At 64.0% G+C, this 51,457-nt stretch carries 59 protein-coding genes and 4 pseudogenes (1 of these 63 running past the window's edge); 32 read left to right on the forward strand and 31 right to left on the reverse strand.

Going from position 1 to position 51,457, the window contains the following annotated elements:
- The 6 genes and pseudogenes from RCH15_RS10705 to RCH15_RS10730 all read left to right on the forward strand — a co-directional run.
- Positions 1-193, forward strand: partial view of a hydantoinase/oxoprolinase family protein gene (locus tag RCH15_RS10705; RefSeq protein ID WP_326960646.1) — the 3' end only. It extends 1,886 nt beyond the left edge of the window; only the last 193 of its 2,079 coding nucleotides appear in the window; its start codon lies beyond the left edge, outside the window; its stop codon occupies positions 191-193.
- Between the two features lie 3 nt (positions 194-196).
- A complete protein-coding gene (locus RCH15_RS10710; protein ID WP_326960647.1) occupies positions 197-2,068 on the forward strand; it encodes a hydantoinase B/oxoprolinase family protein in 1,872 nt (623 codons plus the stop codon).
- An 8-nt stretch (positions 2,069-2,076) separates the two neighbouring features.
- Positions 2,077-2,685: an isochorismatase family protein gene (locus tag RCH15_RS10715; RefSeq protein ID WP_326960648.1), complete on the forward strand. Its 609-nt coding sequence runs from the start codon at positions 2,077-2,079 to the stop codon at positions 2,683-2,685.
- Between the two features lie 320 nt (positions 2,686-3,005).
- Positions 3,006-3,644, forward strand: a complete 639-nt coding sequence (locus tag RCH15_RS10720; protein WP_326960649.1) for an isochorismatase family protein — start codon at positions 3,006-3,008, stop codon at positions 3,642-3,644.
- 902 nt (positions 3,645-4,546) lie between these two features.
- Positions 4,547-5,003 (forward strand): annotated as a pseudogene (locus RCH15_RS10725) (transposase); the annotation flags it as partial.
- A 22-nt stretch (positions 5,004-5,025) separates the two neighbouring features.
- On the forward strand, positions 5,026-5,448 hold the full coding sequence (locus tag RCH15_RS10730) for an EAL domain-containing protein (RefSeq protein WP_326960650.1): 423 nt from the start codon (positions 5,026-5,028) through the stop codon (positions 5,446-5,448).
- 394 nt (positions 5,449-5,842) lie between these two features.
- On the opposite strand, the gene RCH15_RS10735 is transcribed toward RCH15_RS10730, so the two are convergent.
- From RCH15_RS10735 to RCH15_RS10750, 4 genes are all read right to left on the reverse strand, one after another.
- A complete protein-coding gene (locus tag RCH15_RS10735) occupies positions 5,843-6,442 on the reverse strand; it encodes a hypothetical protein (protein WP_326960651.1) in 600 nt (199 codons plus the stop codon).
- 291 nt (positions 6,443-6,733) lie between these two features.
- On the reverse strand, positions 6,734-7,531 hold the full coding sequence (locus RCH15_RS10740) for a PRC and DUF2382 domain-containing protein (protein WP_326960652.1): 798 nt from the start codon (positions 7,529-7,531) through the stop codon (positions 6,734-6,736).
- A 170-nt stretch (positions 7,532-7,701) separates the two neighbouring features.
- Positions 7,702-8,172 (reverse strand): MarR family winged helix-turn-helix transcriptional regulator, encoded by a 471-nt coding sequence (locus tag RCH15_RS10745; protein WP_326960653.1) that lies wholly within the window; start codon positions 8,170-8,172, stop codon positions 7,702-7,704.
- Between the two features lie 98 nt (positions 8,173-8,270).
- Positions 8,271-9,032 carry a mechanosensitive ion channel family protein gene (locus RCH15_RS10750; protein ID WP_326960654.1) on the reverse strand — a complete coding sequence of 254 codons (762 nt, stop codon included), beginning with the start codon at positions 9,030-9,032 and terminating at the stop codon, positions 8,271-8,273.
- A 310-nt stretch (positions 9,033-9,342) separates the two neighbouring features.
- On the opposite strand from RCH15_RS10750, the gene RCH15_RS10755 reads away from it, so the two are divergent.
- The 15 genes from RCH15_RS10755 (at position 9,343) to RCH15_RS10825 (ending at position 15,885) form a co-directional block, all read left to right on the forward strand.
- Complete coding sequence (locus RCH15_RS10755; protein WP_326960655.1) at positions 9,343-9,546, forward strand: hypothetical protein; 204 nt, start codon at positions 9,343-9,345, stop codon at positions 9,544-9,546.
- 7 nt (positions 9,547-9,553) lie between these two features.
- Positions 9,554-9,796 (forward strand): hypothetical protein, encoded by a 243-nt coding sequence (locus RCH15_RS10760; protein WP_326960656.1) that lies wholly within the window; start codon positions 9,554-9,556, stop codon positions 9,794-9,796.
- A 156-nt stretch (positions 9,797-9,952) separates the two neighbouring features.
- Positions 9,953-10,435, forward strand: a complete 483-nt coding sequence (locus tag RCH15_RS10765; RefSeq protein WP_442784509.1) for an Asp23/Gls24 family envelope stress response protein — start codon at positions 9,953-9,955, stop codon at positions 10,433-10,435.
- Entirely contained in the window at positions 10,432-10,623 is a 192-nt protein-coding gene (locus RCH15_RS10770) for a DUF2273 domain-containing protein (RefSeq protein ID WP_326960657.1), read from the forward strand. Before RCH15_RS10765 ends, RCH15_RS10770 begins: the two co-directional genes overlap by 4 nt.
- Positions 10,620-11,027 (forward strand): hypothetical protein, encoded by a 408-nt coding sequence (locus RCH15_RS10775; RefSeq protein ID WP_326960658.1) that lies wholly within the window; start codon positions 10,620-10,622, stop codon positions 11,025-11,027. The genes RCH15_RS10770 and RCH15_RS10775 overlap by 4 nt, the downstream gene beginning before the upstream one ends.
- Positions 11,024-11,605, forward strand: coding sequence for a DUF6286 domain-containing protein (locus tag RCH15_RS10780; RefSeq protein WP_326960659.1), 582 nt, complete (start codon positions 11,024-11,026; stop codon positions 11,603-11,605). Before RCH15_RS10775 ends, RCH15_RS10780 begins: the two co-directional genes overlap by 4 nt.
- A complete protein-coding gene (locus tag RCH15_RS10785) occupies positions 11,602-12,210 on the forward strand; it encodes a hypothetical protein (protein WP_326960660.1) in 609 nt (202 codons plus the stop codon). Before RCH15_RS10780 ends, RCH15_RS10785 begins: the two co-directional genes overlap by 4 nt.
- A gap of 77 nt (positions 12,211-12,287) precedes the next feature.
- Positions 12,288-12,515, forward strand: a complete 228-nt coding sequence (locus RCH15_RS10790; protein ID WP_326960661.1) for a CsbD family protein — start codon at positions 12,288-12,290, stop codon at positions 12,513-12,515.
- Between the two features lie 126 nt (positions 12,516-12,641).
- The gene (locus tag RCH15_RS10795; protein WP_326960662.1) at positions 12,642-13,211 is read left to right on the forward strand and encodes an RNA polymerase sigma factor; all 570 of its coding nucleotides are present in this window, start codon (positions 12,642-12,644) and stop codon (positions 13,209-13,211) included.
- Positions 13,208-13,822, forward strand: a complete 615-nt coding sequence (locus RCH15_RS10800) for an Asp23/Gls24 family envelope stress response protein (protein WP_326960663.1) — start codon at positions 13,208-13,210, stop codon at positions 13,820-13,822. Before RCH15_RS10795 ends, RCH15_RS10800 begins: the two co-directional genes overlap by 4 nt.
- A complete protein-coding gene (locus tag RCH15_RS10805; RefSeq protein ID WP_326960664.1) occupies positions 13,797-14,156 on the forward strand; it encodes a hypothetical protein in 360 nt (119 codons plus the stop codon). The genes RCH15_RS10800 and RCH15_RS10805 overlap by 26 nt, the downstream gene beginning before the upstream one ends.
- Before the next feature lie 119 nt (positions 14,157-14,275).
- The gene (locus RCH15_RS10810; protein ID WP_326960665.1) at positions 14,276-14,905 is read left to right on the forward strand and encodes a hypothetical protein; all 630 of its coding nucleotides are present in this window, start codon (positions 14,276-14,278) and stop codon (positions 14,903-14,905) included.
- A 7-nt stretch (positions 14,906-14,912) separates the two neighbouring features.
- Positions 14,913-15,203 carry a hypothetical protein gene (locus RCH15_RS10815; protein WP_326960666.1) on the forward strand — a complete coding sequence of 97 codons (291 nt, stop codon included), beginning with the start codon at positions 14,913-14,915 and terminating at the stop codon, positions 15,201-15,203.
- A 212-nt stretch (positions 15,204-15,415) separates the two neighbouring features.
- Positions 15,416-15,595 (forward strand): YegP family protein, encoded by a 180-nt coding sequence (locus tag RCH15_RS10820; RefSeq protein WP_326960667.1) that lies wholly within the window; start codon positions 15,416-15,418, stop codon positions 15,593-15,595.
- Positions 15,596-15,708: 113 nt separating this feature from the next.
- Positions 15,709-15,885 (forward strand): CsbD family protein, encoded by a 177-nt coding sequence (locus tag RCH15_RS10825; RefSeq protein WP_326960668.1) that lies wholly within the window; start codon positions 15,709-15,711, stop codon positions 15,883-15,885.
- A gap of 559 nt (positions 15,886-16,444) precedes the next feature.
- On the opposite strand, the gene RCH15_RS10830 is transcribed toward RCH15_RS10825, so the two are convergent.
- From RCH15_RS10830 to RCH15_RS10875, 10 genes and pseudogenes are all read right to left on the reverse strand, one after another.
- Positions 16,445-18,292, reverse strand: coding sequence for a glycoside hydrolase family 15 protein (locus RCH15_RS10830; RefSeq protein WP_326960669.1), 1,848 nt, complete (start codon positions 18,290-18,292; stop codon positions 16,445-16,447).
- Between the two features lie 335 nt (positions 18,293-18,627).
- A pseudogene (locus RCH15_RS10835) lies at positions 18,628-18,981 on the reverse strand (TspO/MBR family protein).
- A 15-nt stretch (positions 18,982-18,996) separates the two neighbouring features.
- Positions 18,997-19,137, reverse strand: a complete 141-nt coding sequence (locus RCH15_RS10840; RefSeq protein ID WP_326960670.1) for a hypothetical protein — start codon at positions 19,135-19,137, stop codon at positions 18,997-18,999.
- A 582-nt stretch (positions 19,138-19,719) separates the two neighbouring features.
- Positions 19,720-19,896, reverse strand: a complete 177-nt coding sequence (locus tag RCH15_RS10845; RefSeq protein ID WP_326960671.1) for a CsbD family protein — start codon at positions 19,894-19,896, stop codon at positions 19,720-19,722.
- 327 nt (positions 19,897-20,223) lie between these two features.
- Positions 20,224-21,017, reverse strand: a pseudogene (gene tatC, locus RCH15_RS10850) (twin-arginine translocase subunit TatC).
- A gap of 48 nt (positions 21,018-21,065) precedes the next feature.
- Positions 21,066-21,338 (reverse strand): Sec-independent protein translocase subunit TatA, encoded by a 273-nt coding sequence (gene tatA, locus RCH15_RS10855; RefSeq protein ID WP_326960710.1) that lies wholly within the window; start codon positions 21,336-21,338, stop codon positions 21,066-21,068.
- Positions 21,339-21,931: 593 nt separating this feature from the next.
- On the reverse strand, positions 21,932-22,873 hold the full coding sequence (locus RCH15_RS10860) for a ferritin-like domain-containing protein (protein ID WP_326960672.1): 942 nt from the start codon (positions 22,871-22,873) through the stop codon (positions 21,932-21,934).
- 1,192 nt (positions 22,874-24,065) lie between these two features.
- The gene (locus RCH15_RS10865) at positions 24,066-24,245 is read right to left on the reverse strand and encodes a hypothetical protein (protein ID WP_326960673.1); all 180 of its coding nucleotides are present in this window, start codon (positions 24,243-24,245) and stop codon (positions 24,066-24,068) included.
- A 110-nt stretch (positions 24,246-24,355) separates the two neighbouring features.
- The gene (locus tag RCH15_RS10870; protein ID WP_326960674.1) at positions 24,356-24,601 is read right to left on the reverse strand and encodes a hypothetical protein; all 246 of its coding nucleotides are present in this window, start codon (positions 24,599-24,601) and stop codon (positions 24,356-24,358) included.
- 48 nt (positions 24,602-24,649) lie between these two features.
- A complete protein-coding gene (locus RCH15_RS10875; protein ID WP_326960675.1) occupies positions 24,650-25,576 on the reverse strand; it encodes an NAD(P)/FAD-dependent oxidoreductase in 927 nt (308 codons plus the stop codon).
- Positions 25,577-25,652: 76 nt separating this feature from the next.
- Here RCH15_RS10875 and RCH15_RS10880 point away from each other — a divergent pair, with 76 nt between their 5' ends.
- Entirely contained in the window at positions 25,653-26,249 is a 597-nt protein-coding gene (locus tag RCH15_RS10880; RefSeq protein WP_326960676.1) for a helix-turn-helix domain-containing protein, read from the forward strand.
- Between the two features lie 119 nt (positions 26,250-26,368).
- Here the strand turns inward: RCH15_RS10880 and RCH15_RS10885 are convergent, their stop codons facing one another.
- From RCH15_RS10885 to RCH15_RS10910, 6 genes are all read right to left on the reverse strand, one after another.
- Positions 26,369-27,184 (reverse strand): ABC transporter permease, encoded by an 816-nt coding sequence (locus RCH15_RS10885; RefSeq protein ID WP_326960677.1) that lies wholly within the window; start codon positions 27,182-27,184, stop codon positions 26,369-26,371.
- Positions 27,181-28,158 carry an ABC transporter ATP-binding protein gene (locus RCH15_RS10890; RefSeq protein ID WP_326960678.1) on the reverse strand — a complete coding sequence of 326 codons (978 nt, stop codon included), beginning with the start codon at positions 28,156-28,158 and terminating at the stop codon, positions 27,181-27,183. The genes RCH15_RS10885 and RCH15_RS10890 overlap by 4 nt, the downstream gene beginning before the upstream one ends.
- A 144-nt stretch (positions 28,159-28,302) precedes the next feature.
- Positions 28,303-28,620 carry a hypothetical protein gene (locus RCH15_RS10895; RefSeq protein ID WP_326960679.1) on the reverse strand — a complete coding sequence of 106 codons (318 nt, stop codon included), beginning with the start codon at positions 28,618-28,620 and terminating at the stop codon, positions 28,303-28,305.
- The gene (locus RCH15_RS10900; protein WP_326960680.1) at positions 28,617-29,300 is read right to left on the reverse strand and encodes a DUF2306 domain-containing protein; all 684 of its coding nucleotides are present in this window, start codon (positions 29,298-29,300) and stop codon (positions 28,617-28,619) included. The genes RCH15_RS10895 and RCH15_RS10900 overlap by 4 nt, the downstream gene beginning before the upstream one ends.
- Positions 29,297-29,983, reverse strand: coding sequence for a hypothetical protein (locus RCH15_RS10905; RefSeq protein WP_326960681.1), 687 nt, complete (start codon positions 29,981-29,983; stop codon positions 29,297-29,299). The genes RCH15_RS10900 and RCH15_RS10905 overlap by 4 nt, the downstream gene beginning before the upstream one ends.
- Before the next feature lie 122 nt (positions 29,984-30,105).
- Positions 30,106-32,820 (reverse strand): LuxR C-terminal-related transcriptional regulator, encoded by a 2,715-nt coding sequence (locus RCH15_RS10910; RefSeq protein WP_326960682.1) that lies wholly within the window; start codon positions 32,818-32,820, stop codon positions 30,106-30,108.
- Positions 32,821-33,177: 357 nt separating this feature from the next.
- Here RCH15_RS10910 and RCH15_RS10915 point away from each other — a divergent pair, with 357 nt between their 5' ends.
- The 8 genes and pseudogenes from RCH15_RS10915 to RCH15_RS10960 all read left to right on the forward strand — a co-directional run bounded on the left by RCH15_RS10915 (position 33,178) and on the right by RCH15_RS10960 (position 40,717).
- The gene (locus RCH15_RS10915; RefSeq protein ID WP_326960683.1) at positions 33,178-33,843 is read left to right on the forward strand and encodes a class I SAM-dependent methyltransferase; all 666 of its coding nucleotides are present in this window, start codon (positions 33,178-33,180) and stop codon (positions 33,841-33,843) included.
- Positions 33,844-34,543: 700 nt separating this feature from the next.
- Positions 34,544-35,609: pseudogene (locus RCH15_RS19095) on the forward strand (relaxase/mobilization nuclease domain-containing protein); the annotation flags it as partial.
- A 29-nt stretch (positions 35,610-35,638) separates the two neighbouring features.
- Positions 35,639-36,088 carry a hypothetical protein gene (locus tag RCH15_RS10935; protein WP_326960686.1) on the forward strand — a complete coding sequence of 150 codons (450 nt, stop codon included), beginning with the start codon at positions 35,639-35,641 and terminating at the stop codon, positions 36,086-36,088.
- Between the two features lie 125 nt (positions 36,089-36,213).
- Positions 36,214-36,666, forward strand: coding sequence for a hypothetical protein (locus RCH15_RS10940; RefSeq protein ID WP_326960687.1), 453 nt, complete (start codon positions 36,214-36,216; stop codon positions 36,664-36,666).
- 290 nt (positions 36,667-36,956) lie between these two features.
- Positions 36,957-37,793 carry an alpha/beta fold hydrolase gene (locus RCH15_RS10945; protein WP_326960688.1) on the forward strand — a complete coding sequence of 279 codons (837 nt, stop codon included), beginning with the start codon at positions 36,957-36,959 and terminating at the stop codon, positions 37,791-37,793.
- Between the two features lie 462 nt (positions 37,794-38,255).
- Positions 38,256-38,942 carry a hypothetical protein gene (locus RCH15_RS10950; protein ID WP_326960689.1) on the forward strand — a complete coding sequence of 229 codons (687 nt, stop codon included), beginning with the start codon at positions 38,256-38,258 and terminating at the stop codon, positions 38,940-38,942.
- Between the two features lie 279 nt (positions 38,943-39,221).
- The gene (locus RCH15_RS10955; protein ID WP_326960690.1) at positions 39,222-40,268 is read left to right on the forward strand and encodes a molybdopterin-dependent oxidoreductase; all 1,047 of its coding nucleotides are present in this window, start codon (positions 39,222-39,224) and stop codon (positions 40,266-40,268) included.
- Positions 40,265-40,717, forward strand: coding sequence for a hypothetical protein (locus tag RCH15_RS10960; RefSeq protein WP_326960691.1), 453 nt, complete (start codon positions 40,265-40,267; stop codon positions 40,715-40,717). Before RCH15_RS10955 ends, RCH15_RS10960 begins: the two co-directional genes overlap by 4 nt.
- Positions 40,718-40,738: 21 nt before the next feature.
- Here RCH15_RS10960 and RCH15_RS10965 read toward each other — a convergent pair whose 3' ends face one another.
- The 8 genes from RCH15_RS10965 to RCH15_RS11000 form a co-directional block, all read right to left on the reverse strand.
- On the reverse strand, positions 40,739-41,797 hold the full coding sequence (locus tag RCH15_RS10965) for an NAD-dependent epimerase/dehydratase family protein (RefSeq protein WP_326960692.1): 1,059 nt from the start codon (positions 41,795-41,797) through the stop codon (positions 40,739-40,741).
- A complete protein-coding gene (locus RCH15_RS10970) occupies positions 41,794-42,675 on the reverse strand; it encodes an MTAP family purine nucleoside phosphorylase (RefSeq protein WP_326960693.1) in 882 nt (293 codons plus the stop codon). Before RCH15_RS10970 ends, RCH15_RS10965 begins: the two co-directional genes overlap by 4 nt.
- A gap of 82 nt (positions 42,676-42,757) precedes the next feature.
- On the reverse strand, positions 42,758-44,203 hold the full coding sequence (locus tag RCH15_RS10975; protein WP_326960694.1) for a glycosyltransferase 87 family protein: 1,446 nt from the start codon (positions 44,201-44,203) through the stop codon (positions 42,758-42,760).
- Entirely contained in the window at positions 44,200-44,889 is a 690-nt protein-coding gene (locus RCH15_RS10980) for a class I SAM-dependent methyltransferase (RefSeq protein ID WP_326960695.1), read from the reverse strand. Before RCH15_RS10980 ends, RCH15_RS10975 begins: the two co-directional genes overlap by 4 nt.
- 11 nt (positions 44,890-44,900) lie before the next feature.
- Positions 44,901-45,581 (reverse strand): TIGR04282 family arsenosugar biosynthesis glycosyltransferase, encoded by a 681-nt coding sequence (locus RCH15_RS10985; RefSeq protein WP_326960696.1) that lies wholly within the window; start codon positions 45,579-45,581, stop codon positions 44,901-44,903.
- 5 nt (positions 45,582-45,586) lie between these two features.
- Positions 45,587-46,294, reverse strand: a complete 708-nt coding sequence (locus RCH15_RS10990; RefSeq protein WP_326960697.1) for a glycosyltransferase family 2 protein — start codon at positions 46,292-46,294, stop codon at positions 45,587-45,589.
- A 150-nt stretch (positions 46,295-46,444) separates the two neighbouring features.
- Positions 46,445-47,131, reverse strand: coding sequence for a hypothetical protein (locus RCH15_RS10995; RefSeq protein ID WP_326960698.1), 687 nt, complete (start codon positions 47,129-47,131; stop codon positions 46,445-46,447).
- 419 nt (positions 47,132-47,550) lie between these two features.
- Entirely contained in the window at positions 47,551-47,940 is a 390-nt protein-coding gene (locus RCH15_RS11000) for a VOC family protein (protein WP_326960699.1), read from the reverse strand.
- 1,308 nt (positions 47,941-49,248) lie between these two features.
- On the opposite strand from RCH15_RS11000, the gene RCH15_RS11005 reads away from it, so the two are divergent.
- On the forward strand, positions 49,249-49,482 hold the full coding sequence (locus RCH15_RS11005) for a helix-turn-helix domain-containing protein (protein ID WP_326960700.1): 234 nt from the start codon (positions 49,249-49,251) through the stop codon (positions 49,480-49,482).
- Positions 49,483-49,679: 197 nt separating this feature from the next.
- Here RCH15_RS11005 and RCH15_RS11010 read toward each other — a convergent pair whose 3' ends face one another.
- Positions 49,680-49,874 carry a cupredoxin domain-containing protein gene (locus RCH15_RS11010; protein ID WP_326960701.1) on the reverse strand — a complete coding sequence of 65 codons (195 nt, stop codon included), beginning with the start codon at positions 49,872-49,874 and terminating at the stop codon, positions 49,680-49,682.
- A gap of 34 nt (positions 49,875-49,908) precedes the next feature.
- Here RCH15_RS11010 and RCH15_RS11015 point away from each other — a divergent pair, with 34 nt between their 5' ends.
- Positions 49,909-50,166, forward strand: a complete 258-nt coding sequence (locus RCH15_RS11015; RefSeq protein ID WP_326960702.1) for a hypothetical protein — start codon at positions 49,909-49,911, stop codon at positions 50,164-50,166.
- 6 nt (positions 50,167-50,172) lie between these two features.
- Here the strand turns inward: RCH15_RS11015 and RCH15_RS11020 are convergent, their stop codons facing one another.
- Positions 50,173-50,820, reverse strand: a complete 648-nt coding sequence (locus tag RCH15_RS11020; protein ID WP_326960703.1) for a hypothetical protein — start codon at positions 50,818-50,820, stop codon at positions 50,173-50,175.
- A gap of 54 nt (positions 50,821-50,874) precedes the next feature.
- Positions 50,875-51,457: sortase domain-containing protein (locus tag RCH15_RS11025; protein ID WP_326960704.1), on the reverse strand; the 583-nt coding region annotated here is incomplete at its 5' end.

Genomic DNA, 51,457 nt, shown 5'->3' on the forward strand with positions numbered 1-51,457 from the left:
TGACGGGGAGAACATCGAGGCCATCATTTACGACCGCAACCGGCTCAAGGCCGGCAATGTGGTCACCGGCCCCGCGGTCATTACCGAAATGGACTCCACAACACTGGTTCTTCCCGGGCACTCGGCGACCGTCCACCCTCACGGCAGCCTGCTCATCCGACCCACTGCCGACCCCGCCACCACAAAGGACTGACCCATGGCAAAGATAGTTGAAACCGCCACGCGACCCCTCAACACGGTGGACGTGGACGTTGTGACCCTCGACCTCATCGAAAATGCTCTCCGCAGCGCCCGCTACGAGATGGACGAAACACTTTTCCGCACGGCTCTGAGCCCTGGCATTCGTGAACAGCACGACGAGTTCCCGTTGATTGCTGATCCTGCCGGAAAGATGATCGTGGGCCAGTTTGGCCTGTCCATCCCGGATTTCCTCGAAAACTTCAGCGGCACCATCGAGGAAGGTGATGTGCTGATGACATCGGACCCGTACTCTTGCGGCGCCGCTATCAGCCACGCGAACGACTGGCTCGTCGTCATGCCCATCTTCTTCGAGGGACGCATCGTCGGCTGGGCGTCCCAGTTCGGGCACATGACCGACGTCGGCGGCAAGACCCCGGCCTCTATGCCCACGGACGCCCGCACAATCTTTGAAGAAGGCGTAATCATCCCGCCCTTCAAGCTGTATAGGAAGGGCGAACGCGACGAAACGTCGCTGGGCATCATCCTGAACCAGGTCCGGAAACCGGACTGGAACCGGGCCGACCTCAACGGCATTGTTGCGGCTTGCAGCACGGCTTCGCGGCGGGTCCAGGAGATGTGCGCCCGCTTCGGCGTGGACACCTACACCTCCGCCCTGAATGCTCTGCTCGACCGCAACTACCGCGCCATGAAAGTGCTGCTCGCACTGGTATTCGAAGAGAACAAGCCGCTTTCCTTCACGGATTACATTGACGACGACGGACGGGGGTTCGGGCCCTACGAGCTGACGATGACCATCACCCGCACCGGAGAGAAGGTGCTGATCGACCTCACGGGCAGCAGTCCTCAAGCACAGGGGCCGATCAACTACTACATCAACGAGAACCTGATCCGCATGTTCTTCGGCATCTACATGATCACCGTGGCGGATCCGCAAATCCTTTGGAACGACGGCTTTTATCCACTGGTGGACGTTGAAATCCCGGAGAATTCATTCTGGAAACCCAAGTACCCGGCAGCCCTGAACGGCCGCAACCACGGCATCGGCCGGCTCTTCGACCTCTTTGGGGGGTTGTTGGGGCAGGCCAACCCGGACCTGTTGAATGCTGCCGGGTTCTCGTCGTCCCCGCACTTTATGTATTCCGGCAACTACAGCGAAGGGGAGCGGAAGGGCGAATGGTTCCAACTCTATTCCATCGGTTTCGGCGGCATCCCCGGTCGGCCGGTCGGCGACGGCCCCGACGGTCATTCGCTGTGGCCCTCCTTTGTCAACATCCCCTGCGAATACCTGGAGTCCTACTACCCGTTGATCATTGACCGTTGGGAGACCATCCCGGACTCCGGCGGCGTGGGACTCCACCGGGGCGGCAATGGAGTGGACGTTGCCTACCGGTTCCTGGAGCCGGGCACCATCGCCATCCACGATGACCGCTGGCTGACCTACCCCTGGGGAGTCAAAGGAGGGGAACCGGGCTCCCGGGGCCGCAAGTGGATCGATAGGGCCGACGGCACCACGGAGGTGCTGCCCAGCAAGATACATGATGTTGCCGTCGGCAAGGACGATGTCCTCCACTTTGTAACCTGGGGCGGCGGCGGATGGGGCGACCCGCTGGCCCGTGATCCCGAATTGGTCTGCAAGGAAGTGCGCCGCGGCCTGGTGTCTGCTGCCGGGGCCCGCCGCTACGGTGTGGCCTGCAGCGAGGACGGGGAGATCGACGCCGGTGCAACCGAAGAGCTGCGGTCCGAGCTTCGGTCGATCCGCGAAGAGCCACTGCCCCTTTTCAACCGGGGTGGTGACATGGCAACGCTGCTGGCCAACAGTCTGGTCGAAACGGGGTTGCCTGCACCGACGCCGCCGCTGGCAGTGTGAGGGAAACCGTGGAGAGATTCACCGACGGCTTTAACGGATCTCTAACGCCGGGGAAGAAGCCCGCTATCCTCTCAATCGACCTGATGCAGGCATACTTCGATGCAGAAAGCCCTCTGTGTCTGCCCTCCGGGTCGTGCCTGCCAGTAGCCGCCGAGGTTATCGCTGCCGCCCGTCTAAATTCGGTGCCCGTGATACACACCAAAGTCCGATATGGGCCTGAGGGTGCGGACGGAGGCGTCTTTATCAAGAAAGTCCCCGCGCTGCGGCGGCTTATCGGCGAAACCCCCGATGGCCGGATCATGCCCGAAGTTAGCCCCTTGCCGGATGAAGCAGTGATCGTCAAGCAATATGCCAGCGCATTCTTCGGCACGAGCCTTGGATCGCTGCTTCAGGCACAGGGCGTGGATACGGTCGTCATTGTAGGGACCAGCACAAGCGGGTGCATCCGGGCGACGGCCGTGGACGCCATTCAGCACGGCTTCATCCCCATCGTCGTCAGCGACGGTGTGGGAGACCGAAACGAGGCGGTGCATCAGGCTTCGCTCTTCGATCTTCAAGCCAAGTATGCCGAAGTGCTGGACAGCCGAACGGCAATTCGCTATCTCCAGGACCGCTGAAGCGTTAATCCGGGGGGCTTCAAACGCGGTGTTGAGCCGGCGTCGTTCAGGCAGAAGAGCCGTAGACGCTGGCTCAGTCGTGCCCGATCATGCCAAGTGGGATGACCAATCGCTACGAAACCCCCGGAAGACGGCTATGAGCTGCGACGAGGGGTACACGCGCTGCAGCCAAATATTGATGGCGTGCGCGGGGTTTGGAGCGCCTTTGGCCTGAATCAATCCTGTACGGGACCTCGTGCCGCTGGTGGCCCCGGCGTGGATTGCGGAAGATGGAAGGGTCGCCGTTAGGCGGCCAGCTAACCGCTATCCGGGAGAACATCATGAGCACCCCTCGTCGCGCCCTCATCCTCATCGACGTCCAGCAGCAGTACTTCACTGGACCACTCGAGATCCAGTACCCGCCGCACCAGGAGTCTTTAGCGATGATCGTGCGGGCTCTCGACGCTGCGGCCGCTGCAGGGATCCCCATCGCGGCCGTACAACACAGTGCAGGCGAAGGCGCACCGGTCTTCGCACCGGGGACACCGGAATTTGAACTTCACCCCGACATCGAACGCCGCAGGACCGATACATGGAAGGGCGTCATCAAGCAGTACGGCTCCGTCTACGCTGACACAGACCTCGCCGGGTGGCTTCGCGAGCATGACATCGACACTGTCACCCTCGTGGGCTACATGACCAACAACTGCATCCTCGCCTCGGCCGTTGAAGCGGAGTTCCTCGGCTTCAATACCGAAGTTCTCTCAGATGCCACCGGGGCCATCAATCTCGCGAACGACGCAGGTTTCGCCGACGCAAGAACAGTGCACACCACGCTGCTCACGCTGTTGAACTCAAACTGGGCCGCCGTCAGCACGACCGATGACTGGGCCGATGCCCTTGAAGCCCGGCAGGCTCTGAAAAAGAGCGATCTAGGAAGCTCGGCAATAGCCGGGGCCGCACACCTGACCCGGGCATAACCGGTTTTCTCGGCGGGTCATGGGGCTGTCGGCCGATTGGACCATGAAGGGGATGAAGGGTGGTGGAATCGTTATGCGGACCCTGGAGACTCAGTGCGCCGTGCGGGCGTGCCCTGGAGTCCGTAACGGGCGCGGCCAGTACCAGGCTGCAGCTGCGGGTGATCTTCCCCGGCAGGATCGAGTCTTTCAGGGCAAAGAAGCGCCGCACCCTGTCACTGCGGGGTGCGGCTGTTTGGGGGAGGCCTCTGGGGGGAGAAATGGGGGTGTGGACAGTGTCCACACTTTGGGTCTCGGACTGGGCCGTACCGGTGCCGGACTGGCCCGGATTCCGTATGTTTCGGCGGGAGTCCAGTGTTTGCAAGGGCTGGAACCCGGTTCGAGTCCCACCTCGGGCACAGTGTTTCCGCAGGTCAGAGGCTTTTTGATGCTTTTTTCGTGTGGACAGTGTCCACACTCTCGCCTCTGATCTGATTCTCCGGGTGTGTGGGGTCCCGGAAGCGGCCTATTCGGTTGTGTAGGGGAGCGGCTGCCTACGGCGGACCGGGTACCGCCCTGCGGGGCCTCTTGAGGGTGTTCATCTTTGTTCGTCCTTCCCTTGGATTTTCGCGTTCACCACTTCATGGTGGCCGGGGTCGCGTACTACATGACCTGCTGATTGTTTTTTACATCGACCGAGGGTTTGCTGCCGGTCCGGATTTTCCGCTCTGATGCCTGTTCATGCAGGACCGCGGGGGAAACGGCATGACATGGCAACTGATCCCGGAGCAGACCAGGAGCGCGCTGAGCCCGGCCAGTCGGTAGGTGTGCCGGCCTCGAGGGCGGTTTGCAGGAACTGGTGGGCTTAGCTGCCATCGCCCTTCCCAAAAATTAGCCCGTCGCCGCAGCCACCTAAGGCGTCCTGACCGTGTGTGAAGACCCTGCTCCACTCGGTCTACGAACAGCACGACGCCGCCGGCGTCCACGCCCAGTTCAACCAGGTCCTCGATGCCCTTGCGGATAAGCAGCCCCGCGTCGCGGACGACCTCGAAGCCGCCCAGGAAGACATCCCCGCGTTCACGCCCTTCACCAGGGGCCTGTGGCGCAGATCTGGTCGAACAGTCCGCAGGAACCCCTCAACAGGGGAAGCCGCGGCCTCACCGACGTGGTCGGGATTTTCCCCTACCGCACCGCGCTGAGCCGGCTCGTCGGCGCAGTGCCGGCCGACAACATGATGAATGAATCGAAGCGCGCCGCTACCTCGGCCTGGACCTCATTGAACAATCACAGACCGTCGGGACCACTCCCGCAGCCACCACCGAGCTGAGGAATGGGCCGGGCACCCCCCGAACCACAAGGGCAGAAGCCGCATCCTCGGCATAACGGTTTCCTCGGCTTTATCCGAATGCACCACCGTCCCGGCGACCCCGTTCGGGCCCAGCGCCTGCTGGAAGCCCTGGCAGCCATGGGTGTCCGGCTGTCCATCGATGACTTCGGGGCAGGCTACACCAGCCTCGGCCAGCTCAAAAGATTGCCTGTGACGGAGATCAAAAATGACAGGTCGTTCATAACCAACATGGCAACAGAGCCGAGCGATGCCTTGATCGCATGCAGCATTATCGACCTCGGCCACAGTCTGGGGTTGACTGTCCTGGCCGAGGGTGTGGAGTCCGCCGAGACGCTCAGGCACCTGAGGAGGTTCGATTGCGACAATGTCCAGGGATATTACATCTGCCGCCCGGTGCCCGCAGCCGCATTCGATGCCTGGCGCGTCTCATATCTGACCAGCACGATGTTTCGCCCCGAGGAACCTGCGCCGGCCGAATAACCGGTCTAAGGAAATAGGGATATCCGGCTAATGGATCCGGATCCGGCTTGAAGGCGGGGTGGAACGTATGCCGCGGGAGTTGTTGTTTTTCCAGTACCGCGAAGGTCAAGCCAACGGGACTGGGCATAGCTCACGCTCAGTGTGCTTGAACGACCCCTGACCACGGCAGGGGCCGCGGTCACGGGTCGTCTCGGGAACGGAGGGTCAGGGGCGGTTGGTCCCGCCGGTGCGTCCGGATCCGTTGTTTTTTGCTTTCCGGGCCCGTATGAGACGACTGATGATGGCGGGCAGGAATGCGAGGAGGATTTTCTTCATGGTGTGGTCCTGTTCTAGGGGGGGCAGGTAGGGCGAGGATGAGACGACGACCGGCCAGGGTCAGGGGTCCTGGGGAGTGTTAACGGTTGTTGAGGCCGGCCTTATCAACTTTGCGGTGGAAGCGCATGCCCGCGAGGCCGCCTAGAACGGCGCCGCCGAGGGTGATGATGACGGCGGCGACCAGTACGAGGATGCCGCCGGTGGTCAGTTCATTTTCGTTGAGGGGAATCCTGGGGAAGCTGTTGAGGTTCGCGAGGATATTGAACCGGCTGCCGGCGATGGCCCCGGCGATGGCAACGATGATGGCAACGATGATGGCCCAGAGCCAGACGGCGATGCCCTGCTTGGCCCCGTCGAAGCGGGCCATCCGGCCGGCGACGTAGCCGCCGCAGTAGTAGGCCACGAACAGGACAACGGCCAACACGATGCCACCGATGATGCTGACGGTCTGGGGGTCCTGGGACGCGGCCTGACCGGGATCGGTGTTTGCGGCCATTCCGATGCCTGCGCCGATGGCTGTACTGACTGCGGTGAGCAGGACTACCATACCGGTGGCGGTCAGCCAGCCGAAGAAGGCCGAGCCGAACTTCATGCCGCCGAATTGCTTCTTTTCTTCCGCCAGTACGGTCTCACGGCGGTTTTCCCGGACTTCTCCGGCATTTTCGGGGGTTGAACTCATGATGGAATCCTCATTTTCGGGTGCGGTGCGGTGTGGAGCCGGTTTGCCGGCGGAGGGCCGGATATTGTTTGCCGGTCTCGTCCGTCAGCGGGCGTCGCCGCCGGCATGCACTCATCATCGGCTCCGGCGTTACCGGGTTCGCGTGGCCTTCGCGGGCTTCGGTTCAGGGTGATGTCCGGGGAGCCGGTCGGTGATGATGTTGCTCGCAGAGGGGTTCTGTCCCGGGTACGGGACAGAACCCCTCTGCCGTAAGTTGAAGGCCGCCGTTACGCGGACTTCAACCCGAGGGTGTTATCGGTTCTTCGGGGTGTCGTCGCCGTCGGTGGTGATTTGTTCCTTGCGGACTTCTTCGGTGACGGTCTGCTCGTCGGTGATGGTTTCCTTGCCCATGCGGACGCGTTCGACCGGGACGGTTTCCTTTGTCACGACGGGGCGTTCCTCGTGGAGGATCACTTCGTGTTCTTCCTCGCTGAGCTCGGGGCCGGCCATGGCGTCGCCGCGGTTCTCCTCGGTGATGGGTTCGCGCTCCAGGACGACCTCTTCGCGGCTGACCGGGACCGTGGTGGTGACGTTCTCGGTCACGACGTGCTTGCGCAGCCGCATCCGCCCGGCTTCCACTTTCTCGGTGCCGACGTTCAGGCGTTCCTCGGAGCGGGTCATGGCATCGTCGGTGGTCGGCCCGGAGGTGTCGTGCCCGACGGATTCCCGGTCGGTGGATTCGCGGCCGGAGACGTTGTCCCGGTCCTGGAGTTCACCGGTTTTGGTGCCTGTGCCGCCGAGGTTGTAGTGGCGGTAGAGTCCGTCTTCCTCTTCCGGGGTGATGCTACCGTCTGCTTCGACGCGGGGGGCATCCTTGACCTGGTCCTTGGTATAGGGAACGCGCACGTCGTTGCCGTCAAGGGAAGCCTCGGCGAGGGGCACGAAGGTCTCGGAGGTACCGAACATGCCCGTCTTGACCGTCGCGAAAGAGGGGTCCCCGCTCTGGTCGTCGAGGTAGATCTGGCCGATGCTGCCGACTTTTTCTCCGTCGGAGGAGTAGACGGTGGTTTTTCCGGCGAGCAAGGTGTCGACGTCGTTGGTGCTGATCATTTTTTCTCCTGTTGATTTTGGCTTCGGGCGGGGCGCCTGATGCCGTTTCTTCGCTGGATTAAACGATTGTGGGTGATGGGCCGGCCTCTCGGGCCTACAGGTAAGACGGGGCACGGACTGTAATCGTCACGCCCGCTGCCTGTGATCTGCGCCACAGGTACTGCCGGCTGTCAGGCCAGGTCGCCGTCGCGTATCAGTGCGGTGAGTTCCCGGTGCAGGGAGCCGGACCGGAAGCGGGCCGGCAGCAGGCTGTGTTCGATCTCCTGTGCGGCGCGAAGTGCGTTCCGTCCGGGCTCGGTAATTTTCACCTGGTAGCTGCGCCGGTCTGTCGCGCTGCGGCACCGGGAGACATAGCCCGCGGCTTCCATCCGGGCGAGTACCCGGCCCAACGTCTGGCTCTGGACCCGGATGAGCGCGGCCAGGGCTTCCCGTGTCACAGGTCCGGCGTGGGCCAGGCCTTTGAGCGCGAGAACCCCGGCGTGGTTCAGCCCGACACGGGCCAGGGAGTTATCCCACCGCCGCTCTACGGAGCGGGCTGCCATGGACAGCAGCTGGTGGGTGGACCACCGGGGCCGCCCCGGAATCGGCGGGCCGTCGGGTTCGGGCGTGCGGGGTTCCGGGGTCCTGCCATTGGCTGCCACGGTGGATGTCCTTCGGTTGACTGCCGGCCGGGGGAGGGGAACTCCGCCCGTCCCGGTACGCCGGCCTGCAGGCCGGCGTACCGGGGGACAGGGGCGGGTTAGGAGCGGTGCGACCCGGCGCCCTTTGATGTGTTGGCCGGCAGGTGCTGCTGCGCGGCGTCCTTGATCTGCTTGGTTGCCGGGGGGGCGTTCTGGGCCTGGGCCTTGATCCGGGGGGCCTCTTCTTCGGCTTTGTTCAGGTACTGCTCCCAGCGGGCTGACATGGGCTTGATCAGACCGCCGCCGACACCGACAACCAGGATCCCGACGATGGCCGCGAGCACGGCGATCAGGATCGGGGTGGTCACGGTGGTGGCGATATCAACCTGGTTTAGGGCCGCGATGATACCGATGCCGAGGATGAAGATGCTGGCGATGTTCGCCAGCGTTTTCCCGTAGGAGAGTCCGCCGAGGGATCCCTGGATGAGGGTCTTCACGGCGGCAGCGATCGCTGCGGAAATGATCACGATGATGATGGCCACCACGATGCGGGGCAGGAACGCGATGATCGAGGCGAGCAGGGTGGTGACCGGGTTGGGTCCGAAGACGCCGAACGCGAACTGGAGGACGAACAGCACCAGGGCGTAGTAAATGATTTTGGAGATGATGTCGCTGGCGTCGAGCGAGGAATTCGCCAGGGCCTTCTTGACACCGCCACGCTCCACAGCCCGGTCGAAACCGACCTTGTGCAGGAGCTTGGACAGTGCCTTGGAAATGGCCTTGGCAATCAGCAGTCCGATGATCAGGATGACCAGAAACAGGGCCAGCTTGGGGACGAAGTCCACGACGGTGGCCAGACCGGCCTTGAGTGTATCTTCCATTTAGTTTCCTCAGGATTCAGGGTGGGGCGGTGCGAGCGGGAAGGAAAGTCTTCCGCGCAAAAACACGGCCTCCCCCACAAAAGCAAGCATGCTTAGTAATTGGGTGTCCTGCGGTCCCTGCCGCCGCATGATCCGGGCAACCCGCGAGCGACCGATGAAGGCCGGGCGTCGGGCGGGCGTTCACGGCCGCCGGGGGCGCGGCCCGGGGCGTACTGTGAAGGAAGTCACGGCCGCGCCGATATGTTGGCGTGGTCCGGGCGAGCGGAACCCTGCACCCACGGCACAATGCCGGCAATTGGAAGGACATCCCATGACCGAAAACGACGCAAACCCGGTACCTGGCAGCGGTGAAAACGCGGCGGAAGCAGAGCGGAAGGCCCGCGGGACCGGATCTGACGGAACCATCCCGGTATCAGATGAGGGAATTTCGCTGACGACGACTGACGACGGGTCCAATTTCAACCCGGAAGAGGACGCCCCGGACGGGCCCGGCCAGGCCACGGCGGAGAAGTAGAGCCAGCGTGGCACCGGAACCCTTCGGCCCCCGCGAGGTTCCCTCGCTTCCAATCCGCGGTCCGGGCTTTTGGATTCCGGCGCTGGTTCTGCCTTTGCTGCTGTTGGCCGCCGCGGCTGCCATGTTCGTCCTCGGATCGGGCCTGGTCGCTGTCATTCTTGGCGGCGGACTGGTGCTGGGAGCGGTATCGTCGCTGGTTTTCTTTGCCTCGGGCATTCGCCGACGTCGCCTCCGCAGGGCCCGGCACTGAATTGGCCCCGGCCAACCGCTCCCCAATATTGATGTGATACAGATCACGCCCGTGGTGGCGTGACGAACACCGGGCCGGGTGCGTCTTATTCACGTAGGCATCTAAGAGATGCACACCGGAACCTTGAATGACCATCTATTTTCAGGAGTGATTCTTTTGACGACTCAGCCCCAGAGCAAAACCCCCGCGGACCTGCGTCCCGGCTCCGCCCCCGTCCCGGCTGAAGCCGGTAAGGACGGCCGTGGAGCCACGACCATCGCCGATGGTGTGGTAGCGAAGATCGCCGGTATTGCGACCAAGGACATCGCAGGCGTTTATGCCCTCGGCGGCGGTGCGGCCCGAATGATGGGATCCCTGCGTGACGCGGTGGGCCAAAAGGATTTGACCCAGGGAGTCTCCGTCGAGGTCGGCCAGACCCAGGTCGCCGTCGACATCACCCTTGTCGTTGAGTATCCCCACCCGCTGCAGAAGGTCGCCGACGACGTCCGCGACGCTGTCTTCACCGCGGTCGAAGACCTGGTCGGCATGGAGGTCACCGAAGTCAATGTCACCGTGACCGACATCCACGTCGCCTCCGACGATGATGAGTCCGCGGACGAGAAGAACGCAGCAGCGACCCGCGAAGCGCGCGTCTCGTGAGCCCCACCGTTTCCGGCGTGGCGATCGGAGCGACCCTGGCGATCACAGCCCTGGTCTTCGGGTTCTGGGGATTCCTTCTCGTAGCCCTCTTCATGGCCATCGGAGCCGTCCTGGGCCGCACCGCTGAAGGCCGGCTCGATTTGACCGGGGTGTTCGATGCCCTGCGCGGCAAGCGCTCCTCCTCGTGAGCGCCGGGACCATTGCCCGTCCCGAAACCGCACCTGCGGCGCCGGTCACCGGGCGCCGTGCCGGCCACACCAGGATCACTTCGGCGGCGCTGCACCACACCGTCGAAGCGATCGCGGCGACGGCCTTCGGGGTTCCGGCCGGTGAGGTCAAGGCCCGTATCCATGATGATCAGGGACACTTGGCCGTCACCGTCGCGGTGGCGCTGGCCGTGCCGTCCCTAACCGATGCGGCCCGGAACCCCGGCATCGTTGCGGCAACCGGCGGAACGCTCTATGAACGGGCCGAACAAGCCCGCACCAGGATCATCGACGACGCGTTGGACATTGCCGGGACCTCCGTAGCCCAGGTCGATATCCGCCTCACCGGCCTGCACCGGGGAGAAAAGGGGGGCACACTCCGATGAGCACCCAACTGTACATCCGTCGAATCGCCCGCCGGGAAACCAACCGGTCACGGGCGCTGGCGTCAATCATTACCGCGGTTGCACTGATCCTGGTGCTGCTCTGGCTGGGCACCGAAGCGGTGCTGGCCCTCACCGGGAACCCGGCGTTGTTGGTTTCACCGGATCAGGTCGGTCAATGGCTGGCCGGTCTGGCAACTGCTACGCTCCCGGCCGGACTCATCGCGGCCGGCATCGGCCTTGTTCTTGCCGGCCTCTTTTATCTGGTGCTTGCCTTGCGGGCCGGGCACCGGTCCCGCCACGTCCTGGCCAGTGACAGGGCAGCTGTCGTCGTCGATGACGAGGTTATTGCCGCGGCCGTGTCCCGGCAGGCCCGTACCGCTTCCGGTCTGGCCCCGGAACAGGTTTCCACCACCATAGGAAAACGCACTGTCGAAGTGCTGATCCATCCGAGCTCGGGGAACACCGCCGACGTGGCGGCCGCAGACGCCGCGGTCCGGGATGAAGTTGACCGGTACGGGCTCTCCGCACCACCACGGATCAAGGTCCGTACCAGCACGAAAGGAGCGTTGGGAGTATGAGCGGCACACCTCGCGGCCTGAATAGGCTGCTGCTGGGACTTTTCGGGCTTCTCCTGGCCGGCGCCGGCGTGCTCGTCGGCGCGGCCGGCCTGTATCCGGGCATCGCTGCGGGCTGGAACACTGCGGGAACCTCCCTGCGGGAAGACGCGTCGACTGTGCTGGCCAGTGCGCCGATTCCCGGGACATCCACCAGTTGGTGGACGATCGCGGCCCTGGCGCTGGCCCTGATCATCATTGTCTTGCTGGTCGCCTGGATCGCATCCCAGGGTGGCGGGCGCACCAACCGGGTGGGACGCCGCGAGGATCCGGCCAAGAACGGGACCACTACCGTGGAAACCCCACTGGTCGCGGCTGCCGTCCGCGACGCTGTCAGCGGGGATGACCGGATCGTCTCCGCCTCTGTGAGCACCTGGAAAGTGAAACGCTCCGACGGACTTAAGCTGACTCTTCAGGGCCGCAAAGGCGTCTCTCCCAAAGAGCTGGCCGCCCGCGGGGAAGAGCTCATCAGGGGCCTCGATCATCTGCTCGGGGACCAGGGCCCGGTCCTGATACGCATCACCACCGGGTTGCGCTCCAGCCTTTCCGGTACCGACCGCGTCCGCTAACCCGCCAGCGAGTCCCACGCCGGCAACCCCGCACCCACAACCGGAACAAAAACCACCCACTCACGAAAGGACACCCCATGGGTCTCGACGACAAAGCAGAATTCACCGCGCAGAACCACCTCGGCGCCGCCAAGGAAGATGCCGGGAAGATCACCGGTGACCGCGGACTCGAACGCGAAGGCCAGAAAGACCAGGCCGCCGCCGGCATGAAAGAAGCCGGCGAAAAAGCTAAAGACACCGCAGCCGGCATCGGCGAAAACATCAAGAATGCCGCCCGCAAGCTCAAAGAAGGCTTCAGCAAGTAACATGCTTCACCCACGGTCTCCCGCCCGCGGCCCCCATTCGCCGGGGCGGGAGACCGGAACCCCAGCCCCCGACAACGGTCGCGAACGGCCTGTCAGGTACCGGCTTCGACACCCAGAGGGAACATTTTGAGCGAACCCACGGCCCGCAAGGAAGCCCTCGCCGAGGCCAGCGATGACCTGCTCGCCCGGCGGGCCGGCGACGGAGACATGGAAGCCTTCGAAAACCTGGCGCGCAGGCACGGCACCATGATGCGCGCCTACGCCCGGCGCGTCCTTGGCTCGGTCGATGACGCGGACGACGTCGTTCAGGAAGCCCTCATCCAGGCCTGGAAGCAGATCGGTGGACTCCGGGACACGGCAGCCGTGCGACCCTGGCTGATGCGGATTACAGGCAACCGCGCCCTCGATCACCTGCGGCGCCGCAAGCCGCATACGAACATCGACCATCTTCCCCATCTTTCCGATCCCGCACCGGGTCCCGAAGCGGCCGCCATGACCGGATCCCGGACACAGGCCCTGGAACAGGCACTGGCGGCCCTGCCGGAAGAACAGCGGCGATGTTGGATTTTGCGTGAACTCGGCGGGCAATCCTATGACGACATTGCCGAAGCCTTGAACATCAGCAAAGCGACCGTCCGCGGACGGCTTGCCCGGGCACGGACCACACTGGCGAAGGAACTGGAGGACTGGGGATGAACGACACGACCGACACCGGCTGCGGACGCACGATCGAAGACCTTAGCGACTACCTCGAAACCGGCAGCACCGAAGACCTGGACCACATCCGCGACTGCCCGCAGTGCCAGGCCGGCCTCGCCGCGTTGCGACGGCTGCAGAACGTGACACAGGACCTGCTTGCAGCCGACCTTGCCGACGCACACCAGGACGAGAGTCCCTGGCTGGAAAACATCCTCGCCAACCTGGACCTGGAGATCAAAGCAGGCCGCGATGTCCCACTCACCCCCGACCATCTCGAAGACCTCCTCTACCAGACGGAAGGCGCTCTCACGGGACTCGTGCGGGCCGTCGGGGACACCATCGACGGCATCATGATCGGCAAATCCCGCTTCATCGGGGACGTGACCGTCCCGGGCACGCCGGTCACCCTCGACGTGGACGTCTCGGCCCGCTACGGCTACCGGCTCCCGGACCTGGCCGAGACGCTGCGCCGGGAACTTGACACGGCCCTGGCCACTCACTCCGATCTCAACATCACCTTAGTGAACATCACCATCACCGAACTCCGGCCACCCTCCCCGCATGGATTGAAAGGACAGGACGATGACCGACTCGGCCCGACTTCGTAGCCTCATCCTGTCTCTGGACGGTGTTCACACCGTCTACCCGGCCGACCCCGCCTGGAAAACCACCGCCCGCCGGGTCCGGAACGCGCTGACCCCGGAGGACCGACCCACTGAACTGGAGTACGTACGCCTCCGCAATGACACCACGTCAAAGACTCTTATGGTCCGGGTCGGCGCCGACGGCACCGTCCCTACCACGCGCCTGGCACGCGCCATCGCGGCAGCCCTCCGCGCCGCCCTCGATGACGACAGTGCCCCCGGCCCCCTTAAGATCACCGTTGAAATCAGCTCCATCCGATACCCGCCGGCAACTCCTGGAACGGCACCGGCACCATGAGCCGGCCGCTCGTGTCAGCTCCCGCCGGCCCCGGAAGCGCACCGCGACGCCAACCCGCGGAAAGGCAGAGCGGCGGAACCTTCCTCCCGTCAGCGTATGCGCCCTCATCGGAAGAACCTATGGACCACCACCTCAACGCACGCCTCTGCCTGAACGCACTCCGCAGCACCGTCACCATCGATATCCGCGGCAGACTCACCAGCAACTCCCAGGAAACCCTCTCCGGAATCATCGACAGAATCCGGCAGCTGCGGGCCCGAACCAGTATCCATGTGCTCCTGTGCCACGCCGCGTTCGTGGACCCGGCCGCCCTCGCGGAACTCCGGACTGCTCCGTGCCCCACCGTGACCTATATACGCCGCAACACCGAAGGCGCCGCCCAGACCGTCACAGGCGCTGCCGCGTCGTCGCAAGTGACCCTGGCGGCAGCCAGCACAGGCGACGGACCCCGCACACCCCGACTGGTCCGTTCCAGCACCGATGACCTGCTGTCCGCCAGCGACTTTATCTTCGCGTGGCTCGACGACGAAAACGGATGCCCCGGAACGGACGTCCCCGAGATGATCGCCCGGTACGAGCTCATCGGCCAGGAGATATCAGCCCGGAACACCGACCCCTCGCCGCCCAACGTAAAGGGCAGGATCAGGCGCCGGCGTCCCGCGGCAACCCCCGCGCATCCTGAGCACCCTTCAGCTTCCGTGGTGCCGCCCTCCAGAATCCACGCTGACGCCAAAGCATCGCAGATCTGAGGAGTCGATGCTGACTTTCCACCTCACCTATGTCGCCACCCTACTCGTGGCCGGGCTGCTGGCCCTGGCCCTGGTTCTGGTATTCATCGTGCTGCTTCTGGTGGCAGTCGCGGCCCTCGCCCTGGGCAGGATTTCATCAGCCCTGCTTTCGATAGGGCGGAACCGAAGCCGTGAATGGGGCAACCACGATGGCAGGATCCGCAGCCGCCCGATGCCGGGGTGGGCCGCTGACGCCGGGGTGACGAAGTCCACCACCGGATCCCCGGCAAAGCAGGCCGCAGCGGGAACCGTCGTCTGAACCCGTTCATCGCAACCAGGCCAGTGTCCGTGATCCAATGTCAACGCTGGCTGCGCACGGGGCTGCCGCCGTCCTGACCTCCCCACTCGAAGTCTCGGACATCCTGCGACGGCCCGGCCACCATCGCGCTCCGGGTGGGGGGCACCGGCCCGGTACGCTGAGGTGGGGCTGGCCGCTGGGCCGGCCTGACACGACAGGGTAGGGAGTTCACTGTGGCAGGCAAGTACGAGGTTTACCAGGACAAGTCCGGCGGCTACCGGTTCCGGCTCAAGGCAGCCAACGGCGAAACCATCGCCTCCTCTGAAAGCTACACGGCCAAGGCTGGCGCTCTGGGCGGCATCGAATCCGTAAAGAAGAACGCAGACTCGCAAATCATCGACCTCACCACCTAATCCTTCGGCAGGCCGGCCGGGTGGCAGCACCGGGCACTGGCGAGCCCTTGCTAAGCAGGCTTATTATGTTGGGGCGGCCCAAATAGGCTGCCACCAATTCGAGGAGGGACAGCATGGGACTGGGCGACAAGATCGAGAACGCAGCACAGAAGGCCGGCGGTAAGGGCAAGGAAGCCGCCGGATCAGCCACCGGTGATGACAGCCTGAAAGCCGAAGGTCAGACCGACCAGGCCAAAGGCGACCTGAAGCAGGCCGGCGAAAAAGTCAAGGACGCCTTCAAAAAGGATTGATCCTCGACACCAGCTAATAGGTGCACTCCTGCGGGAGTGCACCTATCCGCTTACCCGCCGCTCTCCACTTCAGGCGGCAACATGATGCGTACCTCGTTGGGATGCTGACGCACCGGAACACTAGGGGCCTTCGTCGAGTTTTCGCATCAGTACGGTGCCACCCTGTCCTGCACAGCAAACCCCAAAATCGCCGTCTCATTCGCGGCCGCTTTTGCTGGCTGCAAAATCGAATAAAGGGGAACTACACCCCGGGACGCAACTTCCAGCGGGCTCACCACCGCCCAGAGCAACCCGTTCACCATCAGCTAACGGCCGGCTGCCGACGCCACGACACCTGATCACTCCGGGACCACCGACCGACTCACGGTTTTGTTCACCGACGACGGGACCGCGAACTCCTGGACAACACTCCAGATAACGGGGCATCACGGTGAATATCGGCGTGGCGGTAGCAGTGTCGCAGGGGTGTTTCTTGCCGCGAGGGCTGCGGCAACCACGAGAACTACCAGTATTCCGAACTGAATCAACGCACGGCGCCGACGTCCGGGAACCGGACCCGTCACGGGGCGTCCCAGGCGCCGGCAGCAGGGAGCCGGTCTTTGTCCTCGGCCGTGCGGATGGCCCAGGCGGCGTTGACGAGGCCGATATGGCTGAAGGCCTGCGGGAAATTTCCGAGCAGCTCGCTGCTGGCCGGGGCGACCTCCTCGGCCAGCAGGCCCAGATCCGTGGCGAACCCAGCGGCCCGTTCGAAGACAGCGCGGGCCCGCCGGGTCTGCCCGGCCAAGGCGAGGGCATGGGCCAGCCAGAAGGTGCACAGCAGAAACGTTCCTTCCACTCCGGAGAGCCCGTCATCGGCCCGGTACCGGTACACCAGGCCCCGGTTGTCGGTGAGCCGATCGTCGATGGCCTCGATCGTTGCCAGCATCCGGGGATCATCGGCGGGCACGAATCCCACGATGGAGAGCATCAGTGCCGACGCATCCAGGTCCTCGGAGCCGTAGGCCTGGGTATAGGCGCCGGCTCTGGCGTTCCAGCCGTTCGCCCGGATCGAGCCGGCCAGTTGCGCCCGGGTCTGCACCCAGTGCGGAACCCGCGCTTCCGCATTCAGGAGGCCGGCGAGGCCGATGGCCCGGTCCACGGCCACCCAGCACATCAGCTTTGAATGAAGGTAGTGCCGGGGTGCGCCGCGGACCTCCCAGATGCCCTGATCCGTGGACTGCCAGCGCGACGCTGCAGCGTCGGCCGCATCGGCCAGGAAATGCCGCGTCCCGGGCTCCAGATCGTTCAGATACTCCGGGAGGGTCGCGGCGGCGTCGAGGAGTTCGCCGTAGACGTCGAGCTGGCGCTGGTCCCAGGCGCCGTTTCCCACCCGCACCGGGGCGCTGCCGCGCCAGCCCGGCAGGTGGGCCAGCACTCGTTCGGACAGGTCCCGTTCCCCGCCGATGCCGTACATGATCTGCAGCTCGCCGCCGTTGCTCAGCCGGCCGGCGGCAGCCGTCGCGAGGAACTGGAAAAACTTCCCAGCCTCGTCCGGACACGCAGCCACCCACAGCGCCTGCAGGGTCATGCTGGCGTCCCGGATCCAGGTATACCGGTAGTCCCAGTTCCGGGTGCCGCCGACGACCTCGGGCAGGGACGTCGTCGGGGCGGCGACGATCGCGCCGGTCGGATAGAACATCAGTGCCTGCAGGACCCTGCCGCTGGAAGCGACCAGGTCCTGCCACGGTCCGTCGTAGCTCTGGTGCATCTGCGACCAGCTCTCCCAGCCCGCCAGCGTGTCCTCCAGCCGGAGGGCGATGTCCTCCTGGTTCCAGAACACCGGCGGTACCCGCCCGGGATTTTGGTGGTGAAGGGCGAATCCCAAAACGTCTCCGGTCCGAAGGACTGGCTTCGCCCGCGCTTCACCACCCTCGAGGTCGAAGGCGACCTGGGTGGAAAAGGCCAGCACGTCGGCCCCGCCGCGGACCAGAAGGCCGCCGGGGGTTCCGTAGAGAAGAGGCCGGATCAGCCCGTAATCCGGCCGCGGCGTGAACATCACCTCCATCTCGACTTCACCGTCGATGCAGGCAACCTGCCGCAGCAATGTTCCGGGCGCCCCCGCCCCGAGTTCGTGGCCCCGGTTCCCATCTCCCAGGACCAGGGCATCGGTGACTGTCACGGTTCCGGCGGCCGTGGTGTGGACCGTTTCCAGCACCATCGTCGGCCCGAGGTACCGGCGACTCGAAGAGTGCGGGGCCGCAGGCCGGATCGACCAGTAGCCTGCGTCCTCGCCCAGGATCCGACCGAACACCGAGGGACTGTCAAAACGGGGAAAACACAGCCAGTCCACCGAACCCGCAGCGCTCACCAGCGCGGCGGAGCGGCAATCAGAGAGCATGCCATAGCTGGCGATGGGCTCACTGGTCATCGGTACACCCTGTCTGATTCATTCAGGACGGTCCAGAGCCTGGCACGGTGGAACGTCGGATACGTTCCCCTGGCTCTCATTAAGGACCCGCGGCCGGGACGAGCAACATCAAAGTTCTTACATATCCCGAACGGCTTCCTCTATATACCGCAGTCAGGGCGCCGGTGCATATGGACGCAGAGCAGCCAGATCGGGGTTGGGGACCAGTTCGGCCGGAACCGGCATCACCTGTCGGTGGTGTCCGATAACGATCGTTACCGAACGCCGTGCAGCATAAGATCAGATATTTCACGAATTAGAAAGCCTGTGGGTAGACCCCGGTGGGTGTCTTCGGGTCAGTTGGTGGTTGCCGCGTGGAGGTTCAGGCTGGCGGAGAAGATGATCCAGGAAATGTACGGGAGTAACAACAGCCCTGCGGTCATGTCGTTAGGGCCGAAGCGGAGAACGGTCAGGCCCACTCCCAGGAACAGAGCGATATTGACGAAGAAAAGCCAGCCACAGGGCGGCGGTTCCGAGCATGGGATACATGCTGAAGAATGTCGGTGCCCAGGCCAAGTTCAAAGCCAGCTGGAGCCCGTAGGCTGACAAGGCGCCTCGGCGGGGGCCGACCGCTGGCGCCATATGAGCCAGGCGGCTACGACCATGGCCGTGTGGAGCACCGTCCAGACGGTCCCGAAGACCCACCCCAGTGGTCTCCAGAGCGCCTAGTTCGCTGTCGCGTACCAGCCGTGGGCGTTCGCGATGATCGCCAGGGAACCTAGGAACGACACCGCGTGGGATACGGCAGAGAACGCCAGTAACGCCGCGATCTGAGGGCCGGTGCCCGGCATTGGCTGCTCAGGCATGGGTTGTTCAGATTTCGCGGGCACAGGTAAACCTAGGGCAATTCCGGGGCGGCCGTCCACCCGGCCGCTACGCCGGGGACCAGGTGCCGCGTCCGGATGACGAGGCGATCCGCGCGGATTCAGCAGACGAGTTCGCCGCTGGACCTGGCCTCGCCCCGCCTTAGGCTGCACACACCATTGGCGCACCCGTGGCGCTCTTCATGCTCATCGCCGGGCGCCGGCTTCAGTGCCCGGACCGCTCCCGGACACGGGCCCTGGCCGGAGAGGAAGGCGCACATGCGCGATCGTGCCTGTGCGGGTACTGAACAGTACAACCAGGGCGCGGCTGCTGTTTGGTACCGAGACAACGGCCGGGTGTATCGGCAGCATCCTCTCGGACGAATCCTTTCTCGCGATATTCCTGGTTGTCGCAGGGTTCCCTGCGCCAGCAACGGCCTCCGGGACCTACTCCCGGCCGACGCCGCCCCGCCCCGGCCCGCCCCGGTCTGTCCGTCAGTAGAAGTTATTTCACACGGGTGCCTGCAGGCGAAAGCGCGGCAGTGGTGCGATCCCTCTGGCCGCACTTTCGTCCGACTGTATGTCTTAGTGCTTTTTGAAGGCGTCTTTGACTTTTTCGCCGGCCTGCTTCAGATCGGCTTTGACCTGGTGGCCTTTGCCTTCGGCCTTTAGCCTGTCGTTACCGGTGGCGTCGCCGGCGGTTTCTTTGCCCTTACCTTGGAGTTTCTCGGCGGCGTTGTGGATCTTGTCTCCCAAACCCATGGTGATTCTCCTTAGGTGGTGGCCGCCGGCAACGGAAATGCCGCGGAGGCCGATAGTCCATTGTAGGGACGACACCATCAGGAATGGGAGCGATGGACAATTGGATATCCACTGCCCAGCAGCCCGAACTGGCGGGCGTGGCCGGCCCCTGGGTCCGGGCCGGAGATTACCGCGGGCATTAGGGTGTGATTTCGGCGCTGGGGGGCAGGTCTGCTTCGGTGTTGGAACGGCCCTTCGAAGACAGAACATAGGTGAGGACCCGTTAGCAGCGCGGCTTCCGGCACTAGGCCGGGCAGACGGTGCGCGGCTGGGCCGGTGCGCCGGGGGCTAGAGATTCCCCAGTTCGGGGCCGGGAGTCCCCTGGTCCGCGATGGCTTCGGTCTCAGTGGCGCGTTTGATGGCCCGCTTGTTCCGGCGGCGGTCATTGAGCAGGCAGAGCCCGATGGCTGTGAAGAACAACACCAGCATGGGCACGGCCAGATAGAACATACTCGTTGCATCCGCGCCCGGCGCGGCCATGGCTGCGAACAGGCAGACCAGGAACACGGTGATCCGCCAGCTCTTGAGGAGTTGGGCTCCCTTGACCAGTCCGGCCAGGTTCAGGCCGAACAGGACCACGGGCAGCAGGAACGCGATGCCGAAGGCCAGCAGCAGGCGCAGCACGAAGGAAAGGTAGATCTGGGCGCTGATGAAGTTGGAGCCCCCGGCGGGAGTGAAATCCGTCAATACCCGGACCGCGTTCGGTAGCACGAGCCAGGCCGGGCCACGCCGCCGAGGAACAACGGCACGGCCGCCGCGGCGAACGACAAGGCGATGCGGCGTTCCTTCTTATGCAGGCCCGGGACGATGAACGCCCAGAGCTGGTAGAGCCAGACGGGGCTGGCGAGGATCAGTCCCAGGAACACGGAGACCTGGATCAACAGGTCGAAGGAGCTCGCCACGCCGTCGAAATTCAGCGTTGCCTGCCGGCCCTCATGCTCGTTCAGGTCACGGATCGGCTTGATCAGCGCTGTAAGAAAGGGCTGATAGACGAGAAAGCCGACGACGGTTCCCAGCACCACGGCGATCGCGGCCTTGAACAGCCGGTTCCGCAGCTCTTTGAGGTGGTCCAGGAGCGCCATCCGCCCCTCGGGGTTGGACCGGCCGCTCTTACCGGCTGCCATGATGTCTTAGGCGCGGTCCGGCGGCGGAACATCGGTTCCATCACCGGTGCGGCTTTCGGCCCCCGCTGACTTCGGGTGGTTCACGGTTCGGCCCTTGACGGGTCCGGAGTCCGCGGCGTCCTTCTCAGGAGTGCCCTCCTCCTTCATCTCGCGGACTTCGGACTTAAAGATACGCATCGATTGGCCCAGGCTCCTGGCCATGCCCGGCAGCTTGGGTGCAGCAAAAAGCACCAGAACGAGAACGATGATGATGATCAGATGCCAGCCTTCAAGCCTCATGACGGGAGGTCCTTTCATGTTAGCGAATCCTACGTCCAACTTGATTCGATGTCGCGCACGGGACCGCGCACGGGACGGGCCCCTGGCCCCGGTCCGACAGAGGTAATTTTGGGCGACCATCAACGGGTGGACGGCGGTCCGCCATAGGACGGGGTGCACTGGAGACTCAGCGGCAGCAGAGTGGCGCTATGTCTCTTGATTTATCTGTTGGCCCCGCCGCTGCAGGCCTCGCCGGTCCGGGTATCTGCTGTCCACGCTGGAATGCTTGATCAATGCGGACAACCAAGGGTCTGCCGGGTCGGTGACGCCCTCGCTATTTTCCCCGGCAGTTGCTTCGATGCCACCCACGCTACCTGGTGGCATGGAACACTCCCGGCAACATTGTGGAAGGCGTGGCTGCGATTGTGCTCTGGCCGCTCGTGGCCATCTTCGGGGCCGATCTGCGCACCTTGATCTCCGGCGGGACGCGGATCAGCCCGGGTGACGCGCCGGCGGGCGCATGGGCCGTTCGGCCCCGGTCACGGCGGGCAAGCGCCCCCCGGGTGCCCGCCTGCCGTGTGGTCCATTTGTTTCTGTCGTGGGTGTGCTGGGGGTCAGGAGTTCGCCGCGCTGGTGTTGATCTGGCCGTTGACGCCCTCGGGGAAGAACCCGCCTTCGTGTACTGCTTTGGGAGTGAGGTAGGCGATGTTAAGGACCTGGCCTGGGCTGCGGCTGAAGGCGATGGCGTTCTGGTCCGTGGGGACGAGGTTGGCGGTGTTCTTAGTGCCGATGCCCTGGTCCAGGTCGGTGGAGCCGTCCAGGCTGTCCCGGGCGTCCGAGATGGCCTGGGCGGGCACCTGCAGATCGCACGCATACAGGGTGGTTCTGATGATCCCGGCATGGTATGCCTCGACAGCGAGGATACCAGCGGCGGCTTCAAGGTAGGTTTTGTTATCGATCAGCGGGGCGGCACCTTTGTAGGCGGTGACGCCGACGTCTTCGAAGATGAAGGCGCCCAACAGGAAGCTGGTTTCATCGGCGAAGGGGTTGAAGGTCTGGCCTGCCTTGATCAGGCCTGCGGCCATCGCCGCGGCGGTGAAGCTGGCTTCCAGGTCAATCTGGGGCCGGGACACGGCTGCTTTTCCCAGTGCGGTACGGAGGAATTTGACGTGGGCTTCTTCGTCGGCGGCTATTTCCTTCGCGTATTTCCCGATCAGGCTGCCGGGTTTGAAGGGAACTTTCGCTCCGCCGGTGACCCCGCCTTTGCGTCCCTTGCCGTCCGTGAGCGCGTCGTCCAGGCCCCGGCCGGTGACGGCACGCAGGTAGAACTCCGCCTCAAGGTATTCCAGGTTCAGCGCGAAGTTCAGGATGGCCCCGTCGCTGGGTCCCTTGCCGGAGTGCTCTTCCTCTCTGGATGCCTGGGCCGGTGAGCTGGTCAGCAGGGCCGCGGCCCCGCCGATCCCTGCGATCCCGGCGGCGCGGAACAGGATGCGCCGGTCCATCGGGTTTTCGGCGCTGCGGTTCAGTGCTTCGGTAATGAATTTCTGGTCGAACATTGGTGTGCTCCTGTCATGAGTGCGTTTTTGAGACCATGACAATTCGGAAGGTACTCCCACCGGCTCCCCGGCCGGAATCAGCGGCGCAAACCTGCAGCGTATGGGCATACCCATGGTGGTGATACTGGAGATTCGTTGTGATCCGCATCATGGATGGGTGGCCGGAAAGCCAATGGGCGTGGCGGGCCGATCAGCTTCGTGGAACTGTCGGTGAGGCCGGTGAGCTGGTCTATGAGCATGTCCGGGCTAGGGCATCAGTGGTTACCGGGTGAGCTGCGGGGGAGCGGGGCGGCAGGCGACAGTGAGGGACCAGGCCAAAGGCGACCTGAAGCAGGCCGGCGAAAAAGTCAAGGACGCCTTCAAAAAGGATTGATCCTCGGCACCAGCTAATGGGTGCACTCCTGCTGGAGTGCACCCATCCGCTTACCCGCCACTCTCCACTTCAGGCGGCAACATAATGCGTACCTCGTTGGGATTCTGACGCACTGGAACACTAGGGGCCTTCGTCGAGTTTTCGCATCATTACTCCCGGTCTTTGAAATAAAAAATGGATTCACCGCCAACCTAGGTTGACATAACCATGGCTATCGGTTTTTATGTTCGGCGAGATCAACCTTTGCCCGAGACGCACAACCCGGCGACCGCGTTCTCAGCGAACGTCAAGGTTCGACTGGTCATAATGATTCGAAGCTCCGGTCAACCGCTATTTGACCGGAGCTTCGCCAATGAGGCCGGGCACCGGCCCTGGGAAGCCTCCGCCGGCTCGCCACAGGGGGGCAACTTCCCCGCATTTTAGGGCGTCTCACGATGCCGATAATGGATCTTTCGTCAAGGTACGTACCGGCAGGGCCTTCTTCGCGTCGTCCAGGGGCTTTGTGTCTGCGAGGGCAGGCATTAGCCCCCGCATGGGGCTGCCTGGGTTTAGGAGTATTGCCCCCCAGTAGGCCGGTTACCCGGCGTTTCGGAGTAGAACCCTGAGAGAGTGATGACCGGTACGGGACCGCCGTAAGGGTCGTTAAAATTGCCCTGGCAATATGCCTGTCCGGCTATGCGAGGCTGGCGTAGTCAATGCCTCCCTCTTCGGGAGTTGTTCCCAGTAGGTCACAGTAAGTCGCCTAGAGGTAGCGGAGGGATAGATAGAGGAAGCCCCAAAGGCGCCTAACCTTGCTTCTCGAGCTGGCTGGCGCGCAGCTCAGCGATTTGCGGTTGATTGTGTGATCGTGTCCACGTCTTGGCGCTGGATTCCGGGATCGGCAGAGCTTCGGGTATCGGAGACCGCGAGCCGTTCTTTGTGTTTGAAGTACTGGCTGTAGGTGGCGTAGGTGGTGCCGGAGATGATGAGGGCTACCGGTACGGTCCAAGCAAAATCCATGTGTGGGTTCCTAGGTCTCGTGGTTGTTCTACACGGGCGAGAGGCCCGTGCAGCCTGCGCACGTATTGTCACGCAGGCTGCGCAGCTGCAGAGGTCGGGCAGGTCGCGTGTTAGCTGGAGCGGTTCAGTAGCCGGGCGCGCAGGCGGTGGAGTTGGGGCATGATGCCGTAGATGACGATGGGTACGGCGATTGTTGCCAGCACGAGAGTGCGCAGGACCGGGTGGAGAGGGGCGAGCTGTTCACCGAAGAGCAGGTTGATCACTGTCAGGGTTGGGAAGACGGCGACCCAGATCATCAGTGCCAGCTGGTGTTTTGTCGGCGGCGTGGGACGGGCGGTCGTGGATGGGTTCGACATGGGTTCTCCTATATTGGTTAGCATTTTTTGTTGACGTGGAAAGTCGGGCTAAAAGCCCAAATTGAAGGCTGTGATGGAGTCCCGGACGTCCTCGTCGACGAGGTCCGCATTGATCGCCATTGCGGCTGCGGATCCTTCTCCGGCGGCGGTGATTACCTGGGCGCGGGGATTGGCTACATTCCCCGCTATCCACACACCGCGGATCGTGGTCTGGCCGGCGCCGTCTTTGACGGCCCACCCGGTTTCGTCAATCTGGCAGCCGAGACGGACGAGGAGATCATTGTTGGGGACGAAGCGCGGTGGAACGAACAGTGCCTCACGCCGGATGACGCTGCCGTCACGCATTTCGACGCCATGCAGGTGGTCATCTTCGGCCAGAATCCGGCTGACTTCGCCTTCGACGATTCCGATTGAACGGGCCACCAGTTCCGTACGTTGAGGTTTAGTTAGGAAGCCGGCCGGTACAAACAGCACAACGTCCTTGGCCCATTGACGAACAATCTGTGCGTAGCGAACCGTGTCTGGTGCGCCGCCAAGGACGCCGAGCTGTTGGTCACGGACTTCGTAGCCGTGGCAGTAGGGGCAATGCAGAACGTCTTTTGCCCACCGGTCTGCAAGCCCCGGGATGGATGGAAGTTCGTCCCGCAGCCCGGTGGCCACGAGGAGACGACGAGTGGAAACGCGCCGTCCGTCTGAGAGCAATACGCAGAATCCTGGACCCGATGGGACCAGCTCGGTGACCGTGCCAGCCAGTATCTCGCCCCCGTAGCTTTTCACCTCGTCCCGGCCTAGGGACAGGAGTTCTTTGGGAGGGAGGCCGTCGCGCGAGAGGAAGCCCTGCATGTGTAATGCCGGGGCGTTGCGCGGTTCCCCTGCGTCGACGACCAGAACTTTGCGGCGGGCTCTGGTTAGAACCAAAGCAGCCGACAATCCTGCGGCACCGCCGCCCACTATTAATACGTCGTAATCAGTCATAACTTTAGAATCGCCCTTCAGTCCGGTGTCGGCAACAAACGTTGCCGTTTCCGGGAATCGGGGGTTTGATGGTCCTGTGAAAGACCAAACAGCAGTGATCGCCTCAGCGTTGGATCAAGTGGGTGCCCGGCTCAAGCGCCTGCGTATGCAGCGTGATGTCACCCTGACCAGCCTCGCCGCCGCTACGGGTATCTCCAAGAGCACGTTGTCCCGACTGGAGACTGGGCAACGGCGCCCGAGCCTGGAACTGCTTCTACCGCTGGCCCAGGCCTACCATGTGCCGTTGGATGAGCTGGTGGGCGCCCCCGAAGTCGGCGATCCCCGCATCCGCCTGAAACCCAGAAACGCGAACGGGCGCACCGTGATCCCGTTGACACGGCAACCCGGGGGTATGCAGGCATGGAAGATTGTTATCCCCACTTCCAAAACGGAGCCCGTCCTGAAGACGCACGACGGTTACGAGTGGCTTTATGTCCTTTCGGGCCGCATGCGCCTCGTTCTCGGTGACCATGACCTGGTCCTGGGCCCCGGCGAGGTAGCGGAGTTCGATACTCACGTGCCGCATTGGTTTGGCAGCACGGGAGATCAGCAGGCAGAGGTACTAAGCGTTTTCGGAGGACAAGGCGAAAAGATGCACGTCCGAGCGAAAGCAAGCAAGAACCTCAACGAATAGCAACGAAACCCGCCGAAGCGTCTGAGCCTGCGGCTGATGCCGACCCGCATCAGCCCATTACCCAACATGACGCGTGAGGGCCTCCCGAACCGACACTTCGACGTTGAGTGACGGGAATGTCAGACGCGCTGGGTGTCGCGGCGGAAGGCAACGGCAGCACCGGCGCCGAAAAGGATCAGCCAGAGCAGAACGTTCCCTGCTGCGGCCCCGTTGAAGGCATCCCCAGCGAGCGGTGCCCGGGCGATATCGCCAAGACCGTAGGTGGGCGTCCAGACGCCGATGCGCTGCAATGCGGGTGTCATGGTTTTCAGGGGCTGAAAGAGGCCCCCGAAATAGGCGAGGAATGCCAGGGCCGGCCCCATGAACTGCATGACATTCTCGGAGGGCACCAAGTATCCGGCGAACAGGCCCAGCGCGGTGAAGACGAGGGAGCCGAGCCACGCGGTCAGTCCGGCGAGAATCCAGACGTGCAGTTCCATGCGGACGCCGAGAAAGATTCCGGCGGCGAACGTGCCGAGCACGGCGAGCAGTCCGACGGCAAGGCCGCCAATTACTTTGACGGCGATATTGGCCGCGGGCGTGAGGGGCGTGAGCCGCAACTGGCGGCTCCAGCCCTGCGCCCGTTCGATTGCCACGGCGCCACCGGCGGAGGTCGAGGCCAGCATTGCTCCGTAGACGGCCATGTTGATCATGATGAACGCCGTCACAGAGGTTCCCCCGCTGCTCACCGGGAGTCTGGGGTCAATCGGGGTGTCACGGTATTGGCTGCCGACGGCGATGAGCATCATGACGGGGAACGCAATCGTGAAGAAAAGGGTGCGCCTGTTCCGGAGACGGCGTTTGATTTTAATGCTCAGCAATGTCCTGTTGAACCCGCCAAGGCCCGGGCCCCGGCCTTGAGTCGAAGGAGCAAACGGGGAGGGGGCGGCGTTCATTTGGTGTCTTCTTCTGCTGGTCGGAACACGTCGGCATCACCGTCGTTATCGGTGGTGAGCGCGAGGAACGCGTCTTCGAGATTGCGGGAGGTGATTTCCAGGTCGCTGGCGTCTGTGTGGGCCAGGAGGTACCGGGCGGCGGCATCGGAATCCATGGTGCGAATGGTTACAGTATCAGCGCGCGCCTGGACGTAGTCCACCCCGGGTAAGGCTTTCACGAGGTCGGCGTCGAGGTTCCTCACGGAGGCCCGGATGGTGCGGCCGGCGGCAAGGGATCTTATGTGGGCGGCGGTGCCGTCGGCCACGATTCGTCCACGCCGAAGAAGAATAATCCGGTCGGCGTACGTGTCGGCCTCGTCCAGATAGTGGGTCGCAAAAATGACCGTCCGCCCGCGGGCGGCGTCGGACCGGATAGTGTCCCAGAAATCACGCCGCCCCTCGACGTCCATGCCGGCTGTCGGTTCGTCCAGCACCAGCAGCCCAGGGTCCGAAACCAACGCCATGGCAAAGCGAAGCCTTTGTTGCTGGCCGCCGGAGCATTTCGCTACCAGACGGTCCGCAATCTCAAGTATTCCGGCGCGTATAAGTACATCGTTCACCGGCTGGGTGTCGGGGAACAGTGAGGATGTCAGGGCCAGGGTTTCCCGCACCGTGAGGTCTTTGAGCAGTCCGCCGGTCTGGAGCACGGCGGAGACCTGTCCGAGCGCAATGGCACGGCGGGGCGTGTGGCCGTACATCCGTACATCCCCGCGGTCCGGTTTGGCCAGTCCCAGGAGCATGTCGATAGTTGTCGTCTTGCCTGCACCGTTGGGGCCAAGGAACGCCACGATTTCACCCGGCGCGATGTTCAGGTCGATACCGTTCACGGCGTGGACGTTGACGAACGATCTGTGTAGGCCGCGGGCATCCACGGCGGCGGCCGGGGTACCGGCGTGGGCAACGGGCCCCCGGTGGGAGAGTACGGCATCGGACATTATGATCCTTTGATGTTGAGGGGACGGGTGTCGGGGCGATCCTGCCTACGCGGTGTTTGGGTTGGCCGCCTGTAGGGCGCCTTCAAGGCGCCCGGGGTGAAGGCCTCAACAGGGTGGGCGGGCCCAGGGAGTTGCTCGGTTTCCTTACGGCTTCGCCGGATAGCCGCTGTCGACCCGCGCGTGGTGAATGGGTTCGGATTGCCGGGTCGTGGCTCCGCCGGCCTTGCTTCCGATTTCGTCCGTTACGTCGATGGCTTCCACGGAAATTAGGACAATGCCGAGGTCCCGGATCCTTGTCAGCAGCCCATGCAGGGCAGCCTGGTCGGCGACTTGACCGCGCAGGCTTGTGGTGCCGTCGTTTTCGCGGGTGAGAGTGAGGTGACCGAATGAGGCTGACCAGTGGTCGTCAAGGTGCCCTTCGACCCGTAGCCGGTAGCCACCGGGCCCGTGGGAGCCAGTCATGAGAGCCCTGCCTCGACCGTTGTCCGGCCTGTCGTGCCGCCGCTGCGGCGGATGATGACCTCCGCGGCAATGAGATTCACGGCCCACCCTGCCCCCAGCATGAGGTCCGTGGTCAGTTCGCTGACCCCGAAGACCGCGTTCCCGATGCCTTGGGTGAAGACCTGGGTGCCTGCGCCCAGAGCCAGCCCATAGGCACGTGTCATCCACGCCCGGTGACGTGTGACGTCCGCGCGTCGGATCGCCGCGAAGCCGAGGATGATGCTGGCCGCCATGCCGGAACCGAACGCAAGCCGGAAAAGATAGGCGAGCTCCCCGGTGCCGGGCTGCCTGGGGTAGAACTGCGTCATCCACAGTGCGGAGAACGCAATCGTGAGTCCCAGGACCACGAGGACGCGTCCGGCCGCGCGGTGCCAGGCCGGCCAGCGGCGCCGAAACCGTGGGGAGAACTGGAAGGCGCCCAGAACCGCGTACGGGATCGCACTGACGATGTGCACGACCACGGGCACGGGGGAGTCCGTCATGCGGGTGTTCTCCGGGATGAGAAGTGGTCCGTCGGCCAATTCGATAAGCCGTAATGAGCCGGCTGCGGCAGGGACCAGGACGAGGGCGACCAGCGCGAACGGCACCCACCCGGTCGATCTCACCGACCGGGCGGACCGTCCCGTCGGGTAGATGGTCACTTGGCGGCCGGATTGAGCGGGCGTTCCGCGTTCAGGGGCAGTGATCGGCTGGCCCCGGCGCGCTGGGCTCGCCATAACGAGTATCCGAGGCCTACCATTGCAACCCCGGTGGGGATGGCGAACAGCCGTTCGTTGATCTGCGGCAGCAAGGGGATGGCCAGGGTCGCCACGGAGCCGGCGGCGAGCAACGCGGCGGCCCAGCGGGCGAGGACCTTGGCAAGGAAGAGCGCAATTCCGAACAGGAGTCCGCCGCCCAGGAACGTGGCCGCGGCCGCGAGGTTAAGGACTTGCATCAGGCCGATGTCCCCGTTGGCGTGGCCGCCGGTGACTACGGCAAAGACGTCGTTGACGTATCCGGGTGCTGTGTGGGCGAGAGTCGAAAAGACAACGGCTCCGATCACCTCGACGCTTGTCATGATGAGGTACCCGGCACCGAAGACCAAGTACCCGATCAGGCCCAATACTCCGGCCTGCTTGACCTGGTGCAGGTACATTCCGGTGATGCCGGCCAGCGACAATGCGGCCATGAGTACCTTCAGGCTTTGACGGACCGTGTATTCGGTGGTGGTGGCGAACTCTGCGTCCAGTTGGGGGTGGTTTATTTGGACTCCGATGAACAGTAGGCCTGCGGCGATGGCGGACAGACCGGCCGCCCGGGTGAGGGTGGTGGTGGTGATGGTCATCTTCGTCTCCTGGGTCTGGGTCTCCGCGGCAGTGCGCCGCCGGATGACTCAAACCTAGGGACAGGTCGGGTGAGCAGACATCACCCCATGATGTGAGTGACAGGGTGAGATATGGTTCCCGGTTAGGTGAGGCCCCGGTCGCGCCCCTGGCGGACCGCACTCTGGCGGGTGGTGACGGCGAGCTTCGTGAAGATGTGCTTTGTGTGGGTGCGCAGCGTGTTGGGTGAGATGAACAGCGCCTGGGCGATCTCCGGGCCGCTCAATTCGCTGCCGAGAAGCTGGAGTACCTGCAGCTCGCGCCGGCTCAACTTCTCTTCTGCCGAGGAAATCAGCCGGTGCCCCTGTACGGGGGCTTGGGCTTTGGGGGGCATAGCGAGGGTCAGCAGCCGCTGGGGGTGGCCTTCGGCGTTCCCGTGGTTGGCGGCGTCCCGCAGCAGCTCCATCATCGGCGGCCCTTCGGCTAAGAAGAGCCCGGCATAGCCGGTAGGTTCGGGCGCCTCCGCGAAAGCCCGGCCAAGCATCCCGCGGGCCTGCGCCCGGTGTCCCTGACCGGCCCGGGCAAGAGCCTGCAGCATGCGGATCTCCAGTACGCTCCCGGCGCGTCCGTCTGTTTCTGCTGACTTGAGCAGCCGTCCCAAAAGGTGATCGGCTTGTCCGGAAGCGCCGCTGTCGGGACGTTCCCGGTCCTGCGCTAAAAGCAGCCGCACGAGCGTGAGGTGGTCGAACTCGCTCAGGTAGCTGACTTCATCTGTTACAGATACCCCTCGTGCCTGTGCCCACTCGGCGGCTTCCGATCTCTTGCCTTGGACGATCCAGATGCGGGCTCTCATCGATCCAATCGGCTGAACCTCGGGAAAGAATCCTGGCCGGTAGGTCTGCTCAGCGTGATCGAGAAGGTTGGTGGCTTCGTCCAGGTTTCCCTCGGCGCGAGCAATCAGCGCCCTCGCTATGAACCACCGGTGACGGCTCTCGGTCAGCGGCGCCCGCTCGAAGAACGCACTGGCGGTAGCGAGGTGCAGCGTCGCGGCAGCGAGGTTTCCAGCCTCCCGGTCAATATCGCCAAGACCCACATGCAACTCGGCGGTTGCCCGGGCGACGGGGTCACCCTCTGCGTCGGCCAGTTTCAGCGCTTCTTGGTAGAGCCCCCGCGCCGTGCCGGGCCGGCCTGCCGCGAGCCACATGTCAGCGAGGACGGCGGTGCTGCTGAGCGCATCAATGAGGTTGCCGGATGCGTGCAGGCTGGCAACCGCCTGCGCGAACGTCTCCAGGGCGGATAACAGCTCCCCCTTCGCCCAGGCGGCCAAACCTAGAAAGCCGGCGGCAGCGCCGCGTGCGAGATGGTCGCCGGCGCCGGCCAGGGCCAGGGCCTGCCGGGCGTGCCCGAGTGTGCCTGCCACGTCGCCCCGCGCCTGCGCCAGGGAGGCCCGGTAGACGGCAATGGTCGCCGATAGCGTCCGCAGCTCTTCAGTGTCGGTCCACGGCGCAGCTACCCCGGCCGGCACCGCAGCGAGTGCTTGTTCCGCGTCCTCAAAGTGCGCTTCCACCTCGGGGAGGTTACCGGAAGCCATGAGCATGAATCCGAAGAAGACACTCAGCACTGGGCTGTTCCTGACAGCGTCCGCCGGCAGTGCCGTGAGCCAGCCGAACAAAAGGGCCTCCTGCCGGTTACGCCTTATTATCGGCACGGCCATTTCCATCAGGCGGGCCGCGCGGTTAAAGTCCTGGGCTTCGAGGGCATGCCTGACAGCGTCTTCCAGCAGGTCGTTGCGCTCGTACCATGTACTGGCGCGCTGGTGCAGCATCGGGACCAACTCGGGCTGTTCACTAAGCAGACGCGCCCGCAACACGTCCGCGAAAAGGTGATGGTAGCGGTACCGCTCACGACGGTCATCCAACGGGATGATGAAAAGATTGGCCCGCTCCAGTGCCGTGAGCATCTCCGTCCCATCGCCGCCTCCTGTCAAAGCATCACAGAGCGGCCCGCTGAATCGGTCGAGTACGGCTGTCAGCAAAAGGAAGGTGCGAACCGGCTCTGGTTGATGCTTCAATACCTCCTCGACCAGGTAGTCGACGATGTACCGGTCGTTTCCGGCGAACCCGGCAATGAAACCGGCAACGTCCTCGCGGCCCTGGAGGGACAGCGCTGCCAGCTGCAGAGCTGCTACCCACCCCTCAGTCCTCTGCTCCAAAGCCGCGACGTCCCGAGCGGAAAGATCCAAACCAGCTACCTCGTTGAGGTAAGCGGTGACCTCCCCGGACGTAAAGCGCAGCTCAGCCGCCCGGAGTTCGACGAGCTCGCCGCGCACCCGCCAACGGGACAACGGCAGCTCAGGGTCCGCACGCGTGCTGATCACAACGTGGACGTGGGACGGAATGTGGTCCAGCAGGAAGACCATCCCGTTGGCGACTTCGTGGCTGTCAACGAGGTGGTAATCATCAAGCACCAACCAGACATCGTCCGGCAGCATTGCCAGATCATTCAGCACCATGGTGAGCACGGGCTGGATCGAGACGTCGGAAGGAGGAATGAGCTCCAAGGCAGACGGTCCGACACCAGGCACCGCTGTTTGCAGTGCGGACACAACATAGGTCCAAAAAGACGCCGGGTCGCTGTCGGCCGCATCGAGTGAAACCCACGCAATACGACGGTCAACTTCCTGCACTTCGCCCAGCCACTCGGCAAGAAGCGTTGTCTTACCGAAGCCGGCCGGTGCGGAAACCAGCGTCAATCGCGATTCAGCTGCCCGGCGCAGACTGTCTAAGAGTCTTGTGCGGGTCACAACATGGCGTCGGACTTTCGGGATGAACAGCTTCGTTGAGATCAGCGTGCGTGCCATACGAGCCCCGTTCCAAGAGCGCACAGCAATTCGGCGAAGTGCGGCGATGGCCGACACAGGTGTGCGCGTCCGACGCGTCCAAGACGGCCGATGCCCCAAATTTTACACTTGCGGAACTGGCGCGTCCTGTACTACCCGGTCCGTCAGCCGCTCCTGGCCGCTGGGAGCCGTTGCAGGCCGATCCAGCAACCATCATTGGGCCCGTAGGCGGGTCCTTCGCTGCCCCGTTTCCCACGGCCGCCGTCGCATTCGGATCCGGGCTTTCGCTGCGGCCAGCTGCTGAGGCCCACGAAATACCTGTTCCCGGGATTGGCAACGTTGGTTGAGGATTCAGGGGGCGTGGGTCAGCCTTAAGCCATGGACGCGTCCGCCGAAGAGGGAGACCAAAAGATGAAAACCGTCGATGCCGCGGGATGGGACCGGCGCTACAGTGAATCCGACCGAGTCTGGGGTTCCGAACCCAACATTTGGGTTGCCAATGAGGTTAAGGGACTGGCGCCAGGCCGAGCACTCGACTTGGGCGCCGGAGAAGGACGCCACGCAATTTGGCTGGCTGAATGCGGGTGGCAGGTCCAAGCACTCGACTTCTCAGCGAAGGGATTGGAAACCGGCCGGCGGCATGCTGAGATTGCAGGAGTCGACAACCGGATCGAGTGGACAGTGGCAGACGCATGCGAGATCGAGTCTCCCGCCGAAAGCTTCGATCTCGTACTGGTCGCCTACCTACAACTACCGGCAACTCAGCTCGAGGCCGCCGTGACTACAGCCGCCGCTGCTATCGCGCCAGGTGGCACCTTCCTGCTCGTGAATCACGATGCCGACAATCCTGAACACGGATCCGGTGGTCCACAGGACCCCAATGTACTGCAAAAACCGGATCAAGTAGCCCAATGGCTGCAAGAGGCTGGCCTGGAGATCCAGGTGGCAAACACGCGCAGCCGGCCAGTAGCCGGGGGGCTTCGCCCCGCACTCGATTGCGTCGTCCTGGCCAAAGCACAGCTATCTGACGGGGGTGAACGTTAGTCCCACGCGTTCAAAGTCAAGTAGGAATTACTGCTGAGCATGCCAGGCTTCGGCCCTGAGATCCTGCCCCGCCTCACGGGCCACTACGACCGCAAATGCGGCCAAAGTAAAACTCATATTCAGACGCTCCTGTCCTTGGCCCCCCGCCGCATTAACGTCCGCTGGGCCATGCTCCGCGACGGTACCACCTACACCCCAGTCCCGGCGACGGCAGTCCAATTGCCGCCTGAGAATCCGAGCCGCCGTTCGATACGCACACAAAGGCCCCGGTAGGGGGCCTGTCGGTAGGAACTGCGATCCGTGGCCGGCGGACTGTTGCCACAGGCAAGTACCGGGGCTTGCGTTTTGTCACATGATCCCAACGGGGACTGGGGTTAGCGATGACATGACTGCTTGAAGCAACTGGTTTCAACATAGGACGGCCATCCTTCCCGCGTGTTCACCTTTGACGGGTCACGGGGTTGAGGACCAATGCTCGCGCGAGTCACCCTAAGCATCTTGTCGAGAAATGGGGATTGCAGACCCCCATCCCCAACGAGCGAATTACAGCGAAATCCACGTCGATAAGCCGTGTTGGGAAAAACGACGGAAAACCCTGGACGCAACAGAACCAACATCCTCAACTCAGGATCAAGATTGCCGCCAAATCAAGGAAGATCAATCACTGACGCCACTTTCCCGAGCATTGGTCCTCGCGCCCCAACTGGAGGTAAAGTATGGGCTGGAACAGCTCTCCACCGTGCACGCCACCCGCGGCTACGACCAGGCCGAGAAAGCCACCGCTGTCCGGGACGAGCGGGAAATGCACCGCTCATTCTTGGCCCGGAAAGTCCGCGCCAGCGCCAGTGCCTCAGCAACCGAAGCGGAGTTCGTGCGCCGCGCGCGGGACACCGGATTGCTGGTCCGGCCGCGCTACGCGAAGAACACCACGGATGTCGTTGTCGGGTACTCCGTGGCGTAACGTCCCAAGCTAGGAGAGCGCCCGATCTGGTTCGGCGGCGGCACCCTCGCTTCCGACCTGAAGCTCGGGGCTTTGCGCGAAAAATGGATGGACTAACCGCCCCTGGCTACCGAGGCTGCTGCGGAATGGAACGCAGCTGCACGCAACAAACGCACCGTGTCCAAGACCGGTCCCGAGAACGCAACCCCACCGGCGCAAATGTGGGTCGAGTACACCCGCAAACGCGACCGCGCTCGTTGAGCAGCTGCGCACACTGCTCCGTGATGACCACGCGACCCGGGCGAAAGCAGCGCGGGAAGTATCCGGTGCGTTCGCGGCATTGTCCCACCGGCTCGAACCGACGCCGGGTCGGCTGGCGGCTACCGCCGCCGAGCTGTCCCGCACCGCCCAGCTCCGGGCACCACGGGAACACAGCAAGCCCGTAGCCCTGCCGTCGATTGCCGGTACTGCCATGTTGTTCATGGCCGCGTCCAGTAAGAACAAGACGGCGGCCCAGTCGGCGCTCATGCTGCAGCTGGTGAACACTGCTTTCGCTATCCACGAGATGCACCAACAGCCCGGACGAACCCGTGAAGCGCAGCGGCTCCGGGCTGTCGTCACTGATCAGCTGAAACCGTTCGCAGCGACCATGCCCCGACCGGTCACCGTCGGTACACCGGAACAGGCAGCAGCGCCGAACTCCGTCGAACTCGGACTGCGCGGCATGGCGCCCGTCCGTCCAGGGTCAGCGGTACCGAGTACGTCAACGCCGGCCACAACCGGCCAGCACACGGGCCGGGATTCCGGCCCCGTGCTGGACCGATAGAGTCCACGACCAACAACGTAAGGAGCACGATGAGTGAATCAGACGGAATGGACGATGTTGTGGACGGCGGAATGCGGCAGTCGCTGATGATCGCCTCGCGCATTGCCGAGACCCTGGCCCGTCGCCGGCAGGAATCCCAACGGCAGCAGGAACACCCGGACGCTCAGGCAGCGCACGAAGCCCAGGGTCGCCTCACGGGAGACCGCAGTGCCGCCCACGCGGCGCTGGCCCCGGTACAGAAGGACCAGGGGTGGGACAAGGCTCAACCTGATGACATCGCCATGGCGCACACCGTCGCGATGAGTTGGAAGGACCACGACCCGACCGCTCTGGCCGCATCCGAGACGATCCGTCAGGAAGTCCTCACCCGCTACGGCATCGACACTCACGACGTCGGCGCGGACGGCGCATATCTGGAGTCAGATATCCAGACCGCCGCAACGGATAAGGCGCGTCAGGACGCGTTGGACCGCAGCTAGGAAGAGACACGGACGGCGGCCGCCGAACACGATAAGGCCATGTGCCTGCTCGTCGCGGCCCGCGCCGAAGAACTCCGCGTCCAAGCAGCGACACTGGACCCGGAAATGCAACGCCACAAGTACCCGTGGAGTACCTGGCCAACCCCGAACTGGCCCGGGCGTTGCAGACCGCTCACACTGCTAAGACTCCTGCAGCGGTAGAAGTGGCGGACGCCATCGTGAAGGAACGAATGTTCCTCATTAGCAAGGACGGGGTCAACGGCCCCGACATCGATCAGCTGCGCAAAGAAACCACAGCGAACATCAACGGAGCCGGCGACGCGCACTTCGAGGATCCTGCGTTCGTGAAAGCAGCCAAGAATATGCACGAGGCCAGGCTTCTGGCCGAGGCCGGTGTCAAGAGCGAACAATGGGAGTACCTGGACCAGCGGTACGAACGAGCAGAAAAAGAACTTTTCGCCCGCATGGAATATGTCGGCTGCGAGATGGAGAACCGCGTCACCGGCAACGACAGCAGCCGACTCAAAGACCAGGGCCTGAAAACTGAGACGACGTCGGGAACACACCGGCGCGAATGAAACCCATAAACGCGGACGCCTCGCGGCGGAACGCAGCGAGGGAACACACCCCAGCGCAGCCGTCACCGCGGGCAAGGGTGCCACCAGGGCCAGGAAGACCCGCACGGGGTAGTAGTTGGCTCTGAGAAGGGCAAGAACGGCCTGGTTCGATAGTTCAGCGCTAGTGCAGGGGCGGCTGACTAAGTCAGCCCGATTCAGGGCCACTGCGACCCATCCAAACGACAGTTTGTTGACGAATTGGTTAGAGTCGGCGTGGTGCGCCGATCCCATCTCAGAGTTGGAGGCTTTTCATGACTGAAGTTACTGCCCATCACGGCCTGTTCAAGGACACGAACCTGCATGTCGAGGACACTGGGGGCACGGGCCGGCCGGTTGTCCTCATCCATGGATGGCCCTTGTCCGGGGAATCCTTCACAGCCCAGATCCCGGCGTTGCAGGATGCCGGCTACCGGGTCATCACCTATGACCGGCGGGGTTTCGGACGCAGCGACAAGCCCCACACCGGGTACACCTACGACATCCTCACCGAGGACCTGCACACCCTTCTGGAGGCGCTCGAACTCACGGACGCTACCCTCGTCGGATTTTCCATGGGTGGTGGTGAAGTTGCCCGCTACTTCACCAAGTACGGCAGTGACAGGGTGCGCAGCGTCGTTTTCGCCGCCGCCGTCCCGCCCTACATGATGCAGGGCCAGGACAACCCGGACGGGCCATTGACCAAGGACGCGGCGGCCGAGATGACTGCTGGCCTGACGAAGGACGAAAACTCCTTCTACGACGATTTCACCCGGCAATTCTTCTCCGTCAACGGGGAGTTGAAAGTCACCGAGGTCCAGCGCCAGGAAGCCCTCCGGCTCTGCAAGCAGGCTGATAAGAAGGCGGCGCTGGCCTGCATGGAAGCCTTCGGCACCACCGATTTCCGCGATGACCTGCCCAAGGTCACCGTCCCGGCACTCGTCCTGCACGGAGACGGCGACGGCACTGTGCCTTTCGCCGGATCCGGTGCCCGGACCCACGCAGCTCTGCCCGGCAGCGACCTGCACGTGATCCACGGCGCACCGCACGGCTGCAACGTGAGCCACCCCGATGAGTTCAACCAGGCATTGCTGGACTTCCTGCAGAAATAGAACGTCCAGCACTACAGCTCAAAATCACCGTAGCGAAACCGGGTGAGGCGACCGCTATGGGCGCCTCACCCTTTTCTCACTCCCCATTTCTCGAGGCCTGGACCTTGCTTCGCGCCCGGGTGAGCCGGTGAGCGTGTTCGGCGCCGAGCCGCGCGTGAGAGACGGCGGGGGTTCTTGCGTCCATTGGCTTTAAGCTCCTGAATTGCGCGCTTCAGGTGCAGGCGGTTGAACATCGCAGGAATGAAGTTGAGCTCTTGGTGATCCGATTGGGCTTCTTCCGGGGACTGGGGTGGTGGGGTTGGGTAACGGGTTGGTGTCGGTTCGGCGGTGACCCATCCGGGGTGGGGTGTGCTCCCGAAGTACTCCTGACAGACCAAGCCGGACCCGCCCGAAAATGTCAGGCCGTGCATCACGGCCGCGGGATCGGCATCATCCACTGAAACACTTTCAAGGAGCACTTTCATGCGCACATCTCTCAAGACTTTCCTCGGCGTCGCCGCTGCCGGTTCGCTCATGTTTTCCCTGGCCGCCTGCAGCCCGGCGGACAATGCTTCCTCCGCCCCGGCCACCTCGTCGTCCTCCTCTTCCTCTGCCGCGGCTGAGAAGCCCAAGCCGATGGCCTCGATCCCGGCACTGACCGGCACGTCCACCGCAGTGAAGCTCGACGCTTCCTTCGCGAAGGCACTGGAGACCTTGAAACTCACCCCGGGCACCGTCGGGACCGCCGCACTGACCGATGGTTCGCTGATCTTCCCGATCACCGGCGGCAAGGTCGACTACTACGACCCCGCCAAGGACTACCGCCCGTTTGTCCAGGGCCTGATCAGCCACGCCGGCTCCGGGTTCTCCCTCACCGCCGGTGACACCAAGGTCGAACTGACCAACTTCACCATCGACCCGGGCACCTCCAAGCTCTACGGTGACGTCGCAGTCAACGGCAAGACCGCCGTCAAGCAGGCCTACATCTTCAACCTGGACGGCTCCACCCTGAAGCCCCTGCAGGCCGCCGGTGACACCGCGGTCCTGGAAGGCACCCGCGTGCTGATCTCCGACACCGCCGCCGGGCTCCTGAACAAAACCTTCAACACCGACGCCGTGAAAGCCGACATGCTCGTCGGCATCGCCAAGATCACCGTCAACACCAAATAACACCCACCCGAAAAACCTGGGAACGCCACGGACCTTGGGGGTCCGTGGCGTTCCGGGTTGAGGTTAGTGTGGTTCCTGGCAGCCACGGAATGGTGAAGTGATCCGGTTATGCAAAAGTTTGATGGGCAAAGGCTCACTACAGCGTTGGCGGGAAAGTTTGCCTCCCCGACGCGCAGCACACGCCTGACTGTCGTCCTGGGCCGTTGGCTCGGAATAACTTTCACTATTTGCTTTTTGACCGGGCTCTTCAGTCATGGACTGCAAAATCCGCCGTCGTGGATGGTGTTCCCCACCAGGCCGGTATGGATCTACCAACTGACGCAGGGACTGCATGTCACCGCGGGAATCGCCGCGATTCCACTGCTGCTGGCCAAGCTCTGGTCGGTGTATCCCGAACTTCTGGCGTGGCCGCCGGTCAAGTCCTTGGTGCACGGTGTTGAGCGGGCTTCCATAGCTTTGTTTGTCGGCTCCTCGCTCCTGCAGCTGACCACGGGCCTTATCAATACCTACAAGTGGTATCCGTGGCCGTTTCCGTTCCGTGAGACCCACTATTGGTTGGCCTGGGTGATTTGGGGTTCGCTCCTGCTGCACATTGCCGTGAAGCTTCCTACCATTGCGGGTCATTGGCGTCGGAACTCTCCGCGGAGCTTTGATGCAGCAGAGCAGTCCGTGGCAGGCGGCGGAACGGCCGATGCTGAGCGCCCGGCGGACGCAGTGGCAACGGGTCCGGGCCGCTGGTCCCGGCGGGCATTGTTGACGGCTGTCGCGGCGGCGACCGGTGCCGTCGTCGTGACCACGGCGGGGCAGTCGTTCTCCTGGCTGGCACCGGCCAACCTGTTCGCTCCTCGGAAAATGGGCACCGGCCCCCAGGGCGTGCCGGTTAACCGGACAGCAGCCGATGCCAAGGTGATCGAGCTGGCGGAATCCCCGGGCTGGGCGTTGAAGGTCCGCTCCGGCGAATCGAGCCGTTCCTTTACCCTGGGTGAACTCCGGGCACTTCCCCAGCACACCCAGGAATTGCCGATCGCGTGCGTGGAAGGGTGGAGCCAGATGGCTTCATGGCGTGGAGTGCGTGTCGTCGATTTGCTCGCAGCCGTCGGTGCCCCCGCGGATTCACCGTTACGTTTCATCAGCCTGGAGCCGGAAGGTGCCTATCGGACGATGAATATGCCGGCCGAGTATTCCCGGGACGAGCAGACCCTGGTGGCCCTTGAACTGAACGGTTCGGTGCTTGATTTGGACCATGGCTACCCGGCGAGAATCATCGCTCCCGGTCGTCCCGGGGTGCTGCAGACCAAGTGGCTGCACAGCGTGGAGGTCCTATGAGAAAGTCCCTTGCGGTGAACCTTTCCCGTGCTGTGCTCGGCGTCGCGGGAGTGGCCATACTCGGCTATGGGCTGCTGGGGCTGCCCACCCAGCTGGGAGCCAGGCAGCTCATGGGCCTGCTGACCTGGATGGCCGTGGCCATCCTGATTCACGACGGAGTTCTTGTGCCGCTCTCGACGCTTGCCGGGGCCGGGTTGACCCTGGCCGGTGCGAAACTTCAGTCGGCGTCCGCCGCCGTTCTACGCGGTGCACTGCTTCTGGGCGCCGTCGTGACCCTGGTGGTGGGGATCCTGATGAAGGCGCAGTCCGTCGCGCAGTCCGTGACGGTCCTTGAGGCAGATTACGCCATGAACCTTCTGTGGTTCTGGGTGTTCCTGGTGCTGGTTTCCGGCGTCGTCATCGTTGTCCTCGAACGCCGGGCCCGCAGGGTGGAGATCATCCGGTCCTGACCAGCCAGGGACCGGTCCTGGTCATGCCGGTTCGCCGCGCAGGGGAGCGGCAGCAAATTCCCGCATGCCTTCTTCAAAGCCCACTGACGGGGCCCAGCCCAGTTCGGCCTTGATCAACGCCGAGGACGCGGTGACGTGGCGGACATCGCCGAGCCGGTACTCTCCGGTGATGACAGGAGCCGGGCCCGCGCTGAACGTGCTCAATGCCGTGGCCACGTCACCGATCGTCCGTACCTCGTCCGCACCCACGTTGTAGGCCCGGAAACCCGCTGCGCCGTCTGAGAGGAACTCGGCGGCGGCGATGTTGGCTTCGGCGATGTCCCGGACATGGATGAAGCTGCGCCGCTGTTTGCCGTCTTCGAAAACGCGCGGCGCCTCCCCGCGGGCCAGTGCCGAACGGAAAAGGGATGCGACGCCGGCGTACGGTGTGTCTTTGGGCATCCTGGGCCCATAGACGTTGTGGTAGCGGAGGGCGACTGCAGAGCCGCCAGTGCTGCGGGCCCATGCTGCGGTTAAGTTTTCCTGGCTTAATTTCGAGGCAGCATAGACATTGCGGGGATCCAGGGGGGCGTCCTCGGTGACCATGGCAGGGACAAGGACGGCGCCGGAATCCGGGTTGCGGGGATCGAAAATCCCGGCTTGCAGGTCAGATTCATCACGGGGCCCGGGCCGGACGGGAAGACCGGTCCGTGGGTCGGCATACGCCCCCTCGCCGTAGACCACCATGGAGGAGGCCAGGATAAGCCGGGTGATGTGGTGGCGTTCCATGGCGGCCAGCAGGATGGCTGTGGCGTAGTCGTTGTTGTGGATGTAGTCCGGTGCGTCGGCGAAGCTGACCCCCAGCCCGACCTTCGCACTCTGGTGGCAGACGATATCCACACCCTGTAGTGCAGAGTCGACCGCGGCCGGGTCCGTGACGTCGCCGGTCATGAGTTCCACCCGGGGGTCAAAGACCGGGGGCGCGGGGTGAAGCGCCGGGAGCAACGAGTCGAGAACCCGCACGGACCAGCCCTTGGCGAGGGCAGCCTGGACAATATGCGAACCGATGAACCCGGCGCCTCCGGTGACGAGGAGTTTCATTTGGCGTCCGCCAGTTCCCGGACAGCCGGGAGTGCCATGATCCGGCGCACCGCTTCCGGGTCCATCAGCGTCCGGGACTGGTAGTCCTCGCTGATGGCGGCAACTGTCGCTTCCAAAACGGCCAGCACACTGTCCTGGGCGTTTTTCAGCCGGGCGAAAACGGCGTCGGCAGTGACCGGTTCCGAGCCGTCGTGCCCGGTGTCTGAATCGGTGATGTATGCCAGATTCACGAACCCCATGTTGAGCTCAGCGGCCAGCAGGGGTTCGGGGTACTGGGTCATGCTGATAATGTCAGCGCCTCCGGTGACGTACCAGGCGGACTCGGCCTTTGTGGAGAAGCGGGGTCCGTTAATCACCACGACCGTTCCTCGCGGGACGAAGGCGATGCTGCGTCGTTTGAGGGCGGCGGCCACGTGCGTACGCAGGGTGGGGCAGAAGGGCTCGGATGCCGGGAGGTGCTGGACTCCGGCGGGCGGGACGCCGTCAACAACGGTGCCGTCGAAGAAGGTGTCCGCGCGCCCCCAGGTGCGGTCGATGAGCTGGTCCGTTACCACAAAGGTGTCCGGGCCGAAGCCTTCCCGCAGGCCACCCACGGCCGAGGAGGAAAGGACGGCCTCAACGCCAAGGCTCTTGAGAGCCCACACGTTGGCGCGGTAGTTGATCTTCTGCGGCGGCAGTGAATGTCCTGCGCCGTGGCGGGGGAGGAAGGCCACCGTCCGTCCGGCCACCTCGGCGAGAGTCACGGGAGCAGACGGCGGCCCGTAGGGGGTGTGAACGTCGATGGTTGCCGTCACCACCGCTCCGGGGAGTTGGTAGGTCCCGGATCCGCCGATGATGCCGATACGCGCCGGCGGTGTGCCGGTGAGGGAAGTATTCATGGTGCAAGTCCTGTCTTTCGGGGGGCGGGCGCCGGGGGAGGGGTGCCGGTCAGGGGGTTGTCGCGGCGGGAATCGGCGTCAGTTACTGGAGTCCGGTGCTGGCCGCGAGCTGAAGTTGTTGATGGCGTCGCCACCAGACGCCGGCGGCGAGGGCGGCGGCGGCGAGACAGAGGGCCGTTTGATGCAGTGGAAGGCTGAAGGGGTCTTGGGTGGGAAGCATGTAGATGGTGTCCAGGGCGAGGATGACCGCGATGTATTCCCAGCGACGGCTCAGGATAATGAACGGCAGCAGCATGAGGGCATACCAGGGATAATTCGGGCTGATAATCAGCAGCGTCAGTCCGATCATGATGGTCTGTTGTTCCCAGACGTTCCCGGGCCCGGTTCGCCGCAGCACACGAAACGCGACGACTGCCAGCGCCGCGGTGCTGAGCACCGGCGGCCAGGGTCCGGTGGAGACGAGTTGGGCAAGTCCGAAGCGGGTGCCGCCGCTTTGGCTGTAGCCCTCTTCCTTGAGGTAGCCGGGCAGGAACCCGAGTACTCCGGCCCCGGCCGCGGCCAGGTAGGGCACGTAGAGGAGGGCGAAAGTTGCCAGCGCGGTGACAACGAAACGGGCCGGGCGCTGGAACAGCAACGCGGGGGCGGCGATGGCCGGAATGAGTTTCGTGGCGACGGCAGCACCGAACGCCATTCCGGAGCGCAGCGGCTTGCCTCCGGTGAGCAGCATTCCTGCCGCCAGGATCAGGGCGCCGCTGAGGAGGTCGACGTGGGCGTTGTTCACTGCCTCAAGCTGCACGAACGGGCTCCAGCCCCAGACTGCGGCGAGATGAAGGGGCAGGCCGCGTCGGGCCAGGGCAACAAGCAGCATCAGTGTCACGGCAAGGCTGATGACCAGGCCACCCAGCTGGAAAGAAAGGTAGCCAGCCGAGTCGGGGGCGGTGAACTGCACACCAAAGAAGTACATTTCTGCGGTAGGCGGATAGATCGTGGGCACGTGCGGCCTGTTGATGGCCGTGCACAAGGGATTCCCCGACGGGTAGCCGAAGGCCGGGACGGATTCCGTCCCGAACAGATCCTTGGCGCACACAGCCCTCCCGTCCTCGCCCATCGCGCCGGAGGCGAACAGCCAACCGGGCCGAAGATCGGCCAGGGTCTCATCGACGGGGACGTAAGAGTAGGGGGAGATCCCCGCCTTTTGGACGATCCCGTCCCAGGCGTACCTGGCGGAATCGTTGCTGGTACGCGGCGGGGCACTGACGGCAACCAGACCGAGCAGCACAGTGCCTGCGATGATGACCGCACCCACGCGGCGTGTCGGGACCCGCCGGAGGAGACTGACAGCGCCGATGAGTGCGCCCCAGGACAGGAAGGTACCGAGGACCGGTGCGGATTCGAACGGGTTACGGGGGGCGACCATCCACCACAGCAGGCCCGCGAGGACCAGGACCAGCACCGTCAGTGGGGCCGCGGGTCTGAGAAGGGAGTGTTGCGCGCCGTCCGGCGGCGGCGAAGGAACAGCGAATCTCACACCGCGGTCCTGCCTGCCCCGGTGCCGGGGGAGAGCCGGCAAAAGACGCGGCCCTGCAGCCGTTGTACGGAAGATACGGTCCACTCACTGCGGCGGGCCCGGGACGCCAGGCCCAGGCTTCCCGTCCGTGCCCAGCGGAAGGGTTCGCTCTGGTTTCCGCTGGAGTCCTCCAACACAGCGGAGTAGACGGTGTCCAGGTCCTCGTCGTCCTCCACTTCAACCAGGAGCGTCCCGCGGGGGGCGATGAGCTGGCCGCAGCGCAGCAGCAGGGAGCTGATGCTGCCACCGATGCCGATGTTGCCATCGAGCAGAATGATGGATTGCCAAAGACCGGTCTGGGGTACCGGGGCGAACACCGATTGTTCCAGGGCCCGGGCGCCGCGGGCGCGCGCCCGGTGGACCGCCTCCGGGCTGGTGTCGATCCCCAGGGCCGGAATGCCCAGACCCTGCGCCGCAGCCAGTAGCCGGCCTGGTCCGCAGCCGATGTCCAGGACCGGTCCCTTCAGACTCTGCAACAGGGAACGCTCGAGCGGGCTTGCCTCCCCACACCAACTGCGGACGTCGAAGTCTACAGCATCCGCGCTGTGTTTGCCGTACGAACGGAGTGTGAGGGTCCCGGCGCCGTTTGCCAGCGCCCTGGCGTAGGGCTCCGTGTGGCCTTGGCCGAAGTGTGTGGTTGATGCCACGCCTGTTGCCGTCACCGCAGGGCACCGGTCAAAAGCACTTTGTCGTGCATATCTTTGGCGGCGTCACGGACGGCGCGCGCGAAGTCGGTTCCGGGTAGGACCGAGGCGATGTTCACCGCGTCGGTGAAATGGTCCATATCCGCCAGCTCTGTCAGCGTGCCGACGCTTAGACCTTGAGCGACCAGACGGGCGAGCTGCCTTGCCCCGGTTGTCTCAGTTGACATCGGCACTCCCCGGATCAATGATCCGTCGGGTCGGTACAGCGCGAGGGCCCAGAAACCGCCGTCCGTGGCCGGTCCAATCCAGGCGTTATGACGTGGAGCGCCCGTGGACCAGTCGTCCAGGAGCGGGTCGACGTGGCGGGCCGAGAACTGCGGAGTGTCCATGCCGATGATGAGCAACGGACCGGTAGCGGCGTCGCAGATCGCGGCGAGCCGTTCATCCAGCCCCCCCGTGACTTGCGGTACGACGGTGAAGCCATCAGCATCTTCGGGCGTGGGTGTGCCATCCATGACCAGCATCCGGTTCAGCGCCGGGAGGACCCGGACCGTCTCCAGGGTGCGGCTCAGGCTCAGCTGGGCCAGAGCGGCGGCTTCTTCGGGGCTCAGCGGAGGGCTCAGCCGGGTTTTGACGCGGCCCGGCAGGCATTCTTTGGCGATGACCGCCACGGTAAGATCCAGGGTCTCGCTCATAGTAATCATTCGCTGCCGGGCCTCTTACGGACCGGTCCGGCAGGGGAAGCCGCCGCGGCGGCCTTGAGCTGGGCGGACATGTCCCGAACAGCTGTCACGGTTCCGCGCAGCGTTCCGGTCACCTTCGACTTGCCGGTGCGGGGGGCGTAGGGGACAGGTATCTCCACGATTCTCCACTTTCGCAGGCTTGCCTTCAGAAACATTTCCAGCGGGTAGCCGCTGCGCCGGTCCTGGAGTTCCAGGGATAGCAACTCAAGGCGTCGTGCGGCCCTCATCGGTCCAAGGTCGCTCACGCGTTCCCCGGTCAGGCGACGGAGCCGCCAGGCGAGAACGATGTTGGCGATCCGGGCATGCAGAGGCCACGAACCACGCTGCGGCTGGCGGCTGCCCAGCACCAGCTCCGCTGTGCCAACGAGGACGGGGGCGACCAGGGCCGGCAGTTGCGCCGGGTCCAGTGAACCGTCGCAGTCGCAGAATGCGACGAATTCAGCCGTCGCAGCGAGCAGGCCGGCATGGGCAGCTGCTCCAAATCCCCGCCGGTCCTCGTGGACCACCAGTGCGCCCAGGCTTGCGGCGAGTTCGGCGGAACCGTCCGTGGAACCGTTGTCGACCACGATGGCCCGGTACCCATCCGGCATCCGGGACAGCACCCACGGCAACGCGCCGCGTTCGTTCAGACAAGGTAAAACAACATCAACCATGGCTCCGGTCATGCGAAACGCCTTTCAAAGCTACGGTTCCCGCAGGGCTCTTCGCCCGGGTTCCTACGGTACTCGAACAGAAAAGTGCCACGGACCCAAGGAGGGACCGTGGCACTTCCCGCCGGTGCAGAACAGGCATCCGGCAGGTTTTTCGGGTGGGTGTTATTTGGTATTGACGGTGATCTTGGCGATGCCGACGAGCATGTCGGCTTTCACGGCGTCGGTGTTGAAGGTTTTGTTCAGGAGTCCGGCGGCGGTGTCGGAGATCAGCACGCGGGTGCCTTCCAGGACCGCGGTGTCACCGGCGGCCTGCAGGGGCTTCAGGGTGGAGCCGTCCAGGTTGAAGATGTAGGCCTGCTTGACGGCGGTCTTACCGTTGACTGCGACGTCTCCGTAGAGCTTGGAGGTGCCCGGGTCGATGGTGAAGTTGGTCAGTTCGACCTTGGTGTCTCCGGCGGTGAGGGAGAACCCGGAGCCGGCGTGGCTGATCAGGCCCTGGACAAACGGGCGGTAGTCCTTGGCGGGGTCGTAGTAGTCGACCTTGCCGCCGGTGATCGGGAAGATCAACGAACCATCGGTCAGTGCGGCGGTCCCGACGGTGCCCGGGGTGAGTTTCAGGGTCTCCAGTGCCTTCGCGAAGGAAGCGTCGAGCTTTACTGCGGTGGACGTGCCGGTCAGTGCCGGGATCGAGGCCATCGGCTTGGGCTTCTCAGCCGCGGCAGAGGAAGAGGAGGACGACGAGGTGGCCGGGGCGGAGGAAGCATTGTCCGCCGGGCTGCAGGCGGCCAGGGAAAACATGAGCGAACCGGCAGCGGCGACGCCGAGGAAAGTCTTGATGGATGTGCGCATGAAAGTGCTCCTTGAAAGTGGTTCAGTGGATGATGCCGATCCCGCGGCCGTGATGCATGGCCTGACATTTTCGGGCGGGTCCGGCTTGGTCTGTCAGGAGTACTTCGGGAGCACACCCCACCCCGGATGGGTCACCACCGAACCGACACCAACCCGTTACCCAACCCCACCACCAGGCCGCACCAGTTCAGGGACCTAACCGCCGGTTCCTTCTTGGGCTCCTTCCTCACTGACGCGGGGCGTCTGCCGCCGAGGACCTCCCCGCAGTCGCCATTGAAGTGACCCGCCGCATCGCCGTCGCAGCATCCCGGGGGGTCAACGCGTGAGCGCCGAACCGACACCCGGCCGGAAACCCGCACGCCCGGTTCCGACCCGGACGTTGAAAGAAAAGTGATATTTCGATCTGATGAGCTCAGCCCTTACTTGGGCAAGAAGAACTCCAGCGCGATGCCGTCCGGGTCCTTGAAGTTCAATGCCGTTCCATACGGGGCGTCGATGGGGCCGCTGTGGACCACGCCGATCGTATCCAGATGCGCGGCCCATTCGGCGAGTTCGGCTTCGCTGGTTACGGAAAAACCCGCGTGGTCCAAGCCTGGGTTGCGTTCATTGAAGCAGCCGCCAGAGCCTGCGCGGTGCTCCGTGAGTCCCAGTGACGCCCCTCCACCGAGATCGAATTTACGCCGGATAAACGATCCATCGAGCATCGTCCCGGTGGGTTCCTTATCCCACAGACGGGAGTAGAAAGCGACGCTTATCTCAACGTCGGTCACGGTGAGAGCGATGTGGTCTATGGCAGGCAACGCGGGCATCAAGACTCCTAGTGGGGACTGCGGGGAAGAGCCCGCCGAGGTTAGAGTTCAAATCGTCTCACAGGCCTACGGGAGCCGATTTTTCCCGGCGGTCACAAATCCCCAGACGCCAGTTTTGAGGACTAACGCGGCAGGCCGCCGCACTACCTGCGCCTGATCCCGCCGCAACGGCTGTGAGGCTCTCGGCAAGCGCGGCATAGACTTCAACCGGGTTGCAGCGGGTTCCTTGGCTGACCTGCGGACAACACGTTCGATGACGAGAACATCTAGGCATCACGAATATCATCAGCAACCTCCGACGTCAATGCGCGCACGGCACAAAGCAGCCTCGCACCCCCGCGATAACCGGACAATCCCTGGAGCGCTGAGGCCTTAACCGCCAACTTTAGCGGGTCAGAGCATTCGTCCGGCCCTCGGGTACCGTCTCCACATCGACGGACCCAGCATCTAGGATGCCGAAACGCGGTTCGCTTGTTCCGCCGGAGGCCTAATGGCCCGTATCGCATGGGCAAGGAGTCTGAGGGTCCCGGCAAGGGCCAGTAGGATCGCAAACGAGGTCAGCTGGCAGAGGAACATCAGCAGGGCTACCGCGAGGGTGCCCGTGTACGTCAGGTTAGCGGCCAGAGCGGATGGGTCTGATCCACTCATGCGCTGGAGCAATGTTCTGCGTGAACTCATGTGGTCCCCCGGCCGGTTTTTCAACATTCTTGGGCTTTCGTTTGCTCTATGCCTCAGGACGAACCACATCGGCCCGGGGGTGGGAGAGCGCGGGGGTGGGTGCCGGTACAGCGTCGTGCGTTTTTAGGCCGGCCAGGGCGGTTATCTCCTGGACGAAGCAGCCGCTGGCCGGATTCCGGCTGCAAGTAGTCACCGCCTGTGATCCGGGTGTCGCCCGATATGTAGGGGGTAGGAATGATCCCTTTGGTTAGTGTTGCTGCACGGCGGTGCGGACCGGCGGTTGGGGGCCGGTCCGGCCGGCCCGTGTCCGCCGGAAATCCGGTGGTCCTGCCTTTGGAAAGAGTGGTTTCGATGGAGCTTTTCCGCAGGTCCAGTGCGAACGGGGCCTCATGGCGAATTTTGTGGCTGAAAGGCTGGGCCGGCAGGGAGCCTGCGGGTTCCGTTCCGGGCAGAGCAGGGCAGGGCCGATGCTGAGGGGTGAGGATCCGTGCAACGGCTGGCACCTGGGCACGGTGGTGACTATCGACGCGCCCTATGTCGGGTTCGGGCCGCCAGCGGGGCGCGGGCCAATGTCGGGTTCTATGACTTCCGGCAACTCAGGTATCCCGGCTAGTGGAAGGGCCCGAGGAAATGAGCTCAGCGAATCTTTCTTTGCATTTCCTGACCATCGCCGAAGTAGCAACTGCCATGCGGGTTTCCAAGATGACCGTTTACCGGCTGGTGAAGGCCCACGCCATCGCCGCTGTCCGGGTGGGCCGGTCATTCCGGGTTCCCGAGGACGCCGTCAACGACTACATCCGCCGGCCCACAGAACCCGCCATCGCAGACGAGGACGAGGACGAGGACGAAAAACCATCGGATTGAGGAGGTCCGGTTCGGGCCGGCCGGCGTCCGGGCCGACGAACGACCTCTCCGGCTCGGTGAACCACCTCACGGCCAGCTTTGCCGGGCGCCATCGTGCAGTGAGACACCTCCAAATCCTCGTGCCGCGGTCAGCTTAGGGAGAAACACTCTTGGACTGAAAACCGTTCGGGCCATGGGACAGGCAATCCCGTGAAGGGTCATTTCACGGTGATGGTGCCGTGCATGTTGCCGTGGAAGATGCAGTGGTACGGGTAGGTCCCGGGTTTGGTCGGGGCGGTGAAGGTGCCGGTGCCGACTTTGATGGTCGTGTCGAATGCGGCGCCCGAGTCGGCGGTAATGCTGTGAGCTTCGATGTCCTCGTTGGTGACCGTGACTGCCGTTCCTGGGCTCACGGTTTCCGCCCCTAGGTACTTGAAGCCCTTGATTGTGATTTCTGCTGGGACCGCTGCCGGCGAGGAGGACTCCGGGTTGGAAGGGGATGTCGTCATCGTGGGTGAAGCGGATGTGGACTGTTTTGCGGCTGATGGCGCGGCTGCCGTGGAGGGCCCGGAAGAGCCAGGGTTCCCGCAGCCGGAAAGGGCCAGCGCCGCCACCGCTGCGGCCGTTAGTCCGAGCGCCCAGGGTGTTTTGATGTTTTCCTTCAAGATAGAACCTTTCGTGGGAGCGGCCGTGATCGCGTATTGAGAGCTGTCAGTGGTGTTCGACCCAGCAGGCCAGGATGGTGGTGGAGAGCTGGTAGGCGAGGGCGTTCCTGGTGATGTTGTTCGGTCCCAGGGTTGCGGGGAGGCCTGAGGCGTCCACGTGGAGAACGAAGGTGTCTTTTTGGAACACGGCTGACCCGTCGGCGGTTTCGTAGGCGGGGAAGCCGAGGTTCGCCAGGCCCTGGATGGGTTTGGCGTCTTTCGCCAGGGCCTGCATGGCATCGAAGTATGTGCGTGCTGATGCTTGGTCGGTGGCTTCCTGGACGGAGATTTCCAGGGCTCCCTCGGTGAGGTGGTAGGTGCAGGTGAAGGTGCTGTCGGCCCAGTTGTTTACGGTGTGCGGTTTTGTCTCCAATTTGAGGATGGAGGTGAGTCTGTCCATTGGCTGGTCCCCGCATACCATCAGGGCTGCTTCGCTGGGGCCCTGGGCTTGGGCTGCGGCCGGGGAGGGGGTGGAGCCGTGGTTGTGGCCCCCGGTGTGTCCTGGCTCCGCGGCGGCCGGGGTGGACGCGGAGGGGGACGAGGAGGGAAGGGCTACTGTGTTGGCCTGCCCGACGGATCCGGTGGCCGCAGCGCAGCCGGAGAGCAGCAGCGAAGCGGCGGCCAGGGCAGCCAGGATGTGCTTGTGGTGTTTCATGTCCAGTCCATTCGCGCCATTTGCCGCTTCCGGTGGGAGCGGGAGTTCCGTGGGTCAGGTTTTGAGTTTTGCGTAGATGACGTAGTTGTCATCGAAGAGCTGGGTGGCGGGGTCGTAGCCGTCGCACGTGATGAGCCGGAGTTCGGCTCCGGGGGTGTTGCCGTAGACCTCGAGGGTGGGGAAGTTGTTCTTGTTGTACTGGGCGCCGTGATCGACCGTGAATACCGCCGTGGTGCCGTCGGTGCGTGCGACGTTGATCTCGGTGCCCGGGGTGAGTTTGCGCAGGTCCGCGAAGACTCCGGTGGCTCCTCCGAGTGCGTTGACGTGGCCCAGCATGACGGAGGGGCCGCGTTCCCCGGGGGTGGGGGAGCCGTTGTACCAGCCGGCAGGCGCGCCGTTGCCGGAATCCTCCGGGACCTGGAGGGAGCCGTTCTCACGGAGCCCAAGTTTCAGGAGCTCGGTCCGTAAACCGATCGTGGGGATGTCCAGGGTCGCCGGTTCGGATCGGGCCAGCACCGCGGGACCTGCCACAGCAGCCGGACTCGGTGGGGCCGGGGCCGGCGGGGTGGAAGCGGGGGTGACGGGAGATGAGATGGCAGCCGAGGGTGTGGCGGACGCCGAAGGTGGGGGGCCGGCG

The sequence above is a fragment of the Arthrobacter sp. MP_M4 genome, from assembly GCF_035984855.1.
Lineage (GTDB): Bacteria > Actinomycetota > Actinomycetes > Actinomycetales > Micrococcaceae > Arthrobacter.

Bases quoted from the DNA above. Each gene is read 5' to 3' on its own strand.
- RCH15_RS10710 (WP_326960647.1), top strand. From the start codon at position 197: ATGGCAAAGATAGTTGAAACCGCCACGCGACCCCTCAACACGGTGGAC.
- RCH15_RS10720 (WP_326960649.1), top strand. From the start codon at position 3,006: ATGAGCACCCCTCGTCGCGCCCTCATCCTCATCGACGTCCAGCAGCAG.
- RCH15_RS10730 (WP_326960650.1), top strand. From the start codon at position 5,026: ATGCACCACCGTCCCGGCGACCCCGTTCGGGCCCAGCGCCTGCTGGAA.
- RCH15_RS10735 (WP_326960651.1), bottom strand. From the start codon at position 6,442: ATGAGTTCAACCCCCGAAAATGCCGGAGAAGTCCGGGAAAACCGCCGT.
- RCH15_RS10740 (WP_326960652.1), bottom strand. From the start codon at position 7,531: ATGATCAGCACCAACGACGTCGACACCTTGCTCGCCGGAAAAACCACC.
- RCH15_RS10750 (WP_326960654.1), bottom strand. From the start codon at position 9,032: ATGGAAGATACACTCAAGGCCGGTCTGGCCACCGTCGTGGACTTCGTC.
- RCH15_RS10755 (WP_326960655.1), top strand. From the start codon at position 9,343: ATGACCGAAAACGACGCAAACCCGGTACCTGGCAGCGGTGAAAACGCG.
- RCH15_RS10780 (WP_326960659.1), top strand. From the start codon at position 11,024: ATGAGCACCCAACTGTACATCCGTCGAATCGCCCGCCGGGAAACCAAC.
- RCH15_RS10785 (WP_326960660.1), top strand. From the start codon at position 11,602: ATGAGCGGCACACCTCGCGGCCTGAATAGGCTGCTGCTGGGACTTTTC.
- RCH15_RS10790 (WP_326960661.1), top strand. From the start codon at position 12,288: ATGGGTCTCGACGACAAAGCAGAATTCACCGCGCAGAACCACCTCGGC.
- RCH15_RS10800 (WP_326960663.1), top strand. From the start codon at position 13,208: ATGAACGACACGACCGACACCGGCTGCGGACGCACGATCGAAGACCTT.
- RCH15_RS10805 (WP_326960664.1), top strand. From the start codon at position 13,797: ATGACCGACTCGGCCCGACTTCGTAGCCTCATCCTGTCTCTGGACGGT.
- RCH15_RS10810 (WP_326960665.1), top strand. From the start codon at position 14,276: ATGGACCACCACCTCAACGCACGCCTCTGCCTGAACGCACTCCGCAGC.
- RCH15_RS10815 (WP_326960666.1), top strand. From the start codon at position 14,913: ATGCTGACTTTCCACCTCACCTATGTCGCCACCCTACTCGTGGCCGGG.
- RCH15_RS10825 (WP_326960668.1), top strand. From the start codon at position 15,709: ATGGGACTGGGCGACAAGATCGAGAACGCAGCACAGAAGGCCGGCGGT.
- RCH15_RS10830 (WP_326960669.1), bottom strand. From the start codon at position 18,292: ATGACCAGTGAGCCCATCGCCAGCTATGGCATGCTCTCTGATTGCCGC.
- RCH15_RS10840 (WP_326960670.1), bottom strand. From the start codon at position 19,137: ATGCCTGAGCAGCCAATGCCGGGCACCGGCCCTCAGATCGCGGCGTTA.
- RCH15_RS10845 (WP_326960671.1), bottom strand. From the start codon at position 19,896: ATGGGTTTGGGAGACAAGATCCACAACGCCGCCGAGAAACTCCAAGGT.
- tatA (WP_326960710.1), bottom strand. From the start codon at position 21,338: ATGAGGCTTGAAGGCTGGCATCTGATCATCATCATCGTTCTCGTTCTG.
- RCH15_RS10860 (WP_326960672.1), bottom strand. From the start codon at position 22,873: ATGTTCGACCAGAAATTCATTACCGAAGCACTGAACCGCAGCGCCGAA.
- RCH15_RS10865 (WP_326960673.1), bottom strand. From the start codon at position 24,245: ATGGATTTTGCTTGGACCGTACCGGTAGCCCTCATCATCTCCGGCACC.
- RCH15_RS10870 (WP_326960674.1), bottom strand. From the start codon at position 24,601: ATGTCGAACCCATCCACGACCGCCCGTCCCACGCCGCCGACAAAACAC.
- RCH15_RS10875 (WP_326960675.1), bottom strand. From the start codon at position 25,576: ATGACTGATTACGACGTATTAATAGTGGGCGGCGGTGCCGCAGGATTG.
- RCH15_RS10885 (WP_326960677.1), bottom strand. From the start codon at position 27,184: ATGAACGCCGCCCCCTCCCCGTTTGCTCCTTCGACTCAAGGCCGGGGC.
- RCH15_RS10890 (WP_326960678.1), bottom strand. From the start codon at position 28,158: ATGTCCGATGCCGTACTCTCCCACCGGGGGCCCGTTGCCCACGCCGGT.
- RCH15_RS10895 (WP_326960679.1), bottom strand. From the start codon at position 28,620: ATGACTGGCTCCCACGGGCCCGGTGGCTACCGGCTACGGGTCGAAGGG.
- RCH15_RS10905 (WP_326960681.1), bottom strand. From the start codon at position 29,983: ATGACCATCACCACCACCACCCTCACCCGGGCGGCCGGTCTGTCCGCC.
- RCH15_RS10910 (WP_326960682.1), bottom strand. From the start codon at position 32,820: ATGGCACGCACGCTGATCTCAACGAAGCTGTTCATCCCGAAAGTCCGA.
- RCH15_RS10915 (WP_326960683.1), top strand. From the start codon at position 33,178: ATGGACGCGTCCGCCGAAGAGGGAGACCAAAAGATGAAAACCGTCGAT.
- RCH15_RS10935 (WP_326960686.1), top strand. From the start codon at position 35,639: ATGAGTGAATCAGACGGAATGGACGATGTTGTGGACGGCGGAATGCGG.
- RCH15_RS10945 (WP_326960688.1), top strand. From the start codon at position 36,957: ATGACTGAAGTTACTGCCCATCACGGCCTGTTCAAGGACACGAACCTG.
- RCH15_RS10950 (WP_326960689.1), top strand. From the start codon at position 38,256: ATGCGCACATCTCTCAAGACTTTCCTCGGCGTCGCCGCTGCCGGTTCG.
- RCH15_RS10955 (WP_326960690.1), top strand. From the start codon at position 39,222: ATGGTGTTCCCCACCAGGCCGGTATGGATCTACCAACTGACGCAGGGA.
- RCH15_RS10960 (WP_326960691.1), top strand. From the start codon at position 40,265: ATGAGAAAGTCCCTTGCGGTGAACCTTTCCCGTGCTGTGCTCGGCGTC.
- RCH15_RS10965 (WP_326960692.1), bottom strand. From the start codon at position 41,797: ATGAAACTCCTCGTCACCGGAGGCGCCGGGTTCATCGGTTCGCATATT.
- RCH15_RS10970 (WP_326960693.1), bottom strand. From the start codon at position 42,675: ATGAATACTTCCCTCACCGGCACACCGCCGGCGCGTATCGGCATCATC.
- RCH15_RS10985 (WP_326960696.1), bottom strand. From the start codon at position 45,581: ATGAGCGAGACCCTGGATCTTACCGTGGCGGTCATCGCCAAAGAATGC.
- RCH15_RS10990 (WP_326960697.1), bottom strand. From the start codon at position 46,294: ATGACCGGAGCCATGGTTGATGTTGTTTTACCTTGTCTGAACGAACGC.
- RCH15_RS10995 (WP_326960698.1), bottom strand. From the start codon at position 47,131: ATGCGCACATCCATCAAGACTTTCCTCGGCGTCGCCGCTGCCGGTTCG.
- RCH15_RS11000 (WP_326960699.1), bottom strand. From the start codon at position 47,940: ATGCCCGCGTTGCCTGCCATAGACCACATCGCTCTCACCGTGACCGAC.
- RCH15_RS11005 (WP_326960700.1), top strand. From the start codon at position 49,249: ATGAGCTCAGCGAATCTTTCTTTGCATTTCCTGACCATCGCCGAAGTA.
- RCH15_RS11020 (WP_326960703.1), bottom strand. From the start codon at position 50,820: ATGAAACACCACAAGCACATCCTGGCTGCCCTGGCCGCCGCTTCGCTG.